Consider the following 57671-nt stretch of genomic DNA (forward strand, 5'->3'; position numbering starts at 1 on the left):
TATTCCCGGACCAACAGGTCCTCGACGGACAGCTTGCTCGTCTTGAGCGACCCGCTGCGGTAGCGGTCGAGCCACTGGTCCTTGGGCAGCACGAACCCGACCGGGCCCACGACGGTGAAGTCGTCCACGGCCAGCGCCGCGAGCGCGTCGGCGTCTCCCGCCACTTCGGCCGCCGCCCAGTTGTCCACCAGTTCCTGGATCTTCTTCTCGGTGCTCATCGTCTCCCCTGGACTCTGCAGCGGAATCAGTGCTGCGGAATGGAATCTCGCGCCGTCGAGGCTATCATCGAACCGTACGATGTCAAATCATTAGATATCGAACGTTTGGTACGCTCACCCGGTGCACTTCCTCGCGAACCCCCCGCTGGGCCTGGTCCTGTCCCAGAGCGCCAAAGCCGTCGGCCGCGCCATGGAGGAGGCGATGGCGGACGCCGGTGGCAGCCTGCCGGTGTGGCAGGTCCTGATCACCCTCAAGACCCAGCCCGTTGCCAACCAGCGGGAGCTGGCGGCGGCGGTCGGCATCCAGGACGCCACCCTCACCCATCACCTGAACGCGATGGAGAACGACGGCCTGCTGGTCCGCCGCCGCGACCCGGCCAACCGGCGCGTGCACCTGGTGGAGCTGACCGCCGGCGGGGAGTCCCTGTTCCACACCCTGCGCGGCGTCGCGGTGGCATTCGACCAGCGGCTGCGCAGTGGTCTGGACGAGACCGAGACCACCGCCCTGATCAGCTTGCTGACCAAGCTGCGCGAGAACGTGGCGCCGTAGCCGGCCGAGTCCTCTCCGATCAGTCCGGCGACGCCGATTCTCCTTTCGCAGCAAGGGCACAGCCATGCCGTCGCACTCTCCGCGCCGCGGGTGCCGGCGGGCGGGAAGCATTCCCTGATCCCCGGTGACGGGGAGCCCCTGTGGACGGGATGAGCCGCGGGCAGGCTCGTCCCAGACACGCGATGGGAGAGGCATGAGCACTGAAATCATTGACGTGCACGGCCACGTGACGCCGCCGGAGCTGCTCAAGCGGTTTCCGATGCCGCCGAGCCTCGGCGACGTCGACGGGATGATCGAGCGCAAGGCCGCACTGGGCATCGGGCTCACGATCGTCGGCAGCCCGGTCGGCGCCGGGACGATGCTCCCGGTGCCCGGCCTCGACAACTACGCGCAGACCGTCGAGCAGATCGAGGGTTTCCACGAGTGGCTGGCCGAGACCGTCCGGTCCCACCCCGGCCACCTGCGCGGCTACGTCTACCACAATCCTTTCGCGACGGACGATTCCCTTGCCCGGGCGCAGAAGCGGCTCGCGCAGGACGAGTTCGTCGGGCTGATCGTCAACACCAGTGTGCGCGGCCGGTACCTCGACGCGCCGGAGGCGGAGGCGACGTTCGCGATGGCGGCCGAGACCGGGGCGCCGATCCTGCTGCACCCGCCGGCCGAGCCCGTCGGCGCCGGGGCGTTCGGGAAGAACGTGGGGCTGGTCGAGCACGTGTGCCGGCCGTGCGACGTGACCGCCGGGGTCGCGGCGATCCTGGCGGCCGGGTGGCTGGTGAAGTACCCCGGCCTCAAGCTGATCGCGCCCAACGCGGGCGGGGCGCTGGCCCTGCTGCCGGAGAAGCTGGACCTCGCGCAGCAGCGCGCCCAGACCGAGGGACCCCGGTTCAGCGAGCTGCTCGCCCGGATCCACGTCGACACCGCGACCCCCAGCGGTAACGCGCTTTCCGCCGCCGCCAACGTCTTCACGCCCGAGCACCTGCTGTTCGGCACCGACTCCCCGCCGCTGGCGACGCCGCTGGACCGGGCGCTCGACCTTCTGTCCGATGTGGACCTGACGGCCGAGCAGCTGGCCGGGGTCCGGGCGGGCAACGCGCGCGCCCTGTTCGGGCTGGGGACGCGGTGAGCAGCCGGGCGCTGGTCGTCGGCGGGTACGGCGGGCTGGGCACGGTGATCTGCGAGCAGCTCGCCGATCAGGGCGCCCGGATCGCCGTCGCGGGGCGGTCGCCGGACAAGGCCGGGGAACTCGCGGCGCGGCTGCGGGAGCAGGGCGCCGACGCGGTCGCGGTCGAGCTGGACATCGCCGACAGCGCCGGCATCACCGCGGCCGTCGGCGAGACCGTCGCCGCACTGTCCGGTGTGGACATCCTGGTCAACTGTGCGAGCAGGCTGGCCACCATGCCCGCCGAGCGGTTCGACGAGCAGGAGTTCCGGGCCATCGTGGACGCCAACCTGACCGGCGCCTTCCTGCTCTCCCGCGCGGTCGGCGCGCACATGATCGAGTCCGGGACCCGGGGGACCGTGCTCCACCTGTCCTCCGTGCGCGGCGCGCTCGGCACGCGGCGCGGGTTCACCGCCTACGGGGCCAGCAAGGCGGGGCTGAACTTCCTGGTGCGCCAGCTGGCCACCGAATGGGGGCAGCACGGGATCACGGTCAACGCCGTGGCGCCCGGGTTCGTGCGCACCGAGTTCGTCGAGGCCGCCGCCCAGGACCCGGGGTTCCTGGCGGGCGTGCGCTCGCGCATCCCGCTGGGCCGCTTCGCCGAACCGGCCGAGGTGGCCAGTGCGGTGCTGTACCTGATCTCCCCCCTGGCCCGGTTCGTCACCGGCCAGGTGCTCTACGTCGACGGCGGCGTCACCGCGAGCCAGTGAGCGCCGAGCACACCATCAAATCCGAAGGAGCTGAAGTCATGGGAACGTGGCACGCGCTGTTCTACCCGCTCAAGCCCGGTAGCGAGGAAACGGTCAAGGAGTTGTTCCGCGCCAGCGGCCGCCCGGCGTTCGACGTGAGCGACGGTGACGGCACCGTGGTCGGCAGGCTGCTGGGCACGATGGCGTTCGTCGGCCGCGAGATGGCCGTGCGGGTCATCGAGGTCGACGGGGTGCTGCCGGTGGTGGCCGCGCACATGAGCAGGCAGCCCGAGGTGCGCGCGTTCGAGCAGCAGCTCGAGCAGCACCTGGCCAAGCCCCGCGACATGGTGACCCCCGAGGGCGCGCGGGCGTTCTTCCGCGACTCCGCGCTGGAGTGCGTGCTCGCCCGCAGGCACGACGAGCCGCTGTCCACCCAGGTCTGAGGGGGCGGGCGTGCGCATCGGACTCGGGCTGCCCAACGGGATCCCCGGCACGGCGGCCGACAACCTGCTCACCTGGGCCGTGGAGGGCGACCGCGCCGGGTTCAGCACCCTGGCCTCCCTCGACCGGCTGGTCTACGACAACCACGAGACCCTGACCACCCTCGCCGCGGCCGCCGCGGTGACCGAGCGTGCGCGGCTGATGACGGCGATCCTCATCGCGCCGCTGCACACCAGCACCGCGTTGCTGGCCAAGCAGTCCGCCACCGTCGACCAGTTCGCGCACGGCCGGCTCACCCTGGGCCTGGCCGTCGGCGCCCGCCCGGACGACTTCCAGGCCGCCGGTGCCGAACACGCGGGCCGCGGCACCCGCTTCGACGCACAGCTCGCCGAACTGCGCGCGCTCTGGGCGGGCGAACGTCGCGGGTTCGCGGGCGGCGTCGGCCCGAAACCCGCGCAGCCCGGCGGCCCACGGCTCGTCTTCGGCGGCCACGCCCCCAGCGCCGTCCGCCGCGCGGCCGCCGAGGGCGCGGGCTGGATCAGCGGCAGCGGCGGCCTCGGCATGTTCCGCCACGGCGCGCAGGCCTTCCGCACCGCGTGGGAGAGCGCCGGCCGCGCGGAAACCCCCACCCTGCACGCACTGTGTTACTTCAGCCTGGGCGACGACGCCGCCGAACTGGCCAACTCCTACCTACGGAACTACTACGGCTTCGCCCCGCCCTACGCCGAAGCGGTCGTCAACAGCACCGCCATCGGCGCGGATGCGGTCCGCCAGTCCGTGACCGATTACGCGGCGGCGGGTTGCGACGAACTGATCCTGGTCCCCTGTTCGGCCGACCTGGACCAGCTCAAGCTCCTCCGCGCCGCCCTCCCGGAGGCCCTCACCGTCTGATCGCACGAGGAAACGGCGGCGCCAGGAAAGCCAGAAGACCGTGCTGCGGCAGAGCTTCCAGATCATGGAGCGGGGCCGGCCGGACCGAATTCGGTCCGGCCGGCCCCGCTCCATTTCGGTTTCAGCGCGGTGAATCCTCGCTCGTCGAACGCACGGATCACCGCCCGCGCGTCATTCCCGGCCGAGCGCTCAGCGGCCAAGCCCCGCCCGCCGCGCCAGCACCGCCGCCTCGGTCCGGTCCACCAGCCGCAGTTTCGCGAAGATCCGCGACAGGTAGTTGCGCACCGTCTTGACCGACAGCCCCAGTTCCCGCGCGATCACCGCGTTTCCCTTCCCGTCCGCGACCAGTTCCAAGACCGCCCGCTCCCGTGTGGTCAGGTCCGGGAACGGGTCCTGCGAGGCCGGCGGCTGGGTCAGGTACTCGACCACCCAGTCGGCCACGTGCGAGTCGAACAGGACACTCCCCGCGCACACCACGTCGATGGCGCGCTTGAGCTCGCGCGAATCCGCCCCCTTGAGCAGGTAGCCGCGGGCGCCCGAGCGCATGGCGGACAGGAACGTGTCGCGGTCCTCCGACATGGTCACCACGACCACCGCGGTGTCCGGGTTGCGGGTCGCGATCGCCCGGGTGGCCTCGATACCACTGATATCGGGCAGGTTCACGTCCATCAGCACGACGTCCGGCCGTAACCGCCCGGTCATCCCCACCGCCTCACCGCCGGTGCGGGCCTCGCCCACGACCCGGCAGGTGCCCGCACTCTCCAGCAGTGTCTTGACTCCCGACCGATACAGCGGATGGTCGTCGGCTATCACTACCTCAATCGGCCGAGCTTCAACCTGCCCTGCACTCATCGCGCCCCCAGGTCCTGTGCCGGCTTCCGCCGGCATGCCGGTCCGGCCGCACGCCGCTGCCGGACCCGCCGGTGCCGGACCCCTTCCTGTGTGTAACGACCCCCCAGGTCATGCACCGGATCAACTGACAGCATACCGGGACAGTGCGGCGGCATGGGTGGAAAGTTACGCGCCAATGATGCGACCGTCCGGAACGGAGACCATTTCAAGATCGCTATTTCCGGCCCGGCACGGCGGACCGGGTCCGGCGAGATCGCCACTGTTAGCGGTCACATCTGCGGCGGTGAGTCCATCTGAGAGCGACTCCAAGCCGGTGCGAGAGTTGACACCCGCGCAGGTCGAGGCGGCAGTGGCGAGCGGCCGGCATCGACGTGCCCGCGAGACCGGGAGAGCATGTTCGAGCCGTAGATTGCGAAGAAGCGTTACCGCAGGCTTACCAATCTGGATAAGATCATTTTTTCGTTGCCTGGGAAATTAACTAAGGGTCGGGATACTTCCGCGCATTTCGCGATCACCGCCTGTTACACGACCGGCTGATGCGCTATTTGGCGGAGCGCCACGGGTTCACCACGTTCGCGATGCCGAGGCCGGCCACGCCCCGCTCCGGTCGGCGCGTACGAGCTGAGACCGGCAACGCGGCCATGGCACAACGAACGGTTGTCGACGCCGCGTGTCGGTTGTTGGACGTCACCGCCTCGCGGCGAGTTCACTGCCCCCGGTACGCCAAGAAGCGACGGCTGAGGAGGGTGAGTGCCGAACGATTCCTTTGTCCACCTGCACGTCCACACCGAGTACTCGATGCTCGACGGTGCGGCGAAGATCGCTCCCCTGTTCAAGGAGGCGGCGCGCCTGGGCATGCCCGCGGTCGGCATGACCGACCACGGCAACATGTACGGCGGCGACGAGTTCTACCGGCAGTCGATCAAGCACGGGCTCAAGCCGATCATCGGCATCGAGGCGTACGTCGCGCCGGAGAGCCGGTTCCACAAGAAGCCGGTGTTCTGGGGTCAGTCGAACCAGCGTGGCGCCGATGAGCTGGGCGAGGGCGGCGACGTCTCGGGCGCCGGTGCGTACACCCATCTGACGATGCTCGCCGAGAACGCCACCGGCCTGCGGAACCTGTTCAAGCTGTCCTCGCTGGCGAGCATGCAGGGCTACTACCGCAAGCCCCGGATGGACCGCGAGCTGATCTCCGACAACCACGCCGGCGTCATCGCGACCACGGGCTGCCCGTCGGGCGAGGTGCAGACCCGGCTGAGGCTGGGCCAGAAGGAAGCGGCGATCCAGGCCGCGTCGGACTACAAGGACATCTTCGGCGCCGGGAACTTCTTCCTCGAGCTGATGGACCACGGCCTGCCGATCGAGCGGTCGGTGCGCGAGGGCCTGCTCGAGGTCGGCAAGCTCCTCGGCCTCGAGCCGCTGGCGACGAATGACTCGCACTACGTCACCAAGGACCAGGCCGCCACCCATTCCGCGCTCCTCTGCGTGCAGGCGGGCAAAACGCTGAACGACCCGAACCGCTTCAAGTTCGACGGCGACGGTTACTACCTGAAGTCCGCCGAGGACATGCGCGGGTACTGGGACAAGGAAGTCCCCGGCGCCGCCGACTCGACGCTGTGGATCGCCGAGCGTGTCCAGTCCTACGCGGACGTCTACGCGCACACCGACCGGATGCCGGTTTTCGAAGTCCCGGCCGGACACGACCAGAGCAGCTGGCTGCGGCACAATGTCATGGCGGGCCTGGAATGGCGCCTGCCGGACGGGGTGCCGGCCGTGTACCGGGACCGGGCCGAATTCGAGCTCGAGGTGATCGTCCAAAAGGGATTCCCCGGCTACTTCCTCATCACGGAAGACCTCATGCGGCACGCCCGCGAGGCCGGCATTCGCGTCGGCCCCGGACGGGGTTCCGCCGCCGGTTCGCTGGTCGCGTACGCACTGCGCATCACGAACCTGGACCCGATCGAGCAAGGCCTGCTGTTCGAACGGTTCCTGAACCCGGAACGGGTTTCGATGCCGGACATCGACATGGACTTCGATGACCGCCGCCGTGGCGAGATGATCCGGTACGCGACGGACAAGTACGGCGTCGACCGGATCGCGCAGGTCATCACCTTCGGCACCATCAAGACCAAAGCCGCGATCAAGGACTCCGCGCGAGTCCATTTCGGATCCGCCGGCTACGCCATCGCGGACAAGATCTCGAAGGCCCTTCCGCCGCCCGTCGCGGCGAAGGACATCCCGCTCTCCGGCATCGTCGACAAGAGCCACGAGCGTTACGCGGAGGCCGCCGAGGTCCGCGCGCTCGTCGAGACCGACGAAGAGTGCAAGACGATCTTCGACACCGCCCGCGGCCTCGAAGGCCTGATCCGCAACGCCGGCGTCCACGCCTGCGCCATCATCATGTCCAGCGAGCCGCTGACCGACGCGATCCCGCTCTGGCAGCGCGACGACGGCTCGATCATCACCGGCTGGGACTACCCGTCCTGCGAGGCCATCGGCCTGCTGAAGATGGACTTCCTGGGCCTGCGGAACCTCACGGTCATCGGCGACGCGATCGACAACATCAAGGCCAACCGCGGCGAAGACGTCGACCTCGACCGCCTGAGCCTGGATGACACCAGCACTTTCGACCTGCTCGCGCGCGGTGACAGCCTGGGAGTCTTCCAGCTTGACGGTGGCGCGATGCGGGACCTGCTGCGTCGTATGCGGCCGACCGGCTTCGAGGACATCGTGGCCGTCAACGCGCTCTACCGGCCCGGCCCGATGGCGATGAACACGCACAACAACTACGCCGACCGCAAAAACGGCCGGCAACCGATCGAGCCGATCCATCCGGAGCTCGCGGAGCCGTTGCGGGAGATTCTGGCCGAAACCCATGGCCTGGTCGTTTATCAGGAACAGATCATGCAGATCGCGCAACGGGTGGCCGGGTATTCGATGGGCCGAGCCGATGTTCTGCGTCGTGCCATGGGTAAAAAGAAGAAGTAGGTGCTCGAGAAGGAATTCGACGGCTTCCAGGCCGGAATGCAGGACAACGGTTATTCCACCGAGGCAGTACAAGCCCTGTGGGACACGATCCTGCCCTTTGCCGGATACGCGTTCAACAAGTCTCACGCGGCAGGGTATGCCCTGGTCGGCTATTGGACCGCCTATCTGAAGGCGAATTACCAGCCGGAGTACATGGCCGGCCTCTTGACCTCGGTCGGCGACAACAAGGACAAGTCCGCGATCTACCTGTCCGAATGCCGCCGCCTCGGCATCAAGGTGCTGCCGCCGGACGTCAACGAGTCGGCGCTGAGGTTCGCGGCCGTCGGGGACGACATCCGGTTCGGCCTGGGCGCGGTGCGCAACGTCGGCGCGAACGTCGTCGACTCGATCGTCAAGACCCGCGCGGAGAAGGGGAAGTACTCCTCGTTCACCGACTTCCTCGACAAGTCCGAGCTCGCGGCCTGTAACAAGCGGGTCGTCGAATCGCTGATCAAGGCGGGCGGGTTCGACTCCGTCGGCCACTCGCGCCTGGCGATGATCCAGGTGCACGAGCAGGCGGTCGAAGCCGTGGTGCCGCTCAAGCGCCAAGAGGCGATGGGCCAGTTCGACCTGTTCGGCCCCGGAGGCGACGACGAACAGGCCGCGGCCTCTTCGTCTCCGCTCGCGCACCTGAAACTCGGCGAGGACGAGTACCCGCACAAGGAATTGCTCGCCTACGAACGGGAAATGCTGGGGCTCTACGTCTCGGCACACCCGCTGGACGGCGCCGAGCGTTTCCTCCGCAAACATGCCCCCAAACCGATCGCCGGCCTGCTCAACGACCCGCCGAAGGAAGGCGAGGTGGTCATCTCCGGGTTGATCACCGCGCTGGAGCGGCGGGTCAACAAGCGGGGTGAATCCTGGGCGATCTGCACGGTCGAGGACATGGACGCCTCCCTGGAGGTGCTGTTCTTCGCCAGGGCCTACTCGATGTTCGCCGCCGACCTCGTCGAGGACAACGTGGTACTGGTCAAGGGCCGGGTCAACTGGAGGGAGGACAAGATGTCCGTTTTCGGCGGCGGCCTGGTGCCGATCGATCTCTCGGCAATCGGAAGCGATGGCGAGGAACCGCCGTTCGTGCTGCTCGCGCAAGCGGAAAAGCTGTCGTTGCCGGTAGTGCTGGAGCTGAAGCAAACGTTGCTCGCGCACAAGGGGGAAACCCCAGTTCGCATTCAACTGGGGAACCGGCTTCTGGCGATCGACGACTACCCGGTGAAGGTGACGTCGATGTTACTGGGCGAGCTGAAATCCATTCACGGCATCACTGTGGCGCCTTGAGCGGGGGCTACTTCCACCCAGCCGTTACACCGAGGCGATCCGATCTCGCCGGCCCGACAGCTCACGCCGGGAATGGACCTCGAGCTTCCGGAAAACCTTCCGCAGGTGGTAATCCACGGTGTGCACGCTGAGGTAGAGCTGGGCCGCGATCTCCGCGTTCGTGGCCCCGCCGGCGGCCAGGCGGGCGACGCGGGCCTCCTGGGGAGTCAGGTCGCTGCCGGCGTTCCGGGATCGCGCTCCGTGTTGCACCGGATCACCGGCTGCCGACAATTCCTGTGCTGTTCTGGCGGCGTATCCCTCGGCGCCCATGGCGTCGAAGAGTTCGTGGGCGGCCCTCAGTTCGTAACGGGCCTCCTTGATTCTGCGCTCCCGGCGAAGCCATTCCCCGTACAGCTGGTGGCTTCGCGCTCGTCGCACCGGGCCCCGGGTGCACTCGTGATACTGAATAGCCTGTAGGTAGAACTCTTCCGCCGCCGAAGGGTCGGTGACGGTCAGCGCCTGAACGCGGGCGAGGTCGCCGAGCAGGCCCGGGGTGGGTGTCCTGGTGGCCAGCCGGGACAGGCGTTCCCTCACGTACGCCGCCTCGTTGTCCCGGCCGCAGCGGATCGCCGCCTCGGCCATGTCGGCGAGGGCGAAATTGACCTGGCACGTGTCCCCGATCTGGCCCGCCAAAGCCAGGTACGCCTCGTGATACCGGCCCTGGCTCAGATCGACCACGCTGCGCGCGTAGTCACAGAAGACAAGCTGGTATCCCTGGCCGGTGCGGAAAGCGTGCTCCTGAACGGCTTCCGACAGCGCGCGGGCCTCCTCGAAGCGGCCACGCCACGCGGCGATGAGCAGGGCGCCGAGGTACAGCTGCGAGCCCCGGGCCTCCTCCAATGCGGCGCGCTGGTCGAACAGGCGCTCCGACTCCGCGAGGCGTCCGGCGATCAGTTCGGACACCGCCGTGTGGCTGAGCGCCAAGGCCATCGGGATGACGGCGCCCCGACGCTTCGCTTCCGTGTGCAGCCGCCAGGCCAGCTCGTGCAGGGCGACGTCGTCGCCGAGCATCGTCGCGTGCGAGCAGGCCGCGGCCAGCAGCTGGAACAGCTCGGGCGCCGTCGCCCGCTCGTGCTGTACCGCGTCGATGGCCTGTTGCAGCATCGGGCCGGCCCGCTCCAGTCCGTCGAGATGCAGCGCCGTCTCGGCTTCGAGCACCACGTCGCCGGCCGTGGCCGGCATTCCGGCGGGCAGCGGCAGGGAGCGAACCGTCTCGGCGACGCTGAGGTGTGAAGCCCCCTGCGGCGCGAGTGAACCGCTGATCTGCGCCTGGACGAGTGCCTCCACGAGGATGTCGCGAGCCAGCCGGATGTCGACCGGGCCCAGTTCCCGGGCCGCCGTCGCCAGGGCGTAGGTCGCGGCGGCCGGAGCGCCCGTCAGCCGGTGGATCCGCGCTTGCACGCGCTGGATCAGGCCGTTGTCGCGCCGGTCCTTACGGTTGGCGGCCGCTTCGTCGAGCAGGGCCTGGGCTCTCCCAGGCGAACCGGCCACGGCGCTGGCCTCCGCGGCACCCAGGAGGCGACGGGCCCGGGTCGGCAGGTCCGGCGTCAGGGAGGCTGCTCGGGCCAGCAGGGTCGAAGCGCCGGCCCAGTCACCGCGATCGCGGACGCGTTCGGCGGCGCGTTCGAGTTCGGCGGCCACGAGGTCGTCCGGTCCGGTCGCCGCGGTTCCCAGGTGCCAGGCGCGCAGGTCGGCCTCGCCGAGGTCGCCGGCGACGTCGGCCAGGGCGGCGTGGACCCTCGCGCGCTCCGCCAGCGGGGCACCGTAGTAGATCGCCGACCGGATCAGCGGGTGACGGAATTTCACCGTCTCGCGGATCGACAGGAGGCTCCGCTCTTCGGCGGCCGCCGCGTCGCTCGCGTCGTAGCCCAGTTCCGGACCGGCCCGCCACAGCATGGCGGGATCACTCGTGGGATCGGCCGCGGAGGTCAGCAGCAAAGTCCGGGTCCGCGGGGGCAGCGCCGCCGCTTCCTGCAGGTAGAGCTGTTCCAGCGCCCGTCCGAGCGGGACGGGTTCCGGTAACGGCGCCTCGCCGCTGAGCTGATCGCCGCGCAGCTCCCTGGCCGCCTCGATCAGGGCGAGCGGGTTGCCACCGGTGGAGGCGACGATCCGGAGCCGGACCGCCGGATCCAGGACCCCGGGAACCACCGATTTCAGGAGCCGGCCGGCCGCATCCGTGCCGAGGCCGGCGACGGTCAGCTCGGGTAGCCCGGCCAGGTGATCGACGCGGTCGACCTGGTCGCGGGCGGCGAACACCATCGCGACCGAGTCGGCGTACAGGCGGCGGGCCACAAAAGCGAGCGCCGCGGCGGACTCCTCGTCGAGCCAGTGGGCGTCGTCCACCAGGCACAGCAGCGGCCGGTCGTCGGTGCGCCCGGTCAGCAGCCCGAGCGAGGAGAGCCCGACGAGGAAACGGTCGGGCGGGGTGGTCCGCTCGTGGAGCCCGAAGACCTGGCTGAGTGCCTCGCACTGCGGATCGGGCAGCTTCGGCAGGTGGGCCAGATGTGGTCTGAGCAGGTGGTGCAGGGCGGCGAAACCGAGCTCGGCCTCGGACTCCACGGCGTCGAAGCGCATGATCTCGAAATCACCGCCGGCCAGGGACTGAAGGCGGTCGAGGAGCGCGCTCTTGCCGGCCCCGGGCCCACCCCGCAACACTACGACCGCGCTCACCCCGCCTCGAACGGCGTCGAGCGCTTCCGTCAGCCGGTCGCATTCCTCGTCCCGCCCGAACAGCTCGTCCACTGGTCAACCCTAAGGCGATCCGGAGCGCTCGAGGAAGAGTGGCGCCGGAGGCGGGCCCTTCTTGATGAACCTCTAGCAAGCTGTCCGGGCCGGCGGGGGAACTTCGGGCCCTCGGACTACGAACACCACGTGATGCCCGGCCGGCCGGCGGCGGGCAATCGTGGGAGTCATGACCTCCCGAATCGACTACGGAGCCGTGGAGACAGTCCCCGGCACGGACATCACCTTCCGGCGGACGGGCCGGGGCCGCCGGTCCGTCCTGTTCGTCCACGGCTACCTCGACGGCTACACGATCTGGGACGACCTCATCACGTCACTCAAGACCTCGGACGTGGAGTTCGTCGTGCTGGACCTCGCCGGCATGGGCGACCGCGCCGACGCCGAAGGCCCGCTGACCCTGGACCGGTACGCCGACGAGGTCGGGCAGGTCGCCGATCTGCTGGCCAAGCCGACGGTGCTCGTGGGCCACAGCATCGGCGCCCCGATCGTCGAGCTGGTCGCGGCCCAGCGGCCGGGCATCCTGGGCCTGGTCCTGATCGCGTCGATTCCGCTGGCCGGGACCCACCTCCCGGCCGCGGCGCTCGAACCGTTCTCGCGGGCCGCGGGAGACGTCGAGGCCATGCGGGCCCTCCTGCTGGGCGCCACCGCCGGGTCCCGCGAGGAGGGGCTCGACCACATGGCGGCCGTCGCCGCCAAAGTCCGGCCCGACGCGGTCGAGGCGATCGCGCAGGCGTGGAACAACGGCCACCCCGACGGAAACGCGCCCAGCGAGTACCGGGGGCCGGTCCTGCTCCTGCCGGGCACAGAGGACGACGTCGCGTCCATCGACTCGGTCAAGAACCAGGTCGCGCCCCGGTTCGCCGAGCCCCGCTATTTCGCGGTCGAGAATGCGGGCCACTACCCCCATTTCGAGCAGTACCACGTAGTCGCGGAACAGATCGACAAGTTCCTCGCCGAGATTCTGGCCCCGGGGAGCCAGTGGCTCGTGATCCTCTCCCGCCCGACCCTGGAAAGCTTTTCGGCAGCCTGCACTCCAGACGTGACCCTGCGCCTGTCCGCGGCCGAGGAACCCGTCGTGGGCCCGGCCGCGGTGCGGCACTTCTTCACCATCACCCAGACCATGTACGACAGCCTGGCCTTCGTCCATGAGGCACGCGATGCGAACAGGACCTATATGAAGTGGGAGGGGCAATTCCAGAACAAACCGGTGAGCGGCGTGACCATCCTCTCCTACAACGAGAGCGGCCTGATCCGCGAGATCGAGCTCTACCACCGGCCGTATGGGCAGGTTCTCGCCTTCGCCGCCGAACTCACCCGGCGCCTCGCGAAACCGTGACCGGCGGGCCACCCGATACCCACGGGAAACAGCTCTGTTCCTCCCAGCATTGGAGCACGTGATCATGCCTGGAATCGGCCAGCTCACCGCGCCCAACCAGAGCGTCGAGGGCGCCAACGGCGTCCACTACGCGTACCGGCGCTTCGGCACCCCGCGGCCGGGCGCCGTGCCGGTGGTCTTCTTGCAGCACTACCGCGGGAACCTGGACAACTGGGACCCCGCCCTGATCGACCCGATCGCCGAACAGCACGAGGTGATCCTCGTCGACAACGTGGGTGTGGGCGGGTCGACCGGCGCCGTGCCGAACACCGTGCAGCAGATGGCGCTGGACGCGCTGGCCTTCGTCGACGCACTGGGCCTGAAGTCCTACGACCTCTTCGGCTTCTCGCTGGGCGGCTTCGTGGCCCAGGAGATCGCGCTGGTGCGGCCCTACCAGGTCCGGCGGATCGTCCTGGCGGGAACGGGTCCGCAGGGCGGCCGCGACTTCCACCTCTGGACCGGCGAGGTGCTGGCGGCCGCACGCCGCGACGAAACCAGCGCCGAAGACCTCCTCACCCTCTTCTTCCGGCCCACCGAGACCAGCCAGGCCAAGGGCAGGGAGTTCATCCAGCGCATCTTCACCCGGCAGCAGGACCGCGACGCACCGACCGACGTCGCCGTCCGGGACGCCCAGCACACCGCGATCTCCGCCTGGGGCATCCCGGACGACGGCCGGCTGGTCCGGCTCGCCGCCATCGAGCAGCCGGTCCTCGCCGCCAACGGCGACCGGGACGCCATGGTCCCCACCGAGAACACCCACCTGCTCGGCGGGCACCTGCCGAACGTCCGGGTCGTCATCTACCCCGACGCCGGCCATGCCTTCCTCTTCCAGTACCCCGCCGAATTCGCGGCCGAGGTGAACACCTTCCTCGGCCGATAGCCGCCACCACCGACCACCCGACGAGAGAGAAACCCATGGAGTTCAAGACACTCGGCACCATCGGGGCGGGGCCGGCCGCGCAGGCGGTCGCCACGCACGCGGCGAGGGCCGGCCACCCGGTGCTGGTCAGCAACAGCCGCGGACCGGACACTCTCGGCGACGTCGTCGCAACGATCGGGCCGGGCGCGTCGGCGGCCTCCTTCGACGACGCGGTCGCCGCCGACCTCGTACTGCTCGCCGTGCCCTTCGGCGCGGTGCCGGCGGTCGGACGGAAGCTCCCGGACTGGGCCGGGCGCGTGATCGTGGACATGACCAACCAGTTCGCCGAGGTCGATCCGTACCGCGGGTTCACGGACGTGGCGCCACTCACCGGGAGCGAGTGGGTGGCTCAGCACCTGCCGGGCGCGACGGTCATCAAAGCGTTCAACGCCATGTTCGCCACCTATACGGCCGCCGAACCGCGGCATGACGAGGGGGCCCAGGTCGTCTTCTTCGCCGGCGACGACGCACCGTCGAAGGCCGCCTTCGACGAAATGGTGTCCGGTCTCGGCTTCGCGCCGATCGACCTGGGAGGCCTGCGAGACGGCGGTGCCCTCCTCCAACTCGGTGGCGCGCTGAGTGGCAAACACTTCCTTTTCCAGGGGTGAAGCCAAAAACCTCGACGCCCCAGCCAGTTCACGGACGTTGGTGCAGCGCGTTCGCGAGCTGGACTCGGCTGCGGAGGTCGAGCTTGCCGAAGACCGAACGCAGGTGGGTGCCGATCGTGTGCACCGAAACGCCCAGCTCGGCCGCGGCCGAGCGGTTGCTGTGCCCGGCTCCGACCAGTTCGGCCACCTTCAGCTCAGCCTCGGTGAGCGCGTCCCAACCGGACTGGGCGCGCGGCGTGCGCTGCGTCGCGCGGACCGGCCGTAGACCGGCCTGCCGCAGCCTGGCCTCCAACAGCAGGCTGGGCAGGGTCGCCCCGGCCCGTTCGTAAATATCGCGGGCGGCGTCGATTCGCTCGACGGCCGCGTCGGCCTCGCCCTCGGCCAGCAACGCGATGCCGTGATCACCGAGAGCGCTGGCGAACAGCAACGGCCGCGGCCCTTCGCGGAGCACCGTGACCGCCTGGTCGAGCCGATCAGGGTCGCCCTCGACCAGGCCCCGGCTCTGGAGCGCCAGCCCGGCGAAGCTGGGCACTCCGGGGTTGCGCTCGGCGCCCGTCTCGGCCAGGTCGGCGGCGGCGCTCGCCAGGGCGTGATCGCCGGTGGCCAGTCCGGCTTGGACGAACGGGCGCATCCACAACGGCACCCACGGCCAGTACTCCCGGCTGGCCCGCGCCGTCGCCAGCAGCGGACGGTAGAGCGCGGCACTGTGCCCGGCATCGTCGGCCAGTAGCGAAATCCAGCCGTGCATCAGCTGCAACGCGGTGGCCCGGATGGCCGCGTCGTCGGCGTCCCGGGCCGAGTTGAGCTCCAGCCGTACCCGGGCCAAGGCGAAATCGCCGCGCATCAGGGCGGTGAAGCTCAGGACCGAACCGGCGTCCAGGGTGCTGACGTGCTCGCCCAGCTCGTCGGCGAGCCGGATCAGCGTCTCGGCTTGTGTCTCCGCTTCGGCGAGCCGGCCCAGGTTGACGTCCTGCCACATCCGCGCGTGCAGGAGGTCGGGGGTCGCGTCCACGCCGTCCGGAAAGTCCGCGGTCGCCCGCGCCAGCAAGCCGGCCGCCTCGTCGTAGCGGTCCAGCAATTGCAGGCAACGGATCTCCTCGGCGTAGTACGCCGAGCCAGCCATCGCTCGTAACGACCGAGTCCTGGACAGAGCCGTCTCGTGCCGGCCCTCCTGCTTCGCGACGACGCCGAGGGTCAGCAGCGCGAGCTGTTCGGCCAGTGCGTCGTTGGTTTGCCGCGCCTCGGTCAGCGCCTGTTCGGCCGCGGCCGTGGCGTCCTCGGCGGTGCAGATGCGTACCAGCGCAAGGGTTTTCGCCGCGGACAACGATGTCCGAGCTTGCGCGGAGAGTCCGGTGACGGCCAGCGCCGAATCCATGCGCCGGCCGATCTCCGCGAGCCGGTTCATCGACCACAACGCACGCGCGCCGACAACCTGGAGCCGGGCGCGGGTGTCCGGGTCGCCGACCTGGCGGAGCAGCTGGTCGATGATGTCGAGCGCGGCGCGTCCCCGGTGGACACTGATCAGCAGTTCGCCCGCCGCCTCACCGGCTCGCAACCAGCTGCCGCCGTCGGGATCGGCCAAGGCGAACGACTGTCGAGCCAGGTCCGCGGCGACTTCGGGCATCGACCCGGCCGCCCGCGCGGCGGCCCGGGTGAGCACATCAACGGCTTCGTCGTCACCGATGACCGCACCAGCCTGAAAATGGGGAGCTGCCGCCAGCACGTCGTCATCGCGGTCCAGCAGCAGCCGGCCACAGGCGCGGTGCAGGGACAGCCGCTCGTCGTCGCTGAGGTTCGCGTACATCGCTTCGCGGAGCAGGTCGTGCCGGAAACCGATCTGCCGCCCCGAACGATGCAACAGTCCTTCGACCACACCCCGTTGCGCAGAATCCAGCACCGCGGCCAGCGGCAGCCCACCGAGCAGGACGGCCGCCTGCTCGGCCGCGATGTCCCGGCCCCACACGGCGCAGAGCGCGAGCAGCTCGACCAGATCGGGCGCGAGCAGCGCCAGCCGGCGTCGCACACCGACGATGACTTCGGCGGGCAGTCCCTCCTCGTGGTCGGCACGACCCTGCCGCCGGGCGAACGCCTCCAGCACCTGGCCCGCGTAGAAGGGATTCCCGCCGACGCCGTCCAGCGCGGGCACGGCCTGCCCGCCGAGCCGATCCCGAGCGAGCTCGCCGAGCGCGGCCGGGCTCAACGGCCCAAGGCTCAGGTGTTCGACGTCCGGGGGCTGCGGGCCGGCCGGCGTCAGCTGCCGCACCAAGCCCTCGGGCAGGGATCGGCTCGCGACCAGCCAGACCACCGGGGAGCCGGTCAGCCGGCCCGGAAGCACCCGCAGGGCAAAGCGAGTCAGCTCATCGGCCCACTGGAAATCATCGATCCCGATCAGGACCGGGCTGTCCAGCGCGCGTTCCTCCAGCAGGCCGGCGATCCGGTCGACCAGCCACAGCTGCTGGGTGTGCAGCGTGGCCAGTCCCGCGAAGTCCTTCTCGGCCAGGATCGGGCCCTGGCCCGAACGCAGGGCGACCAGCAGCGGCCCGCCCGCGGCGATCTGCCCGATCTCGTCGGCCTTGCCCGTGCCGACCGCGTACCCCATCCGGCCCGCCTGTTCGGCGATGGCGCGGAGCAGGGAGGTCTTGCCGATTCCGGGCTCGCCGTCCAGGGCCAGCACACCGCCGCGACCGGACCGGGAGACGCGGCGGAGAAGGCCGAGCGCACGACTCAGTTCCTGCTCGCGGCCGCGGAGCACCGTGGCCGCGATCGGTACCTCGGATCTGGTCAATCGAAGCTTCTCCGCTACCACGCCGGCCGCCGGGCGGGCCCGGCCGCTCGGACCCGGCCACACCTGCCGGTATCGCCTTCAGCCTACTAGTTCGTGCGAGGCCCGCGGGGCCGGCGACCACGGCCGAACGCCCCGGTTCACCTGTTCATGCGATGCGCCCGGCGACGGTCGCTGGTGGGCTGGGCCCGCCGTCCGGCCGGATCGTGGAACGCGAACCGGCCCATCCGCCCAGCAGCGAGGAACCAGTTCATGCCCATGATCGACGTGTACGCCGCCGAAGGGACCTTTTCGGACCGGCACGCACTGGCCACGGCTCTCGCCACGGCCGTGATGACCATCGAGGCGGTGCCGAACATCCCGATGTTCCGCAAGAACACCGCCGCGTTCGTCCACGATCTCCCGGCCGGCTCCCAGTCGAATGTGGATGGTGACGAAAACTCCGTGCGCGTGCAGGTCCTGACCAACGCGGGCGCGCTCGACCGTGACAAGCAGCTCGCCGTCGTGCGCCGGCTGACCGACATCGTCGCGGCCGCGGCCGGTGACCCGGCCCTCGCCGACCGGACCTGGGTGCTCCTCACCGAGGCTCCCAACGGGGGCTGGGGATTGAGCGGGCACGCCAGCACCAACGACGAACTCGTGCTCGCCGCCCGCGCCCAGATCGCCGAACTGTCGTCGGGCAAAGCGACTGATGCCTGACCAGAGTGGCCGCGTCGCGGTCGTCACGGGAGCTTCCAGCGGCATCGGTGAACACGTGGCGCGGGCGCTCGCGGCCGGTGGCGCGCAGGTCGCGTTGCTCGCCCGTCGCGCGGATCGGCTCAGCGGGGTCGTCGAAGAGATCACCTCGAGCGGGGGCCGCGCGGCGGCGTATCCGGTGGACGTCACCGATGAAGCCGGGTTACGCGCCGTCGCCGCCGACGTCCGACGCGATCTGGGCGCGGCCGGCATCGTGATCAACAACGCCGGGATCATGTTGCCGACGCCGGTCACCGATATCCGGGAATCGGACTGGGCCAAGCAGGTCGACCTCAATATCGGGGGCCTGAACACCACGGTTCAGGCATTCGCCGGCCAGCTCATCGCCACCGCGGCGGCCACGGGCGTCGCCGACCTGGTGAGCACCGCCTCGATCGCGGGCCGGACGCTGTTCCCCGGTTTCTCCGTCTACGCCGCGACCAAGGCCTACGTCATCCAGCTCGGCGCGAACCTGCGCGCGGAGCTGGGCCCGAAGAACGTGCGGGTGACCACGATCGAGCCGGGCATCGTCGGCACGGAACTGCAGAGCCACATCGACGACGAAGCCACCCGGGCCCGCCTCGCCGGCACCCGGGAGTCCATCGAACGGCTCGCCCCGGCCGACATCGCGAACGTCATCGCGTTCGCGGTCGGCCTTCCCGCGCACGTCAACCTGGCCGAAGTCGCCGTCCTGCCCACCCGCCAACCGGCATGACGGGCGAAACCCCGGGCAGGCCACACCTGACCCAGTTCACGGTGACCTCGCCCGCGGACGGGTACTGGCGGGTCACGTTCGACAATCCGCCCACCAACCTGATGAACGCCACGACGGCCGGGGACCTTCGCGTCGTGGTGTTCGACAGCGCGCATCCGGACTACTCCTTCGCCCGATACCCCCGGACCGACCGGCCTGCCGCCGTTCCTCGACATGACCGTGCGCCTGGCCGCGGCTCCCGTCGTGACGATCGCGGAGATCCGCGGCCGGACCAGGGGCGGCGGCAACGAGTTCGCACTCGCCTGCGACCTGCGGTTCGCCAGTCTGGAGAAGGCCCTGCTCGGTCAACCCGAGATCGTTCGACGCCGCGACCGCCGAACGCTACGGCTGGGTCAACCGCGCGGTGCCGGACGCCGGACTCGACGGCTTCGTGGACGCGTTCGCCCGGCGTATCGCCTCGTTCGACTCCGCCGCGCTCAGCCTCGCGAAAAGCATGGTCGACCGGCACACCCGGCCCGCTCCCGAGGATCTGCTCGAATCCCAGCGCGCCGGCGTCCGGCTCGCCGCGACGCCCGGTTTCCGGACCCGGTTCCAGCGGTTGCGCCGGCGGTCGGCCGCGGCGGGGGCCGACTTCGAGCGGATGGGGCACTACCTCGGACCCGAAGATCAGGATCGTTGAACAGATTTGCGAGACCCATCATGACTCCGGCTGACCGACCGCCGACCGGCGCCCAGCGCACCGGCATGTCCACCGCGCGGCTCGAAGCGTTCAGCGACGCCGTGCTGGCGGTCGCCGCGACGCTGCTCGTGCTCGACCTCAAGACCCCCGACGAGTCCGGCGGTGCCGGCATTTGGCCCGTGCTCGGGCATCAGCTGCCCACGCTGGCCGCCTACGTCACGTCGTTCCTCACCATCCTGATCTTCTGGGTCAACCACCACGGCCTGTTCCACGGCGCCGGGCCGGTCGACCGGATCACGCTGTTCATCAACGGGCTTCTACTGCTCGTCGTCTCCTTCATCTCCTACGTGACCTCGGTTCTGGGGCACGCGTTGCAGACCGGCGACCACGACCGTGAGGCGGCGGTGCTCTACGCCCTCACGCTCGCGGTCGCGTCGATCTGCTTCTCCGTCCTTTGGAGACGGGCCGGGAGACGAACGCACCGGCTCGGCCTGGGCCTGACCGGCCCGCTCCTGTACGTCGTCGCCGCCCTCGTCGCCCTCCTCAACGCGCCCGCTTCACTCGCCCTCGACGCCGCGACCGCGCTCTACTTCGCCGTCCTGCCCCAGACGTACAGAACAGGTGACCGCACGTGAAGATCTTCATCCTCGGCGGCAGCAGCCGGATCGCGGTGCAGCTGACCGAAATCCTGACCGACGCGGGCCACGACGTCACCGGCACGGCCCGCGGCGAACGCGGCCGGCAAGACGTGCTGGACAGCGGCGGCACCCCGGTCCCGCTCGACCTCGAAACCGCCACCGCCCGCGACGTCGCCGACCAGCTGGGCGAGGTGGACGCCGTGGTCTTCGCGGCGGGCGCGGGATATGGCAGCACCACCAAGCAGAAGGAGATCATCGACCGCGACGGCGCGATCCTGCTCGCCGACGCGGCGGAGCTGGCCGGCGTGCGCCGTTACGTGCTGATCTCTTCGATGGGGACCGACCGCTTCGACGCCGGCTCGGCCGATCCGTTCCAGATCTACCTCCGGTTCAAGAGCGAAGCCGACGCCGCGGTGCGCGTCCGCGATCTCGACTGGACCATCATCCGGCCGTCCGGGCTGAACGACCGCGACGGCACCGGGCACCTGCGGATCGGCACCGGCTTCAGCGGCGGCAGTGTCCCGCGCGCCGACGTGGCGGTCCTGATCGGCCGTCTGCTGGTCGAAGGCCTGGGCGTGCGCCGGCAGTTCGAGGTCACGTCGGGGGCTCAGCCGATCGGCGAAATCGAGCTGTAAACGGCCCTGGTCAACGACGGGGCGCGGGGGACGGCCGTTCGCCGGCCCGGTCGATGGCGCGCAGCTCGTCGAGGCTGTCGGCGAGGGTGCGGCCGGCCAACGCGCCGAGGACGGCCGCCTCGGTCTCGTCGGTGAGCCTGCCGAAGTACTCGGCGGAGTGGTTGGTGACCAGGCACTCCCGGGGCCCCTCCGGCCGGGGCGCCCACAGCGGCTTGTCGCCGATGGACGAGCGGTAGATCTCCCCCAGCGTGATCCGGTCCGCGGCCCGCCCGAGGCGGACGCCCCCGCTGCGGCCCTTGATCGACGCGACGAGGCCGTCCTGGATCAGCGGGACCATCAGCTTGCGCACCAGGCTCGGGTTCGTGTTCAGGCTCCGGGCGAGCTGGGTCGAGCTGAGGACGGGACTGCCCTCTTCCTCGCCGTGGCCCAGCAGGAGCATCGCCTTCAGCGTGCTGGAGAACCGCACGTCCAGCATGCTCGTACCCCTTTCGTCGGCCGCTTGGTCCGGGCCCGCGTCCCATATTAGCAACTCTTACTGTTGCACTTCTGCTCCGCGATATGTACTTTTCACTCATGCAGATTACGACGAGCACCGAACCCGAGCTCAAAGAGATCATTGCCCGCTACACCCGAGCCGCGGACCAGCGCGACGGCGCGGCGATGGCCAAGCTCTACGAGGCCGACGCGGTCATCGAGGTCTACTACCGAGGGCCCGACGGGATGGAGGCGCTGGGCAAGCTCTCCGGCGCAGCGCAGATCGAGGCGTCCATGACCACGGCCATGGCACCGCACCCGCCCCTGGGCTGGAGCCACCACACCACCTACGACCACCTGGTCACCATCGACGGCGACGAGGCCGACATCGAAACCCAGTTCATCACCTACGACGTCGTCGGAACCCGGAAGCCCGAGGGCGGCTGGCCCGCCGGCACCTTCGGCGCCCAGGGCACCATCAAGCCCATCGAGTCCGGGTACTACCACTACTTCTTTCGCCGGACCGACGGCGTCTGGCGCATCCGCCGCATGAACATCACCCACGACATCCCCTACGTCTTCTGAGACCGGACATGGCGACACTTGGACTCATCGGCAGTGGGCACATCGGCAGCACGCTCGCCCGGCTGGCGGTCAACGCCGGTCTGGACGTCGTGCTCAGCAACTCCCGGGGGCCGCAGACGCTTTCCGGCCTCGTGGACGAGCTGGGGCCGCGGGCCCGCGCAGCCACTCCCGCACAGGCGGCCGCCGCCGGGGACTGGGTCGTCGTGACGATCCCGGTGGCCGCCGTCGCAACGGTTCCCCGGGAACCCCTCGCCGGCAAGACGGTCATCGACACCGGCAACTACTGGGCCCCGCGCGACGGCACCATCCCGGAGCTCGAAGCGCGGGAGCTCACCGACAGCGAATTGCTCCAGCGGCACCTGGCCGAGGCGCATGTGGTGAAGGCGTTCAACAACATCAACTACCAGCACCTCCGGGCCCTGCCACGGCCCGTGGGCGCGGCCGACCGCACCGCCCTGCCGATCGCCGGCAACAACCCGGGCGCGAAGAGGCACGCCGCCGAGTTGCTCTCGCTGCTCGGGTACGACTCCGTGGACATGGGGCCGCTCACCGAAAGCTGGCGCTCACAAGTAGGCAATCCGGCATTCTGCGCGCCCTACGCGGTGACCAAGGACGACCGGTACCTGAACCAGCCGGCCGCGCCCGCCTCTGCCGCCGAGATCAACGCGGCGCTGGCGTCGGCACGGCGCTGAATCACCGGGAGCGCGGGCCGTCCGGTGCGGCCCGCGCTGGTGATCCGTATCGTCGTCGCATGGCCGTGACAGAACAGGCGGCACCGCCGAAGGTGCCGGAAGAAGCGATCACCGATCTGCTCACTCGTCTCGAGCGGTATCGGCCAGTCGAGGTGCCGAAGGAGCTGGAGACCGGCGCCGGAGTCGATCGTGCCTGGCTGGACGCCCTCGTCAGCCGTTGGCGGGGCGGGTACGACTGGCGCGAGCACGAAGCCCGGATCCGCTCGTGGCCGTGGGAGCTCGTCGATGGTGAGACGCCGCTGCGCGTCTTGCACCAGCGGGTGAGCGCGGACGCGCCGACCGTGCTGCTGCTGCACGGATGGCCGGACTCGGTGCTGCGGTTCGAGAAGGTGCTGCCGCTGCTGTCCGAGTACAACGTGGTTGTTCCGGCGCTGCCGGGTTTCCCTTTCAGCGCCCCGTCAAGCGCGCGGGGGATGTCGGCGACGGACATGGCGGAGGTGGTCGCGCAGGCGATGGAGTCGCTGGGGTACAACAACTACGTGGTGAGCGCCGGCGACGTCGGCTCGGACGTCGCCGAGCTGGTGATCCGTCACCACACCGACAGTGTGCCGGCCGCGCACCTGACCGACGTGTCGCAGCTGCACTTCCTCCAGGACCTGCCCGCGGACCTGACCGAGGAGGAGCGGGCGTACGTCGGGCGGGGCCAGGCTTGGCAGGCCGCCGAGGGCGGGTACATGCACGAGCAGTCGACGAAGCCCGCCACCCTCGCGATCGGCCTGGGTGACTCGCCCGTGGGCCTGCTGGGCTGGATCGGGGAGAAGCTGTGGAGCTGGAGCGACCACGACGACCGCGACATCTCGACGGTCTTCACGCCCGACGAGGTGCTGACCTGGGTGTCGGCCTACTGGTTCGGTGAGAACATCGGCACTTCGTTCGCACCGTACGCGTTGAAGTCGGCGCTCCCGAACGAGCACGTGGCCACCCCGGTGGTGCTGACGATCTTCCCGAAAGACCTGGCGAACGCTCCTCGGTCATTCGCGGAACGGCTGTTCGACGTGCGCAGCTTCCAGGAACTTCCGCGAGGTGGCCACTTCGCGGCGTGGGAGCAGCCGGAGCAGTACGTCGCGGGAGTGCGGGCGGCGGTGGCAATCGCGCGGACGTGAGCTGCTCCGGCAGCCCTGAGCCAGACACGCTCCTAGCGTCTCGCGACCCTGACGGGTTTGCGCCCCAATGTGGCGTTCGGTGCGTCCAACGCAACCAACGCCACATTGGGGCGCTTCGGGCCAAGCCGGAGCTGGCGCACAGCGACCAGGTGGAGAAAGCCGAGACACGCTCTCAGCGCAGCCGCCACAGGTGGTCCGCCGTGCCGTTGTCGGTGTACTGGACCACCTGTGCACTGTCCGAAGTAGACATCCGGTCCACGCCCAGCACCTTGCCGGAGTTGCGGTTCACGATCCGGAACCAGCCGCTGCCGTCGTCGAGCAGGCGCCACTCGTGGTCGGCGGTGCCGTTGTCGCTGAACTGCACGACCAGCGCACTGTCCGAAGCGGACATCTGGTCCACACCCAGCACCTTGCCCGAGTTGACATTGCGGATCAGCAGCCAGCCCGCCGCGGTGGCCTCGAAGGTCCACAGGTGATCGGACGTGCCGCTGTCGGCGAACTGGACGACGCGGGCGCTGTCGGCCGTCGACATCTGATCAACGCCCAGTACCTTCGCCGAGTTCCGGTTCTCGACCCGCAGCTGGCCGTCCGGCAGCAGCTGCCACACGTGGTCGGCGGTGCCGCTGTCGGCGAACTGGACCACCTGCGCGCTGTCCGCTGTGGACATCTGGTCCACGCCGAGCACCTTGCCGGAGTTGCGGTTCTTCAGCCGCCACCAGCCGTCGCCGTTGTCGATCAGTTGCCAGAGGTGGTCGGCGGTGCCGTTGTCGGCGAACTGGACGACCCGTGCGCTGTCCGCTGTGGACATTTGGTCCACACCGAGCACCTTGCCGGAGTTGTGATTGCGGATCCGGTACCAGCCGTCGCCGTTCGCGACCAGGTGCCAGAGGTGGTCGGCGGTGCCGCTGTCGGCGAACTGGACCACCTGCGCACTGTCCGCTGTGGACATCTGATCGACGCCGAGTACCTTGCCGGAGTTGCGGTTCACGATGCGGAAGCCCGCCCCGCCGCCGCCGGGCAACCACGGGTGCCCGTCGGGCGCCGCCGTCGGGAACGAGGTGACCCGCAGCCGGGCCGCGCCCATCGGGATCAGCGTGACCGGCTCGACGTCGGCCACACTGCGCGCCGGTGACGCCTGCAGCGGGGTCACGACGTTCTGGTCGTCCGCGGTCCATTCGGTGATCTTCCGCGCGGGCGCGGTGATCCGGACCGGAACGGCGTCCGGGGTGAACGGGTTGGCGGGCAACGGCCCGCCCGAAGCCGCGAACGTCATCGCCGAGGCCGCGGTCGCCGGGTCGACGGCCAGCCCGTAGTTCCACGGCGTTGTCGCGTGCACCGCGTACTCCGGGAACTGCCCGTTACCGCCGATCTGCTCGTACTGCTCCCCGATCTCCAGCGAGTACGTCAGCGGGCCGTGGTCGACCGAAAGGGAGTCGTGGTTCGCGCTCCACGCGCGCACGGAAGTCTGCTGCGGCAGGGTCAACGTGACGACGTCGCCGTTACTCCAGGCCCGGTCGACTTTCGCGAACGCGGGCCCGGCCGGCACCGCGACCGGTGCGCCCGCCACGGTGAGCTGCGGCGCCGCGCACCAGGCCGGAATCCGGAGGTACAGCGGGAAATCCAGCTGCTTCGGTGTCTGGACGGTGAAAGTGACCTGCTCCGAGAACGGATAGGTCGTGTCCTCGGTGATGGTCACCGAGGTGCCGTCGGCGACCTTCGCCGTGACACTGCTGGCCGCGTACATCGCCGCCGCGAGGCCCTTGTCCGGGGTGGCCAGCCAGAGTTCCTCGGTGAAATACGGCCAGCCCATGCCGTAGTTGTGCGGGCAGCAGCGGTATTGGTCGACGCCGGGCAGGTAGGCCTGCATCGCGAAGCCGTTCTGGAACTGGCCTTCGCTCTTGGGCACGTTGTCGAGGTCGATGCTGTTCGCGCTGGTGATGTAGTGGACCCCGCGCCCGGCGGGGTCGAGCGCGGCGGGCAGGGAATTGAAGGCGAGGTCCTCGCAGCGGTCGGCCCACACCGGGTCGCCGGTCAGCCGGGTGAGCAACTGGTGGCTGGCCATGAACTCGACGATCCCGCAGGTCTCGAAGCCCTGCCGCGGGTCGCCGAAACCGGGCCGCGCGTTCTCGTCCCCGGCGAACCCGCCACCGGCGAACTGGCCGTAGGCCGCCATGATCGTGTCGTAGTCCTGGTAGGTCGCCTGGACCAGTTTCGTGTCACCGGAGCGCAGCGAGTACTGCGCGGGCTCGCGGAAACCCTGGGCGACGTTGACGTTGTGCAGGCTCGGCAGATTGCCGACCCAGTTGGCGCCGTAGCGGTGGATCTTGTCGGCGAGGTCGAGGAGGAACGCGTCACCGGTGCGGTTGAACAGCCAGAAGACGCTGTCCAGGCCGTCGCCCCAGCGCACGACCAGCCACTCCGCCTCGAACGCGTCCTGGCCCTGCGCGTTCATGTACTGGAAGAACTTGGTCAGGAACGGGATGACCCGCGCGTCGCCGGTGTACTCCTGCCAGGACCGCAGCGCCTGCATCATCGGCAGGTACGGCCAGAAGTGGGGGCCGCCCCTGAACTTGGTGCGCAGCTCGGTCGGGCCGAAGAAGCCGTCGGCCTGCTGGGTGGCCAGGACCGCGTCGACCCAGCGGCGGGCCGTGTCCAGCGCGGTGGCGTCACCGGTCACGGCGGCGAGGTCGATGTAGCCGCGCAGCCAGTACGGCACCTCCTCCCAGCCGTCGCGCTCGGGGTGCACCCAGCCGTTGGTGTCGAGGTCCAGGAAATGCGACGTCTCCGGGTAGTGCCCGCAGAGGCCGTCAAGTTGCAGGCGCAGCTGCCCGGCGAGCCAGCCGCGGGCCGTGACGGCGCCGGGCGGGAGCTTGAGGAACGCGGTGGATTCGAGCGGCGCCGCGTTCGGCGTGTAGAGCCCGCCTCTCGCGGGTGCGACCGTGCGGCAGCGGAGGGCGGCGGCCCCCAGGACCTCGGCGGCTCCGGCCCTCGCAGCGGTCGCTCCGGTGAGCACAGTGGCGACGGCTCCGGCGACGAAATGTCTACGGTTCAGCGGCACGGGGACCTGCCTCCACTCGTCGTTACAACGTTGTAAAAAACAACGTTGTAAAAACATGAGTACTCGCTGGAGTCGATGTTGTACAACCGCCGTTCGTCGTAGCCGGTGATCCGGTGGGAAATTCACTTGGCGAGCGGCGCCGGGTGAAGGGGGTCATCCGGAGCGCTTTGGCTGCGCTGGGCGGGGGCAGCGGTAGCATCCGACTCGTCAGCGAGTGATGCGTCAGCGTGGGGGCCACAGTGAGTTTCGATCTGGCGGTGTGGTTCGAGGCGACCTTGTCCTTGACTCCCGAGGCCGCGGAGAAGAAGTACATCCGGCTGTGCGACGAGGATCTCGCGGACGTCGTTCCGAGCGAGCGCGTCTCCGCCTTCTACGGGGCGTTGACGGCAATGCATCCGGAGATCGGCACGGTGCCCGACGAGGACCTCGATGCCTGTCCGTGGACAGCGCCGATGGACGTGTCGCCTGGACACGTGATCATGCCGATCACGGGGGCGCGGGCCGAGGAGATCGGTTCGGCGGTGCGGACGCTGGCTCGTCAGCACGGGCTGGTGTGCTTCGATCCGCAAGCCGGTGTCGTGCACACTCCGGACGCCGGGTCGCCGAGGCAGCTGCATTGGCAGTGTTGTGATGGCACGACTCTGGCCCGTCCTGAAGTGGCGAGTATCGAACGCGAGCTGGACCGGTTGTCCGAACGCAACTGGTACGCGGTTCTCGAAGATGAAGACGCGCGGTACGTTCAGGTAGGGCTCGGCCGGAACGCCGGCGTGTCCGGTGGCGGGTTCGCGGTGGAGTACCGAGACGGTACTCCGGACCGCCATTTCCGGCATATGACCGCCAGTCTTGACATCGTGAAGAGCGTTTTCCTTGGTTTCACCGGAAATGACAACGACTGGTACGACCGGTTGGCCTGGCAGCGAGTGCAGTTCTAGACCGGCAGTGGCCGAGTCGGCGACCAGGAAGCAGCGGCACGACTACTGCCGTTCGATGACCCGAACCCCCACTCGCAGCTGCTATTCGGAGTAAGTAGCCGCACCAGTCTCGACATGCCCGGCGAACCGGCGGGTGAAGCCGGTCCCCGTGTCGGCCTTGGCGGTGAGGTCGTACCAGTGGTGGTCGCCCGCCACGGGGTGACGGTGTTCGGCCCGGGCGCCGGGGGCGACGCGGTAAGTGTGCGGCGTACGGTCGGCGCCTCGTTCCGCGGTGACAGTGAAGACGCAAGCCGCGCTGCCGGTGTTGACGAGATCGACGATGACGGCGTCGTGGTCGTGGCGGAGGGTGGCGTTCGGGTGAGCGGCGCCGGGCGCGGTTTCCCCGGCCAGGTCGCCTTCGAGCCAGCGGAGGAATCCGTTGGGGCCGTGCACAGCGAGGTCGTAGCCGCCGGGCGTGGTCCAGTAATCGCTGAGCGTCGTGCCGGGGCCGAGGGTGTAGATCCACGGACCGTCCGAACGGAACCGGGCCGGTGACACCCGCAGGACGGCGCCGGTCGCGCCGGTGTTGGCCATGTCGATCCACAAGCGCCCGGCGTCGGCGCGGGCGGACGCCTCGAAGGCGTAAGGCAACGGGCGCGCCTTGCGGCGGCCGGGTTCCGGTGACGGCAGTTCCTGCCGCACCGGCGCCACCGGCGGCGCCCACCAGCGGGCGCACTGCTCATCCGCCTGCGCCGGGCGGCCCGCCGTGTCCGGCAGCGCGGGAACACCGGCGTCGTGCCGGGCGAAGTCGAAGGCCGAAGTCAGGTCCCCGCAAACGGTCCGGCGCCACGGGCTGATGTTGGGCTCGGCGACGCCGAACCGCCGTTCCAGGAACCGCAGTGTGGAGGTGTGGTCGAACAGTTCCGAGCACACCCACCCGCCCGTCGTCCACGGCGAGACCACGATGGCCGGGACCCGGAACCCCGGGCCGATGGGCTTGCCGTCGACGACCTCGCCGTCGGTGCCGACCGTGCTGTGGCCCTCGACCAGGCCCGACGGCGGGACCGGGCTGGGCAGGTGGTCGAAGAAACCGCCGTTCTCGTCGTAGTTGAGGATGAACACGGTCTTCGACCACACGTCCGGATTAGCGAACAGCCGCTTGAGCAGACGCGCCGTCAAGTCCTCCCCCACGGCCGGTTTAGCGGTCGCGTGCTCCGACATCCACTCCGACGCGACGATCCACGACACCTGCGGCAGGGTCCCGTTCTCGACGTCGGCGCCGAACGCGGTTTCCAGGTCGGCGACCTTCGCCATGCCCTTGTCGTAGAGCGGATCCCCGGGTTTGGCGGTGATGAACGGCGCGAACCACGCCAGCGCGTTGTCGTTGAAGTTGTCGTTCTCCTGGTAGACCTTCCAGCTGACGCCGGCCTTCTCCAGGCGTTCGGCGTAGGTCGTCCACGTGAAGCCGGTCGCGGGAACGGTGTTGTCCAGCACCGCGGGCCGGCCGACGGAGGCGCCGTTCGTACCGGTGAAGAAGTGCAGCCGGTTGGGGTTGGTCTGGGTCAGCGTCGAGCAGAAGTAGTTGTCGCACACGGTGAACGCGTCCGCGAGCGCGTGGTAGAACGGCAGGTCCGGGCGTTCGAAGTGCCCCATTCCGGTCTGGGACAGGTAAGTCCCGGCCGAGCTGGCGAAGTCGCGGTCCCGGATCCAGCCGTCGAACTTGCCGCCGTTGAAGGCCAGCAGGTCCTGCCGGTAGTCCATCGGCGGCGCGACCATGCAGGTCGCGTTGGTGGTCGCGGTGTCGAGGTGGAACGGCAGGGTGTGGCCGAGGTTCAGCAGATTCGGCTGGTGGAAAGCGGAAAAGCCGTTCGGCAGGCGGACCGGGGTCCGGTCGCCGAAGCCGCGCACGCCGCGCAGCGTGCCGAGGTAGTGGTCGAACGACCGGTTCTCCTGCATGAACAGCACCACGTGTTCCACCGCGGAGAGGTCCGGTCCGGCGGGGGCCACGGCCAGCGCGTCACGGACGAAGCCCGGCATCATCGACGCCGCGACCGCCGCTGAAGTCCCGGCCAGGAACCGGCGACGGCTGACCCCTGCGTCGCTGTCGGCATGCTCGGCCATGGCGGACTCCCCTCAGTCGGAACACGAAACATATTCGCGTGCAGTGAACCGAAGGTGTCGGTGAGATAACAGGTCCGAATGAGTGTTACCGATGCTCGGCGGACGCGTCTTTTGTAGGTTCCCTCGGGTTCAATGCCACAGTGAGGGGGTGGACGCGGAGCGCGATGGCGAGCGCGAAGCGTCCGGCCGGGTCGTCGATGACGCTGCCGAACAGGGTGCGGAGCTGACGCAGGCGGTAGCGGACGGTCTGGACGTGGACGTGCAGTTCGGCGCCGATCGCCTGCGGCTGGTCCGGCCGGGCCAGCCAGGCGGCGAGCGTCACGGTGAGCCGTTGCCGCGCGGGCTCGGGAACGGCCGCCAGCGGGGCGAGCACGTCGCGGGCGAACTCGGCGGCCAAGTCCCCTTCGGCGGTGAGCAGCAGGTCGATCCGATGGTCGGCGACCCGCACGATCGGCTCCGCACCGAGCGCTCCCCCGCGGGTCAACCGCCAGAGCGCGCCGGCCCGGCGAGCGCTCAGCGCCGCGGAACGCAGGTCGACGACGGAGCCGACCCCCGCCTGGTGCCGGCCGAGCAGGCCGCGCAGCCGGTCGAGGTACCAGTCCGCGCGGTCGGCGGGCATGACCACCACCGCGAGATCGTGACGGCGGCCGGCGAGCACCCGGCTCGGCATCTCGTCCATCAGCCGGGGCGCGGCGTCGGCGCTGGTCACCGCGACCGAGACCCGGTCGGGCACCGGCCACGACGCCTGCCGGGCGGCCTCGTCGATCGCCTCCACCGAGGCCGGCGGTTCGGCCAGGAGCAGGCCGAGCAGCTGGTCTCGGTGCGCCTGCCCGGCCCGGGCGGCCTGCGAACGCGCGTCGGCGTACCCGTCGGCCGCCGCGGCCGAGAGCTCGGCGATGAACGCGAACAGCGCTTCGCCCAGCTCCACCACCGCCCGGATCGGCAGGTCCGCCGCGGTGGCCGAGGACGTGAGCTGACGCCACACCCCGAGCGCGCCCAGCTGGTAGAAGCCCAGCATCTCCTCTAGGCTCCGGCCCGCCGTGTGCTGCGCGCGCCCCTGAACGCGGTAGACCTCCCGGTCCGCCACCGCCTCCGGATGGCCGATCTCGGCGAAGAACGCGGTCAGCGCGGTGGTCACCGTCGCCTGCAGATTCGACGCCGTCGCCTCGTCCAGCGGCTGCTTGAGCCCGGCGCGGACCTGCCCGGTCGCGGCGGCGGCGATCGCCAGCACGTCCGGCTCCAGCTGCCCGATCACCGACGCGTCGAGCGTGCGCCATGGTTGCCCTGAAACCTCGGCCATAGAGGAAGCCTACAAAACCGAGGCCCGGGAACGCGCGTGATCGGCGTAGTCCGCATGCCGTCACACGGCGGATCCTCATCTCGGCAGTGAGAGATCTTCACATTCAATGGTGTCTGTAGGAGGCAGCTGTGACCGTGGCAAGCCGACCCCGTTCCCGCCGTCGGAGGCTCGCCCGCGCCGCGGCGGTCACCGGCACCGCCCTCGCCGTGATCGGGCTCGGCACCCCCGCGATCGCCGCCCCCGCGCGCCAGGTCTACGTCGCGATGGGCGACTCCTTCGCCGCCGGGCCGCTCATCCTGCCGCAGAGCGACCTGTTCACCTGCGCCCGATCGAGCAGCAACTACGCGGGGCTGCTCGCGAAGAAGATCGACGTCGCCACCCTGCGCGACGTCACCTGCAGCAGCGCCACCACCGAGAACTTCGCCAACTCCCAGGCAGGCAACGTCTTCGGCACCGCCGCGCCGCAGTACAACGCGCTGTCCACCGACACCACGCTGGTCACCGTGCAGATCGGCGGCAACGACATCGGGCTGGTCGGCCTCGCCGAATCGTGCATCAACCTGCTGCCGCAGACCGGTGTGATCGACGCCCCCGTCCTCGGCAAGTCGTGCAAGGCCACCAACACCGCCGGCGGGGTCGACCAGTACGCCCGCAAGATCGACGCCTTCGCGCCCACCTACGGCACGGTCATCGACCAGATCCGCAAGCGGGCGCCGAAGGCCCGGATCCTGATGGTCGGCTACCCCACCGGCATCCAGCCCGGTGGCTGCTGGCCGTTCGTCCCCGTCCTGCCCCAGGACGCCGACTACATCCAGGCCAACATCGACCGCCTCAACACCCGCATGGCCCAGCAGTCCGCGAAGCACGGCGCCACCTACGTCGACATCCGCACGCCCAGCATCGGCCACGACGCCTGCCAGGGCATCGGTACGAAGTGGATCGAAGGCGTCATCCCCACCGTCATCGACAACGGCATCGCCCCGCTGCACCCCAACGCCGCCGGCATGGCGGGCGTCGTCCCCGCGCTCCAGAAAGCACTCGGGTCCAGCACAGCAGCAGGATCACGCACGAAGCTGGCCAAGTCGTAACTCACTGGGCGGAACGCCGGTGCAGCAGGACGGCGGCGGGGTTCCCGGCCACGACGTCGTAGCCGGTCCTGGTGAGATCAGCGAGGCGTTTTTCCTGCTCTGGCACCGAAAGCGGCCAGGTGCCCTCCGGCCGGTTCGTCACGATCCACTCCGGTTGCTCGGCACCGGCGGGATAGGTGGGGTACAGCAGCACGCGGCAGCGGCTGGTCAGGTGCGGGGCGAGCCGGGGCGCGGCGGCGATGGTGGCGCCGTCGGGAACCTGGGCCAGGATCTGCGTCGCGGCGGCCTGCTGCTCGGCGGTCCAGCGGGGCTGGTTCGCGTGCAGCAGCACCACTGTCGTCGAGCAGAGTGCCGCTACCACCGCGCAGATCGGGGCGACCCGGCTGAGCCAGGCGGCGCGTGCGCGTCCGATGCCGTCGACCGCCGCCAGGAACGCGATCGGGATCAGCACCGCGTCGTAGTACAGCGCCGGGCTCCAGTAGTAGTGGAATCCCGACAGCAGCCGCCAGGCCAGGGTGGGGAGGAGCAGGATCGCCAGCGGTGACCGGAGCGCGGCGAACGCGGTGGGCGCGAGCAGGACGGCCAGGGTCGCCAGCTTGACCGGGAACCCGGCGAAGGGCTCGAGCCCGCCCCACTTGTCCCCGTACGAATACGCGCCGCTGCCGTTGATCGCGGGCAGCACCACGCGGACGATCACCACCGTGGCGAGCACGCCGAACGCGGCCGTCGCCCAGCCCAGCCGGCGCTGTCCCTGCCAGACGAGGTACAGGCCGAGCACGGCCAGCGTCATCGGCAGGTCTTCCTTCACCAGCACCAGCGGCACCGCGAACCCGACGGCCCACCCCCACTGCCGCCGCAGCAGCCGCTCTCCCGCGAAGGCCAGCAGCGGGACCGCGAAACAGATCTCGTGGAAGTCGTGGGTCATCGTTTCCAGCAGGCCGGTGGAAAGGACGTAGCCGACGCCGATCGCGGCGCCCCGCCCCGGGCCGAGCACGCGGATCGCACTCCGGCTCACCGGGATGACCGAGACCGCCAGCAGCGCGGCCTGCGCCACCAGCAGCGTGGCCGGGGACGGCCACACCAGGTAGAACGGGGCCAGCAAGACGAGCACCGGGGAGAAATGGTCACCGAGCAGCGGAATGCCCGGGCCCTTGAGATCCGCGGTCGGCCAGTGCCCGTCGGCGTAGGCGCGGACGGCCTGTTCGAACAGGCCCAGATCCTGCCCGGAGCTCTGGAACGCGCTGTGCAAGGACAACGACCACACCGCGTAGATCACGAACGCGCCGCCGGCCAGGAAATAGGGCAGGTAAGGCGTGAACCTTCTCGCAGCAGTGTCCGAAACAGACACTGGCGGACGGTGCTCCGCCGTTTCCACGATCCCGGAATACGCCATGACCCGCTCCTCGCCTGTGACTGGAAACCACAGGCTGCCGTCCGGCGATCGCGAGAACATCCGATTGCCGGACGGGGTTGATCATGCGCGGGGACGACGCGGGTCCTCCCCCGGGAGGACGCGGGCTCCGGTTACCGGATGCGCAGCCGGCGCATCATCTTCAGGCCCGAGAGCATGCCTTCGACGTACTTTTCGTAGGCCTGGCCGGGACGAGGGCTCATGACCTGCTTCTTCAGCACCGCCAGGTTCTGCACGTCGGTGTACTTGAGCAGGCCCTGGTCGCCGTGGCGGGCGCCGACGCCGGAGTTCTTCACTCCGCCGGACGGTGTTCCCTTCGCGGCGTACGCGGTGGCCAGGATGTCGTTGATGTTGACGTTGCCGGACTCGATGCGGGCGGCCACGGCGCAGGCGGCGGCGACATCGCGGCCCCAGACCGAGGCGTTGAGGCCGTAGTCGGTGTCGTTGGCCAGTGCGACGGCGTCGTCGACCGTGCCGTACTTGTACAGCGCCACCACCGGGCCGAAGGTTTCGGTGACGCCGCAGAGCATGTCCTTCGTGACGCCTTCGAGGATCGTCGGCTCGAAGAACGCCGGGCCGAGGTCCGGCCGCGGCTTGCCCCCGCAGAGCACGGTGGCGCCCTTGGCGACGGCATCGTCCACATGCGACTGGACGCGGCGCAGGTGGTCAGGCGACACGAGCGAGCCCATCTCCGGGCCGAAGTCGTACGCGGCCCGGACGTCGAGCGCCCGGGCCTTGGCCACGTACGCGTCCTTGAACTCGTCGTACCGGGATTCCGGCAGGTAGATCCGCTCGACGTGCATGCAGATCTGCCCGGTGTTGCCGAACGCGCCGAAGACCGCGCCGGACACGGCTTCGGCCAGGTTCGCGTCGTCCAGCACGATCATCGGGTTCTTGCCGCCGAGCTCCAGGCAGCAGCCGATCAGGTTCCGGCCGGCCTGCTCGCCGATCACCTTCCCGGTGGCCGTGGAGCCGGTGAACATCACGTAGTCGGCGTGGTCGATGAGGGTGGGCCCGACGTCCGGGCCCTCGCCGCACACCACCTGGAACAGGCCCTCGGGCAGGCCGGCCTCCTCCAGCATCCGGATGCCGTACAGCGGTGAGAGCGCCGTTTTGTTGTCCGGCTTCAGCACGACCGCGTTGCCCGCCATCAACGCCGGGATGGCGTCGGAAATGCCGGTGGCGAACGGGAAGTTCCACGGCGCGATGATGCCGACGACCCCCTTGGGCGGCCGGATCTCGGTCGACGTGGTCAGCAGCGGCACCGGCCCGCCGCGCTTCACCGGCGCCAGCAGTTTGGCGGCGCGGCGCAGGTAGTGGCTCATCACCATCGGCGGATCGCAGCTCTCCTCGATCGCCATCCGCCGGTTCTTGCCGCTCTCGACCTGGATGAGGTCGGCGACGGTCCGCGCGTTGTCCACGAAGAGCGCGTGCGCCCGCTTGAACACGGCCAGCCGCTTCTTGATCGGGGTGGCGGCCCACTTCCGTTGCGCTGCCCGCGCGACGGCGAACGCCTGCTCGATGTCGGCCGGGGTCGACTGCGGCAGCCCGACCAGCACGTCGCCGGTGTAGACCTCGGTGAGCGGCCAGGTCGCGCCGGACGAACCGGGCACCCGGGTGACGAGCTGCCGCAGGAACGCGTCGTCGGTCGAGGCCGGGCGGGTGAGCCCGAGCGGGGTCACGGTCATGGCCGGCTCACTTCCCGGCGAGGACGAGCTGGGCGCCCACCTCGCCGATCATGATGGCGGGAGCGTTGGTGTTGCCGCCGGTGATCGACGGCATGATCGAGGCGTCGCAGACCCGCAGGCCGTCGATCCCGCGGACCTTGAGCCCGGGGTCGACGACCGCCAGCTCGTCGACGCCCATCCGGCAGGTGCCGACGCCGTGGTAGACCGACGTCGCCCGGTTCAGGATCGCGTCCCGCAGTTCCTGGCCCCGCAGCCCGGTGCCCGGATGGATCTCCTCCTTGACCGCGCCCTTGAACGCCTTCGACGCGAAGATCTCGCGCACCATTTCCGAGCCCTCGCCGAGCACCTCGAGGTCGGCTGGGTCGGACAGGTACTGGAAGTCGATCAGCGGTGCCGTCGTGGGGTCGGCCGAGGCGAGCCGTACCGTGCCGCGGCTCTTCGGGTAGATCAGCGTGGCCATCACGGTGAGCGCGGGGCGTTTGTCGACGGCGTGCCGGATCGGCGCGTCCTGGTTGGGCGACACGTACGCCCACGGCAGCAGGTGCAGCTGGAGGTCCGGGACCGCGTCGGCCTGGGAGGTCCGGAGGAACGCGACCGCTTCGAAGACCGAGTTCGCCATGAAGGTGCTGCCGGGCCGGATCAGCTCCTTCGCCAGGCCGCGCGCGAAATACGGGGCGGAGCCCTTGTTCCGGCTGGACGAGACGTGGAACGTCAGCGCGTGGAACATGTGGTCGTGCAGGTTGTCGCCGACCGGCAGGTCCGCGACGACGTCGATGCCGTGCTCCTTGAGGTGTTCGGCGTGGCCGATGCCCGACAGCATGAGCAGCTGCGGGGACCCGACGAACCCGGCGGAGACGATGACCTCCTTGCCGGCGCGGACGACACGCGTGCCGCCGTTCGCGTCGACGACCTCGACGCCGGTCGCGCGGCCGTTTTCGATGACCACTTTCCTGGCCAGCACCCGGGTCTGCAGTTCGAGCGTCCGGGGCGCGAGGTGGTGCACGTAGCCGCGCGAGGCGCTGTAACGCAGGCCGTCGGCGGCGTTCTGCTGCATCCGGCTGACACCCTCTTGCGACTCGGCGTTGTAGTCGTCGAGGATCTTGCAGCCGATCGTGTCGGAGGTGGCTTCGAGGAACTGCAGGGAGCCTTCCTGCGGGGTCTTGGCGCGGGTGATCCGGATCGGCCCGCCCGTGCCGCGGAAGGCGTTCTCGCCGTCCTCGAAGTCCTCCATCCGCTTGTACGCGGCGTTGACGCTGTCGGCGTCCCAACCCGAGTTGCCCTCGGCGGCCCAGGAGTCGTAGTTGGCGCGGTTGCCGCGGACGTAGACCATGCCGTTGACCGAGCTGGACCCGCCGACGACCTTGCCGCGCGGCACCGGCAGCCGCCGATCGAGAACGTGTTTCTGTGGCACGGAGTAGTAGCCCCAGTCGACCATCCGCTTGAGCTGGGGCACCGCGTGCATCGGCGCCGACATGCCCGGCTTCCGGACCAGCAGCTGCTCGTCGCTCTTCCCGGCTTCGAGCACGATTACGCTGGCCCCGGCCTCAGCCAGGCGGCCCGCGATCGCCGCTCCCGAGCTGCCCGACCCGACGACCACGTAGTCCGCCTCGTCGCCGCGCACCGGCCTCTTCGCCATGTTCGCTCCTCGGTCCGCCGCCACCGATACTGAAACCTGTTCTAGTTCTGCTCGACGGTATAGCGAACGGACCCGATTACGCAACGGCCACCGCCCGGCCGGACGACGAAACCCCTCGCGCCCGCCCTTGCCCGAGCCGGGCTCAGGCCGGTCGGGCGGCGGGCCGGAGGCTGTCCATCAGGAGGTTCAGCAAGCGGCCGGCTTGGGCTTCGCGCTCGGGCCGGGGGGCCACGGTGAAGATGCCGATGAGGGCGGCGGCGATGTCGTCGGCGGGGACGTCGGAGCGGAGGTCGCCCGCCGCGTGGCCGGCGTCGAGGATCGTGGTGATGGCCGTCAGGAGTTCGGCCCGCGTTTGCGCATGGGCGATCTCGCCCGACTCGATCATCGTGAGCAGCGTGTCGAGCATGCCGTTCTTGGTCGCGATCCAGTCCCCGAACAGGTCCATCCAGCGCCGCATCGCCGCGGCCGGGGGCAGCCGGCCGGCCAGCTCGCGGGCGCCGGTCGTCAGTCGCGCGACCTGGTCCTGGTAGACCGCGTCGACCAGCGACTCGCGGGTCGGGAAGTGCCGGTAGAGCGTGGCGATGCCGACGCCGGCCTCGCGCGCGATCGCCCGCAACGACGGCTCGGCGTCAGCCGACGCGAACAAGCGGGTCGCCACCGCGAGCAGCTGGTCGCGGTTACGGGCCGCGTCCGCCCGTGGCGCGGGCAGCTCCGCCTCAGTCAAAACGGATCACGCTCCGTTTGTGGTAGGGTCAGTCATGAAACGGAGCATAGTCCGTTTCATCTTCCCTCGGTTCCAAGGAGACAGGCGTACATGCAGCACCAGAGCGATCAACCGCCGACGGGCCGGAGCCGGGCGGTCCGGCTGGATTCCTTCGGCGGGCCCGAAGTCCTGGACGTCCGTGAGGTTCCCGCTCCGCAGGCCGGCCCGGGACAACTCCGCGTGCGGGTCACCGCGGCCGGTCTGAACCCGATGGACTGGATCATGACCGCCGACGCGGACACCGCCGCCCGGTTCGGCTTGAGCCTCCCGGCCGGGTTCGGGACCGACTACGCGGGAACGGTCGACCAGGTCGGTGCCGGGGTGACCGGCTTCGCGCCCGGCGACCGGGTATTCGGCGGCGCCCTGTCCCGCGCGGTCGCCGACTTCGTGGTGGTCGACGCCGCCGGGAGCACCGCGGCGAACGAGGCGCATCAGACCCCCGACGGCGTCGACGACCGCACCGCCGCCACCCTCGCGATCGCGGGCCGCACCGCGGCCGCCGCCCTCGCCGTGGTCGGCCCCGGCCCGGACGACACCGTGCTGATCGGCGGCGCGGCGGGCGGGGTCGGGGTGTTCGCGGTCCAGCTGGCCCGGATCGCCGGAGCGCGCGTGATCGGGACAGGATCGGCGACATCCGCTGACTTCCTGCGCGATCTCGGAGCCGAGCCGGTCGCTTACGGCGACGGCCTGGCCGACCGGGTCCGGGCCCTCGCCCCCGGCGGTGTCACCGCCGCCATCGACCTGCACGGGACGGAGACAGTGCACGCCGCAAGGGAACTCGGCCTCCCGGACGGCCGCATCTGCACCATCGCCACGCAACTCGACGGCGTGCCGGCGGCCAACGGCGCGAACGCCCCGCTCGGCGCCCTGGAAGAGATCGCCCGCCTGGTCGCGGCGGGCCGGCTCCGGGTGCCCATCGCGGCGAGCTTCCCGATCGAGCAGATCCGCCCCGCGGCCGAACTCCAGGCCAGCCGGCGCGTGCACGGCAAGGTCGTCATCGAAGGGCTCGTGAGTGTTTATGACGGTTAGAACCGTCATAAACACTCACGAGCCCCTGGGGCAGTCAGGTGCCCAGATGGAACTGCTGGGCGGGCGTCTGGTTGCAGTCGTGGATCTGCAGCCGGTCTCCCGGGGTGCCCGCGTTGTTCGGATCGTCGAGGCAGCGGCCGGACTGGGGGTTGAGCAGTGAGCCGTCCGCCTGCGTGACCCAGGACTGGGCGCCGGAGGTATTGCAGTCCCAGAGTTGCACCGCGGTGTTGTTGGCGGTGTTCCCGTTGTTCACGTCCAGGCATTTGCCCAGCGCCCGCAGTGTGCCGTCGCCGGGGGCGGACCAGCGTTGGGCGTCGCTGGAGTTGCACGTGTACAGCTGCACCGCCGTGGCGGAGGCCGGGTCGGCGTCGGCCACGTCGGCGCACTGCCCGCCCGGGCCGCTGATCTGCGTCGGCGGGAATCGCCAGGACTGGGTGGCCGCGGCCGAGCAGTCCGCGAGCTGGGCCGTGCCACCGGCGGGAACATCCAGGCAGCGACCGGACGCCGGGTTCACCAGGGTGCCGTTCGCCTGCAGCTTCCAGGACTGCGCGCCGGTGGTGTTGCAGGTGTAGAGCTGGACCGCGGTGCCGGCGGCGGTGCCGCCATTGGCCGTGTCCAGGCACTTCCCGAGCACCCGGACCGCGCCGGCGGTCGGCGGCGTGACGAGCTGGCCCGCGGAATGGTCACAGGCCTGCAGTTCGATCGGCTGGTTGTCCGTGGAGGTCCCGCCACGCACGGCCAGGCACTGGCCGCCCGAACCCAGGACTTCACCCGACTGCGGATTGCCCGCCGCGCTGCCCGTCAGCGTCACGGTGTGCGCGCTGCCCACCGGCAGGCTCGCCGTGTTCACGGTCACCGTGCGAGCGTCGGGGTTGTAGGCCCACGCCGTCTCCGGCAGCTGGGCGCCGTCCACCGAAACCGCGGTCGGCGCAACGGTATTGCTCAGCCGCAGGGCGTAGGCGCGAGCAGTCGCGGCGCCCGGATAGGTGCCGGCCGTGGCCCCCACCGTGAGCGTCCGGCCGGCGTCGTTCCAAGTGACGGGCGTGGTAGCGGACGGGCCCGTGCCTTCGCCGGAATCCTGGTACAGCGAGAAATTCCCGTTGGCGCCCGCAGCAACGTTGAGCGTGAGCTGGGTCAGCGGCTGCTGCTGGTTCTGCGCGTAATCGGTCCGGGTGGGCAGGATTCCGCCGGACTTCACCAGCACCGGCATGCTGGTCAACGGCGCCGTGATCGTCACGGTCGAGGGTCCGGTGTAACTCGTGCCGGTGAAGTAGTCGGTCCAGGTGCCCGGCGGGATCCAGGCGCTCACCGAGCCGGCGGCCGAGGTGATCGGCGCGACCAGGACGTTGTCGCCGTACAGGTATTCCTGCGGGTGGGTGTAGGCGTCGTTCTGGGCCGGGTAGTCCAGGTAGAGCGGCTGGGTGATCGGGACGCCGGTGGCATTCGCCTGCCGGGCCAGCGTGTAGGTGTAGGGCACCAGCGACTCGCGCAGCCGGAGGAACCGTTCGGCGCTCGCCGCGGCGTCCCCGGTGTAGTTCCACGGCAGCCGGTCCCCGTGGTCGGAGTGCAGGCGGTCGACCGGCTGGAACGTGCCCAGCTGCACCCAGCGCGCGTACAGGTCGTCGGGCAGGTGCCCGCCGTGGAAGCTGCCGATGTCGTGGCTGACGTTGACCAGGCCGGCCGCGGCCTCGTCCGGCGTGAACCGCGCCTCGAAGGCCAGCATGTCCCAGGTGGCCGGCGTGTCCCCGGTGAACTGCAGGGTGTTGCGCCGTTCCGACCACGGGCCGTCGGGGTAGGAGCTGTGGATGCCGCCCTGCTCGGCGCCGCCGGCCCGGGCGAAGGAGAACCCGCGCAGGCCGCGGGCCCTGGCGTCGTCGGCGTACGCCTGGTTGATGAAGTTGTCCGCCCCGACGTGGGGGTCACCGGCCCGCGAGGCGCCGCAGCCCGTGCAGTAGTCCAGCCACCACTCACGAACTCCTTGCTGCTCAAAGGAATTCTTCAGGTTGAGGTACGACTTCAGGTGCGCGGGATTCGTCCAGTCCCAGCTGTAGGTGTTGCCGCCGTTGTTGAGGAGCCCGCCGGCCTGGGCGTTGGCGGTGGCGAACCGCGGGTCGTCGCCCGCGATGGACGGGTGGATGTTCATCGACACCGACAGGCCCTGCTGCTTGGTCCAGTCCATGAACGCCTGCGGATCGGGGAACAGCGCGGGATTCCAGTTCCAGCCGTTCCACTGGGACGGCGCCTTCCAGTCCGTGTCGACCACGAGCCAGTCGATGGGCGTGAAGGTGGATCGGAACGTCGGCAGCAGGGAGTTCTGGTAATCGGCGGCGGTGTAGGCGAAGTACCGGGAGTACCAGACTCCGTAGGCGGACTGGGGCAGCAGGTCGGCGCCGCCGCTGAGCGCGTTCAGGTCGCCGAGGCCCTGCTTGTAGTTCTGGCCGTAGCCGAACAGATAGCCGTCCTGATACGGCTGGGTGCCGTGGGCGGGGCGGTCGGTGATCGACTTGTCGCCGTTCAGCAGCGCGGTCCTGGTGTCGTCGAGCAGGTACCAGCCGTCGCGGTCCAGGATGCCCGGGTGCTCGGGGGTGGGCACGGCCTCGGGGTTGTCCAGCGACCGGTCCCAGCCGCCGAGCACGTTCTTGGGGCCCGCGCCGTAGCCGGTGCGCAGCAGGGTCTCGTCCGCGCCCGGGAAAGCCGCGCCGGTGGACGTCACCGCGACGCTGTCGAGGTTGACGTTGCCGGAGGCCCCCGCGTCCTGGGCGATCCGCACGGAGTGGGTGCCCGCGCCAAGGCTGATCGCGGCCGAGGCCGTCGACCAGGTGTCCCAGGAACCGGTGGGCGGCAAGGTGAGCGTGGGCCCGGGAGCACCGTCCACAGTGGTCGCCAAGGTCCTGGTTGTCGTCTGTCCGTCACCGCCGGCCGCGTTGGCGAACCGCACCGCCAGCTGGTAGGCGCCCGTTGCCGGGATCGCGGACACCTGCTCCGTCAGGCTCGAACCGGTGGAGGTGAACCCTGCGAGGAAACCCGAACCGGAGTAGCCCTGATGGTCGTACGCGGTGGAGGCCGTGCCGCCGAGCAGGCCGTTCTCCGCCTGGCAGGCGGTGCCGAAAGCGCAGTACGACGGGAAAGCCGGTGCCCCGGTGACGTTCGTGCCCGCGAGCTGGACCGAGGTGTTGGCCGCGGTGAACGGGCCGCTGTCCTGCTGGTAGCGCAGGGTCACGCCGGCCGTGTGGATCTCGCGGAAGCCGTTCGCGACGTCCGTGGTGAACGCGGGCACGGGCATGTTCCGGGTGAGTGCGGTGAAGGTGGCGCCGTCCTGGAACTGGTCGTCACCCGCGTACTCCATGCGGATCAACGTCGGGGTCAGGACCTCGAACCGGGCGTGGCCGTCGGTGACCACGTTCGACGCGGCCTGGGCCGCCGGTGTGCTGACGAACGTCACGGCCGCCACGACAACGGTGGCCAGGATCCCGTGACCCCACGAGCGGAATAGCGAAACGTGTCGCGACACAAGGCACCCCACTGGATTCGGCGAAGTGAATCAACGGTGAGCGAACACTACGAATCTGACCCTTGTCCGGTGGACATCGCATCCGCCGAACGCACCAACCCCGGCCACCGCGAGCGGGCGATCGGCGGTTTACAACGTTGTAACCTGACGGAGCCCGGTCGCCGTCCGGCAGATTTGCGCATGCCGCCCACCATTCGGCGACAATTCTTGTCCTGCCAATACCGCTATTCCGTGGCGAAATCGGCGCCTCATGAAGCGCTCTTTTCCCGGAGCGGGGTTTCGCGGATTCCCCACGCCGCCACGAACGCCAGCAGGCTCAGGACACCGGCGACCACGAAGATCCGCGACACCCCGGTGACGAGCCCCTGCGCGCCGGTGCCGCCGGCGGTCAGCAGTGCCCCGAACACCGATGTGCCGAGCGCTCCGCCGATGGTCCGGAACATGGTGGTGTTCGCCGTCGCGACGCCGATTTCCCCGGCGGCCACGGTGTTCTGCGCGATCAGGGTCATCATCTGCGTGCTGAGGCCGAGCCCGAAGCCGATCAGCACCAGCGCGCCGCTGGTGATCCAGACCGAAGTGCCCGCGTGCTGGGTGGCGAGCACGCCGCACCCGACGGCCAGGCAGAGCGTGCCGGCGATCGGGAAGATCCGGTACCGGCCGGTCCGGCTGCTCAGCCGGCCGGCCACCTGGGAGGCGACGACCACGGCCAGGGTCATGGGCAGCAACAGGATTCCCGAGCCGGACGCCGTCGCGCCCTGCACGTTCTGCTGGAACAGCGGGACGAAGGTGATCGTGCCGAAGCTGACGACACCGACCACGAAGATGACCGCCGTCGTCGTCAGGATGTTGCGCTGGGCGAACAGGCCCAGCGGCAGGATCGGCTCGCGGCTGCGTCGCTCCACCAGCACGAACGCGATCAGCGCGGCGACCGTGACGGCGGCCAGCAAGCCCGTCGGCCCCGCGTGGCCGATCGTGGTCGTCAGCAGCAGCAGGCTGGTCACCGCGGCCGCCAGCAGGAACGCGCCGGGCAGGTCCAGGTGGACCTTGCGGTGGGGCACCGGCGGTACCACCAGGACGATCGCGGTGGCGGCGATGACCACCAGGCCGAGCGGAAGGTTCAGGTAGAAGTTCCAGCGCCAGCCCAGCAATGAGGTGACCAGGCCGCCGAACAACGGCCCGCCGATCTGCCCGGCGGCCATCACACTGGCGGTCATGCCTTGGTAGCGGCCGCGTTCGCGGGGCGGCACGAGCACCCCGATCAACGACAGCGCGCCGACCGCGAGACCGCCGCCGCCGAGCCCCTGGATCGCCCGGAAAGCGATCAGCTGTGTCATGTCCTGCGCGAACCCGCAGGCCATGGAAGCCGCGGTGAACAGGACAAGCGCGCTGAGGTGCACGCGTTTGCGCCCGTAGAGATCACCGAGCTTGCCCCAGATCGGCGTGGACGCCGCCGTGGTGAGGGTGTAGGCCGTGACGACCCACGACAGGTGGTCGAGGCCGCCGAGTTCGGCGACGATCGTGGGCATCGCGGTGCCCACGACGGTGTTGTCGAGCATCGCGAGCAACATCGAGAGCAGCAGGACACCGAACGCGACACGGAGCCGCTTCGGGCTCATCGTCGGCGGGGCGGCCTCAGTTTTGTGTTGGAGCACAGGAATCGACATGACCCGCTCCCGCCTCAGTGAGTGACGCCGAGACCGAGCACCACGTCGGCGGTGCGGTCCGGCTGCTCGAGCTGAGGCTGGTGCCCCGCCTCGCGGATGACGGTGAACTTCGCGCCCTCGTCGTGTTCCCCCGCGAACGACGCCGCGTACGCACGGCCGTAGGCGACATCAACGATCCCGTCGCTCTCACCCCAGGCGACCCGCACCGGCAGCCGCACGGATTCGAGCCGCGCACGCAGCTGCGGGTCGTGCATGTACGGGTTGCCGGCGTAGCGGTCCAGCGCCGCCGCGTTGTCCTTCATCGCGGCGAGACGCCCCGGCGGCATGGTGGCCGGGTCCATCCGGAAGCGGTCGGGGTCGTGGAACACGAGGTCCGCCAGGCGGCTCGGCGGCTCCGCCGAGAGGTCGGTGATCGGGTGCCCGTCAACGGCGATCCCGACCGCGTTCAGCAGCACGAGCCCGCCGACCCGGCGAACGCCTTCGGGCGCGGCGTCGCGGGCCTGCTGCTCGTCGACCCCCATCTGAGCCGCGATCCAGCCACCCACCGAGTTGCCGGCCACGAGCACGTCACGCAGGTCGAGCGCCTCGATCAGCCGCCGGAACACCCGGGCCACGTCCGCGACGTCGTGCACCCGCTCGGAACCGGGCGTCCCGTCGAACCCGGGGACGACCGGCGTGAGCACCCGGACCCCGCGCGCGGCGAGCGCGGCGGCCAGGCCGGCGACCGAGGCCGGGCCCGCGCCGCCGTGGACCAGCAGCACCGGCCGTCCGCTGCCCCGGCTCTCGACCCGGACCACCAGGTCGTCGTCGAGGTGGCAGTCCTTGATTTCCGGCTCGGCGGGCGTCCCGGGGTCGTCGTCGGCGTAGGTGGTCGCGGTCTCCGTGTGGTAGTGCCCCATGATTTCGGCGATCTCCTCGCCGTTCGCCGGCCGTCCCGCCTTGGCCGCGAAGTCCCGCAGGTCACGGAAGTACTGGACGTACAGGTCCGGGGTGAAGGTGTTCAGGATGACCGCCGGCTCGTCGCCTGGGTTGGCGAAGGTGTGCGGCGCCCCCGGCGGCACCATGACCAGGCTGCCGGCCGCGGCGTCGTAGGAGTCTTCCCCCACCGTGAACCGGACCGTGCCCCGTACGACGTAGAAGCCCTCGTCGTGCGCGGCGTGCCGATGCTGCGGCGGGCCGGCTACGTGGGGGGCCACGACGATCTCCCCCAGGCCCAGCCGATGGCCGGTAGTGCTGCCGTCCTCGAGAATCCGCAGCTGGATCGGCCCGGTCAGGGTGATCTCGCCGTCTTCCGGTCCGACGATCGCGATACGCGTCACGTCCACTCCTTCATGAGAGTCAACTTACATGAGGAGACTACGGCCTTACCTTCGGTTCATGCAAGTCAACTCTCATAACAGCGGGAAACTCTCGTCGGCGGTCGTTCGAGCACCTCAGCCGACGGGGAACGTGGTGCCGATCCCCATGCCCGTGATCCACTCCGGCACCGGCTCGTAGCTGGTCCACACCAGCGGCAGCCCGGCCGCGACCTGGCCGATCAGCCAGCAGCGGACCTCGTGGCCGCCGGTGCCCGCCCGGTCTTCGAGCCCGTCGTGGCCGAGCAGGGCCACCGCCGCCGCGTCGTCCGCGGCGAGCCGGTCGAGGAACCAGCCGTCCCACGCGGCGTTCACCCGCGCGCCCGGGTCGCCGCCCATCGCGCGCACCCGCGGCTCCCGGGCCGCCGCGAACGCGTGGACGTCCGCCCGGCCGTGGATCAGCGACTCGCGGCGTTCCCCCGCCACCGCCGGGTCGCGCGGGTCGTTCGACGGCAGCCAGTGCGAGAGCCCGCCGCTCGCCGCGATCAGCACCCGGCCGGGGAACTCCGCCGACCGCAATGCCGCGCCCAGCGCGTGTCCTAACGCGACACACCGCGGCAACGACGGCAGCGGCGGTGCCGCGGTATTGACCACCAGAGGCACCATCGGCAACGCCGTCCCGCCGGTGATCATCTCGTAGCCCTGCACAACACCGTGGTCGACGGTGAGCGAGTAGGACAGCGAAGGGTCGAACCCGGCGTCGGACAGTCCGTTGTGGACGGACCAGGCGAGCGAGCTCGCCACCGGCAAGGGCCCTTCCGTGCTGCCGTAGTCGCCGAACCCGACGGCCTTCTCCACGCCCAGCACGAACGGGGGCATCACGTCGTAGAAGTTGCCGTGGAAGTGGTCCGGCCCGATCACGACGATCGCGTCGGGCGCGAGCACCTCGACCGCGCGGCGGACCCGTTCCGCGTCCTGGAGGAACTTCGCCCCCGGCCCGTCGCCGTCCTCGGGCGGCAGCAGGGTCGCGAACGGGCTGTGGGACATGCCGACGAAACCGGCGATCTCGGCCATCAGGACGGGTCCTTCCCGGACAGCAGCCAGGTGCGGTGGACGTCGAGGAATTCCCCGGCCTTCTCCCACTGCGGCCAGTGGCCCGCGTCGTCGATGACGTGCAGCCGCGCGTCGGGCAGCCAGCCGAGCAGCAGTTCGGCTTCGTCGAGCCCGCCGGTGGGGTCGTGGCTCGTCCACAGCAGCAGCGTCGGCGCGGCCACCCGCGAAACCCAGGACGGGTCCCACGCGAAGTCCTTGCGCACCTCGGGATCCTGCAGCACCAGCGTGTTGGAGATCGCGCGGACGAACCCGGGCCGGGAGTAGATCCGGCGGCGCAGGTTCACCAGCTCGTCGGTGACCATCTCCTTGTGGTGGAAGAGGAACTCCACACGACGCCGGACCGTGGCGTCGCTCGGGTCCCGCACCGCGGCCATCGTGCTGTCGCGCATCCGCGCCATGACTTCCGGCTTGTTCGCGATGTTGCCCGGGGTGTTGAGCACCAGCCGGTCGACGCGGCCGGGGTGGTGCGCGGCGGTCCACGCGACCACCCACCCGCCGAGCGACTCGCCGGAGAGGTGGGCCCGGTTGATGCCGAGGACGTCGAGCAGCGCCACGAGATGGCCGGAGAGCACGTCGATCGTGTAAGGCCGGTCCGGCAGATCGGACCAGCCGTGGCCGACCATGTCGTAGGCCGTGACGTGGAAATCCCGGGCGAGCCCGGCGAAATCGCGCGCGTACGCCTCGAGGTGCCCGCCGGTCCCGTGCAGGAGCACGAGTTCGGGCCCGGTGCCCGCCTGCAGTACCCGGGTGCGCACCGGCCGTCCGTCCACCGGCACATCGACGTAACGCAGCGTGTGCTCGAGTTCGCCCAGCTCACCCCAGATCCCGGCGTGCTCGGGGATCGGCGGGCCCGCCGTGGCGGCGGGCGCCTGGTCCGTGGTGGTCACTTTTCCTCCTGGTGGCCGGCGCGGGCCTCGTCGAGGGTCGCGAGTCCCGCGCTCTCCCGGCGGGTCAGCCCGAACAGGCCGAGCAGCCGCGAGTTCTCGATGGTCAGGAACTCGACCGGGTGCTCGGCCGAGTCGTTGAAGTGGCGGTGCCAGGTCCACGGCGGGGTGTAGACGAACGACCCGGTCGTCCAGCCGACGATCTCAGCCCCGTCCTGGTCCCCGCCGCGCTCGATCTCGCTGTGGCCTTCGCCGGTGATCACGAAGTGCACGGTCTCGTGGTGGTGCCGTTGCATGTCCGAACTCTCGCCCGCCGGGATGACCTGCCGGAACAGCTCGAACGTCGTGGTCGGCAGGGTGCCGGCGATCCGCAGCGTCGTCGGGTTCGGCACCGCGCCCGCCGGGATCGGCTCGAGTTCGTCGTCGTGCACGACAAGCGGGCGCTGGCTCCCCGGCCGCACCACGTGCGCGAGGCCGGCGAGGAAGTCGGCCATCACGAAGCCGGATCCCGAAGTGCTCATCTGTCTCCTTTGTTCAGGCCGGGCTTTCGGTCCGGCCGCCGTCCACCGTCAGCACGGTGCCGTTGACGTAACCCGCCTCGGGTGAGGCCAGGAACGTTATGGCAGCGGCGACTTCCCCGGGCTCGGCCGCACGCCCGGCGGGGATGTCGGCGAGGTCCTGCGCGACCGCGGTGGCGACGTCGATGCCTGCGGCGTCGGCCCGGCTGCGCACGATCTCCATCCGGCGCGGGGTCAGGGTCGCGCCGACGGCGACGCAGTTGACGGTGACGCCTCGATCGGCGTACTCGCGGGCGGCGAGCTTCGCAGCCGACGTCATCGCCGACCGCAGCACCGTCGACGCGGCGAGCCCGGGCTGCGGCTGCCGCACCGCCGTCGAACCGACCACCACCACCCGGCCGAAACCGCGGGCGGCCATCACCGGCAACGCGGCCCGCATGAGGGCCAGCGGGCCCAGCACCAGCAGGTCGAGGTCGCGGTGCCACTGCTCGCCGGAGACGTCGAGCACGCGGCCCGGCGCCGGTCCGCCCGCGTTGGCGACGACGACGTCGACCGAGCCGTGCCGGTCGCGCACCTCGGTCACCAGTGCCGCAGCCGCGACCGGGTCGGCCAGATCGCAGACGACGTAGTCCGTCTCGCCGCCTAGCGCCGACGCGGTTTCGGCCAAGGTCGTTTTCGTCCGGCCGGCGAGCACCACGCGGTGGCCGCTCGCAAGCAGCGCGGCGGCCGTGGCCGAGCCGATGCCGCCCGCGCCGCCGCCGACGAGGGCGACGCGGGCCTGGTTCACGACGGACTGTTCACTCTCCATGATGTGTCCTACATTCGGTCCATGAGCGAGACCGGCCAAGGATGAGTCCCACTGCCCGGGACTCCCGATCTGACGAGGACGGCTCCGCGACCGGCGCGCTGGAGCGGGCCGCCGCCCTCCTGGACGCCTTCGACGCCACCCATCGCGAGCTGACCCTCGCGCGGCTGGTGGAACGCTCGGGCCTGCCGCGCTCGACCGTGCACCGCACCGCGGCGCGGATGATCGAGCTCGGCTGGCTCGACAAGCCGGGCGAGAAGTACCTGATCGGCAACCGCCTCTTCAAGCTGTCCGGCCTGGTCCCGGTGCGGCACGAGCTGCGCGAAGCGGTGCTGCCCTACCTGCAGGACCTGTACGCCGCGGCTCGGACCACCGTGCAGCTCGGCGTGCTCGACGGCGCTCAGGTGCTCGTCGTCGAGAAGATCACCGGGCACCGGCCGATGCCGATGCTCTCCCAGGTGGGCGGGCTGATTCCGGCGCACTGCTCGGGGCTCGGCCGCGCGATACTGGCCTGGTCGGACGAGGACACCGTCGAGGCGGTGGTGGCCGCCGGGCTCACCAAACGCACCCCCCGCACGATCACGAACCCCGAGGCGCTTCGCACCGAGCTCGCCACCGTCCACGAGCGCGGCTGGGCTTACGACCACGAAGAGGGGAACGCCGGCATGAGCTGCGTCGCGGCCCCGATCTTCGACTTCACCGGCAACGTGACCGCCGCGTTGTCGGTCACCGGCCCCAGCGGCGCCGTGGTGCCCGACCGGATCGGGCCCGCGGTGCGGATGGCGGCCGCGGCGGCGAGCCGGGCGTACGCGGCCCGGCGCTGGGCCGTACCCCGGCCACAACCCGGGCTGCCGTCCCAGTGACGCCGCTGTCCCAGTGCTCTGCCGTCCCACTGATTAGGACTCGCGCTTGGTGCCCCGGCCCCCGCTGACCGACGCTGTGGGCCACCGCGAGCCGGACCCACCCGGCGCCGGACCAGGAGGACCAGGCATGGATGTCGCGATCATCGGGGCCGGGCTCGCGGGGCTCACCACCGCCAAAGTGCTGCTGCAGGCGGGCCACGACGTCGAAGTCTTCGACCGGACGCCCGATCTGGGCGGGGTGTGGAGCCGGACCCGCCGCTACCCCGGCGTCACCACGCAGAGCCCCAAGGCGCAGTACTCGTTCTCCGACTTCCCGATGCCCGCGCACTTCCCGGAATGGCCCACCGGCGCCCAGATCCAGGATTACCTGGAGGCGTACGCCGCGGAATTCGGCGTCACCGCGCACCTGCGGCTCGGGACCACGGTCGAAGCCGCCGTGCCCGACGGTCCCCAGTGGACGGTGACGACCCGGGCCGCGGGTGAGGCGGTCACGAGGACGTTCGACCGGGTCGTCGTCGCCAACGGCGTGTTCTGCGAACCCGCGATCCCGGGCTATCCCGGCCACGCGGAGTTCGCGGGGGCCGGCGGGCGGCTGCTGGCCGGCAGCGACTTCCACGACGTCGAGGACGCCCGCGGGAAGCACGTTCTGGTGGTCGGCTACGGGAAATCGGCCTGCGACGTGACGGTCGCGCTCAGCGAGGTCGCGGCGGACACCACCGTCATCGCGCGGCAGCTGTTGTGGAAGGTGCCCCGCAGGATCGCCGGCTTCCTGAACTTCAAGATGCTGCTGCTGACGCGGATGGGCGAGGCGCTGTTCCGCTACCGGTGGCTGCGCGGTTTCGAGAAGTTCTTGCACGGCCCCGGAAACCGGCTGCGGCGGTCGATGCTGAACACCATCGGCACGGTGTCCGTGCGCCAGTTCCGGCTCGACCGCCACGGCCTGGTGCCGCGCGGCCGGATGGAGGACATCGTCAAGGGCGCGATCGGCCTGGCCACCGAAGGGTTCTTCGAGGGCGTGGCCGACGGCTCGATCCGCGTCCGCCGGGACATGACCATCAAGCGCCTGCTGGCCGACGGCGGCCGGCCGGGCGCCGAACTCGCCGACGGCACGGTGCTGCCCGCCGACCTGGTCGTCTGCGCGACCGGCTTCACCCAGGGCGTGCCGTTCCTCGACGACGCGGTGCAGCGGCGGCTGTTCGACGAGCGCGGGAACTTCATGCTCTACCGGCAGATCCAGCCGGTCGGAGTGCCGGGGCTCTACTTCAACGGTTACAACTCGTCGTTCTTCAGCCCGCTCAACGCCGAGATGGCGGCGTTGTGGATCGCCGCCGACCTCGCGGGCGCGCTCGCCCTGCCGGGCGCGGAGGCCCGCCGCGCCGACGTCGTCGGGCAGCTCGCCTTCCTGGACGAGGCGACCGGCGCGCACCACTGCCGCGGCACCAAGATCATCCCGTTCTCAATGCACAATGTGGACGAGGTGCTCGGCGACCTCGGCCTGCAGGTCAGCCGCCGCACCCGCGCGGCGCACTGGCTGAACCCCGTTTCCCCCGCGGCGTACCGCAAGCTGACGCCCACGCTGCTGACGCGGCTGGCGGACCGGAACGAGACCCCGAAACCGAGCAACGCGGCGCTCTGACCGCGTCCGAGGAGGATTCCCATGGACACCGCCCCCCAGACCGGACAGCAGGTCCTGCACCCCGGCGACGGCACGAACCTCGGCGCGATCGGGCTGGGCATCCACGCCCGCCTGACCGGCGCCGACACCAACGGCGCGTACTCCCTGTTCGAGTACGTCGTGCCGCCGGGCCTCGGCGGCCCGCCGACCCACGTCCACAGCCGGGAGGACGAGCTGTTCACCTGCGTCCAGGGCCGGGTCGAGGTCGAACTCGACGGCACCCGGCACGTCCTCGGCCCAGGCGATTCGCTGCTGATGCCCCGCGGGGTGCCGCACGTGTTCCGTAACCCGTTCGACGAGGAAACCCGCGTCATCGCGGTGGTTTCGCCGCCCGGGCTGGAGAACTACTACCGGGAGCTCAGCGAGCTGCCGCCCGGCCGGGACATGAAACTGGTGGCAGAAGTCATGACCCGCTACGGACTTTCGCTGCGGAAATGACGACCCCGGAGCGCGAACGCATGGTGCGCGCCATGTGCGCGGCCGTCGACGCCGGTGACGCCGAAGCCTTCGGCGCCTGGTTCGCCGACAACGCCACCTACACCTTCGGCAACGGCGAAACCCTGACCGGCCGCGACGCGATCGTCGCGGCCACGGCCGGCGCCGCCGGTGCCCTGCCCTGGGTCCACCACGTCGTCGACCAGATCGCGGACCCGGGCGGCGGCCAGCTGTTCTGCCGGTTCACCATCAAAACGTCGGCTTCCGACGGGACCGAGCTGGCTCTGCCGTGTGTCACGGTCATGTGGGTGGATGGGATGCGGGTGACCGATTATCGCGTCCACATGGACATCACGCCCGCGCTGGCTTAGCGGTGAGGAAGTGGGTCTGAATCTGGGCCGGGCGGCCGGAAATCGGCAGCTCGAAGTGGTTGACTGCCGTCACTTCGTCCGTGCCTTCGGCTCGCCAACCGGCCTTCTCGAAGAGAGCCAGCCACGCGTCGCGTGACAGGATCGTGTGCAGCGGCCCGGCACCGCCGAACATGAGATCGTCCACAGTGGAGACGACGAGGTCCGAATCGAATTCGGCGGGATGCACTTCAGCGGTGATGGCCAGGATACTCCCCGGCGCGGCGCGGCTGGAAAGCGCGGCGAAGAGCCGCTCGACGTCACCAGGTTCGAGGAACAGGGCCAGGTGTTCGGCGATGAACAGTGTCGGCCGATGAGCGTCGTGTCCGGCGCGGGCCAAGATCGCGGCGACATCGTCGCTTCCGAAGTCCACCGCGGCCAAGGTGAGGTGCGCGGTGTCAGCCGTTTCGAGTCGTCGAGCCTTGTCGGTGATGATGTCAGGCAGATCCAGGTCGAAGAAGGTCACGCCGGAATGCCGGAACCGCAGAGCACGGTCGTCGTAACCGGCACCGAGGTTGACGATCTGGGGAACTTCGGCCGCGATGGCGTCCAGTACGAGCTGGTCGAAGTACGGGGCCCGGGGCGCCAGTAATTCGAGCGACAGGGCGATATCACTGGGTTCGCCGCCCGGATCGATCGCTTGAAGTCCCTGTACGAGCGCACGCTGCGCGTCGGGGTCGCCTTCGGTGGTATGTGGTCGCGTGAATTCGGCGCGTCCGAGTGCGCACACTTCTCGAATCATGGTCAATAGCGGGTTTTCCGGTTGCACTGTGGCTTGTCTCCTTAGGACTGGGCGCGCTCGCCCGGATTCGGCAGATCAGCGGTGATTTTGTCGAGCAGTTTCTGGAGGGTGGCTCGCTCCGAACGGGTCAACGGCGCGAGGATCGATTCGTCCACGGCGATCATCGCGTCGTCACGCCCCGCGATGAGCTCGATGCCCGCGCCGGTGGCGAAAACGCGTTTGCTGCGTTCGTTGCCGTCTTCGGTGCGGCGTTCAACGAGATTCCGCGCTTCGAGCCCCCGCAGGACACCGGAGACATTCGCCGGAGTCGTGCGCGTCGCCTCCGCGATGTCGCGCTGGATGGCGCCGGGGTTGCCGGCGAGGTAGCTGAGCACAAACGCCTGCTGCAGGCTCAGCCCTCGATCGCGGATCCAGCCCTGCCCGGCCTGCACCTGGGCCCAGCCGATGACCTTGAGCTGGTCGAGCGGGCCGGCAGGGGTAGGTTTCGGCTGGTCCATGCCAAGACCTTAACTATTAACTCCTTAACAGTCAACCTCTTAACTTGGGAATGGACACACACCGTTCTTCCAGGGACAGCGGATGCCGACGCCGGTAGGAAATCAACTCGGCGATCGTCAGGGTGGGCAGGTCGTACCGAAGCCCAAGGGCGTTGATGCCGGGGCCGCGGAGCATCGACCCGTCGTCGTCGACCAGTTCGGCGATGGCCGCGACCGGCGGCAGACCGGCGAGCCGGCAGAGGTCGACCGCGGCTTCGGTGTGCCCGGGGCGCTCCAGCACCCCACCAGGTCGCGCGCGCAGCGGCAGGATGTGCCCGGGGCGAGCCAGGTCCGCAGCGGTGGTCGCCGGGTCCGCGAGCGTCCGCAATGTACGGGCGCGGTCGGCGGCGCTGATGCCGGTGGTCACGCCGGCCTTCGCGTCCACGGTCACCGTGTAGGCGGTGCCGCGCGGGTCCTCGTTCCGGTCCACCATGAGCGGGAGCCGCAGGTCGACGGCCCGGCGGGCGGTCGTCGGCGCGCACAGCAGGCCCGAGGTGCGCCGGATCGTCCACGCGACCCAGTCCGTCGTGACGGCGTGCGCGGCGAGCACCACGTCGCCCTCGTTTTCGCGATCATGCGCGTCGGCCACCAGCACTGGCCGCCCGTCGCGCAGGGCAACCAAGGCGGCGTTCACTCGATCCCGTGTCATGAATCGAGTATAAGCATGCTTACGCCCTATCTGCATGCTTAGTTTTCGGGACGACCCAACTCCCTCAACTCGTACTCGACCACAAGGGCGGCCTGCCGCAGTTGACGATCGGCGGCGACGATGTCCTCCCGGCCGAGGATCCCGTTGAGCGTGCCGCTGATCTTGAGCACTTCGCCGCCCATCTCGTCCAAAGCGTCCTGTCCGGCCTCGGTGACCTTGAGCGACAGCGCCCGCTCGCTCTCCGGATGCGAGCTGCGCTCCACAAAACCGCGGCTCTCCAGCTGCGTGACGATGCGGGTCATGGTCTGCGGCCGGGAGTAGCAGCGCCGGGCCAGCTGAGCGAGGGTGAGATGGGGCTGATTGGCCAGGATGCGCAGCGCCGTGTAGCTCGACAGCGTCATGTTCCACGGCCGCAGCCGCGTATTGCCGATCCTCGTGACCGCGCGTTCGAACCGGAACACCGCGTCGATCAGAGAGGACGCTTCGTCCATGTCCGTCGTCGCCCGCGACGGCGAACGGCCGTCGTCGAACGGGTCGACGTAGGGCAGCGAATCTGTCATCCGGGCAGCGTAGCGGCATCGCACCCGCAAGTGTCAGCATGCTTGCATTCGTATCCGAACGCTTATATAATCTCAGCATGCTTACATCTGACTCGGTGATCGACCCCCAGCGGTTCCGGTCGGTGCTGGGGCACTTCCCCAGCGGCGTCGCGGCGATCACCTCGCTCGACGCCCAAGGCAGGCCGGTGGGCATGGCCGTCTCGTCGTTCACCTCGGTGTCGCTCGACCCGCCACTGGTGGCGTTCCTGCCCGGCAAGACGTCCTCGACGTTCCCGGTCATCGCCACGCGCGGCACGTTCTGCGTCAACGTCCTCGCCGCCGGCCAGGAGCCGGTGTGCCGCGCGCTGGCCGTGCCCGGCGGCGACAAGTTCGCCGACGTGGGCTGGCAGCCGGGGCCGCACGGAGATCCCGTGCTCGACGGCGTCGTCGCCTGGATCGGCTGCACGATCGAGACCGTGCACGACGCGGGCGACCACCGGATCGTCGTCGGCCGGGTCGACGACCTGGCCACCGGCACCGCGGTGAAACCCCTGCTGTTCTTCCGCAGCCGGTACAGCCACTTCGCGGCCGCCTGAGCGGCACGCGGTTCGGCCATCTTCGCCGAGGTCACCGGCGACCAGCGCCCGCTCGCCCACCTGCTGATGGCCGCGGCCGTCGTCAGGGGTGGCCACGGCCACGGTGGCGTTCTCCCGCCAGCCCACGCCCGCCCGCCAGCCGGGCCCGCCAGCCGCACCCGCCCGCCACATTCGCCCGCCACATTCGCCCGCCACATTCGCCCGCCACATTCGCCCGCCAGCCTGACCCGCCCGCCACATTCGCCCGCCACATTCGCCCGCCAGCCGCACCCGCCCGCCACATTCGCCCGCCAGTCGCGCCCGCAAGCCCACGTTCTCCCCCACCATCACGCCACAACCCGCGGAGGCCGGTTCATGACCACCCTTTCCCTGTCCGAGGCCCGCGCGCTCGTCACGGCGGCGATGGCCGAGTCCGGGCACAGCGCCAGTGACGCCGAGCTCATCGCCGATCACCTGCTCGACTGCGAACTGCGCGGGCTGTCGTTCGGCGGCCTCGCCCGCGCACTGTCCATAGTGGAACGAATCCACGCCACTCCGGCGCCGGCCCGGCCGATCCGGGTAGTCGCCGAGACCGCGGTGTCCGCCACCCTCGACGGCGGCGACCAGGTCGGCTACATCGTCGGCATGCGCGCGCTCGACCTGGCGATGGAGAAGGCGCGCGCACAGGGAATGGCCGTCGTCGGTGCCCGCAACACCTGGTACACCGGCATGTTCTCCTACTACCTGGAGAAGGCCGCCGCGGCCGGGTTCGCCGGGATGATCGCCGGCAGCGGACCCGCGGTCGTGGCCCCGCACGGCGGCACCGAAGGCCGGTTCGGCACGAACCCGATCGCGTTCGGCTTCCCGGCGACGCCGGCCCCGGTCATCTGGGACATCGGCACGTCCGCCGTCATGTACGGCGAAGTGATGCTGAAGGCGCGGCTCGGCGAGAAGCTGGAACCAGGGCAGGCCTACGACGCCACGGGCGAACCGACGCTCGAACCGGCCGCGGCGCTCGAAGGCGCGTTCGGCGTGTGGGGCGGGCACAAGGGCTCGGGGCTGGCCATGGTCGTCCAGCTGCTCGGCATGATGAGCGGCGCGGCCGCCGCGCCGCCCGGGGTGTCGGACTGCGGCTTCTTCGTCCTGCTGGTCGACCCGGGCGCACTCACCGACACCGGCGACTACCACCACCGGGTCACCGCCTTCGCCGAGTCGATCCGGGCGACCCGGCCCGTCGACGGCGGCACCGCCGTCCGGGTGCCGTTCGACCGCTCCGCGGCCGGCCGCGAGGAGACGCTGCGGCGCGGCACGATCGGCGTGGCCGAAGCCGTGGTCACGGCCCTGCGCCGAATAGCGGGCCACGACTGAGAGAAACCCTTTCCCCGCAACGAATTCCACCCGTATCACCAAGGAGGAAACCATGGTCGAGTTCTTCACCGGGCTCCAGCCCCTCGAAGCGGACGAGACCGGCCCGGACCGGATGATCACCCGAATCCAGGAGCTGGACCGCTCCGAGGTGATCGACCGCGTCCTCGTCGGATACTCCTCCACCTGGCCGCACAACCACGCGACCGCGCCGTTCGCGCTCGCCCGGTCGGAGAAGTTCTCGCCCATCGTCGCGCACCGGCCCGGTGTCATGCCGCCGGTCGCCGCGGCTCGCTACTTCGCCACGCTCGACGTCCTGGCCCGCGGCCGGCTCGCCGTCAACGTGGTCGTCGGCGGGTCCGACAAGGACCTGCGCCGCGAGTCGGACGACCTGCCCAAGGCCGAGCGCTACCGGCGTGCGGTCGAGTACCTCGACGTCGTCCGCCGCACCTGGACCTCGACGGAATCGTTCGACCACCACGGCGAGTACTACACCGCCGAGGCCGTGAAGATCCAGACCAAGCCGGTGCAGGGCCAGGTGCCGATCTTCATGGGCGGCGAGAGCGACGACGCGGTGGACTTCGGCGCCCGCCACGCCGACCTGTACATGCTGTGGGGCGAGCCGTTCGCCGGCACGAAGGAGCGCATCGACCGGGTCGCCGCGGCCGCCGAGGGCTACGACCGGAAGATGCGGTTCTCGCTGAGCCTGCGCCTGTTCGTCGGCGACACCGACGACGAAGCCTGGGCCCAGGCCCGCGCCGTCGAGCGGCAGATCGCGGAGGCCTCCGGGAAGTTCCTGCACTCGTCGTCGACCGACACCTCAGTCGGCCGGGCCCGGGCGCTCGCACTGACCGACGAGGAGCTGCACGACGACTGCTTCTGGACCGGGCTGACGAAACTGCTGGGTGGTTTCGCCAACTCCCAGGCCCTCGTGGGCACCGAGGAGCGCATCCTGAACACACTGGGCACCTACCGCGACCTCGGCGTGGACACGTTCCTCGTGACCACCGGCGCCGAGGCGAGCTGGGACCCGGCGCTGGAAGGCTTCCTGGCCAGGGTGAAGAAGGAGCTGGCATGACCACGGCAGGCGACGCCGGGGATCCCGCGGACGACACGGTCGGCGGGCTGCTCGCCGCGCGGGCGCGGGCGCGTCCGGGCAAGACCGCGCTCGTCTTCGGCGACACCGAGCTGACCTACGGCGAAC

At 70.1% G+C, this 57671-nt stretch carries 50 protein-coding genes and 1 pseudogene (2 of these 51 only partly in view); 28 read left to right on the plus strand and 23 right to left on the minus strand.

What is annotated here, in order from left to right; all coding sequences use genetic code 11:
- On the minus strand, nt 1-218 hold the 5' portion of the coding sequence (locus OG943_RS25240) for a nuclear transport factor 2 family protein (protein ID WP_328603390.1). It extends 172 nt beyond the left edge of the window; the window shows 218 of its 390 coding nt (coding positions 1-218); it begins with the start codon at nt 216-218; the stop codon falls past the left edge of the window.
- Nucleotides 219-339: 121 nt separating this feature from the next.
- Here OG943_RS25240 and OG943_RS25245 point away from each other — a divergent pair, with 121 nt between their 5' ends.
- The 5 genes from OG943_RS25245 to OG943_RS25265 all read left to right on the plus strand — a co-directional run bounded on the left by OG943_RS25245 (nt 340) and on the right by OG943_RS25265 (nt 3948).
- Nucleotides 340-768, plus strand: coding sequence for a MarR family winged helix-turn-helix transcriptional regulator (locus tag OG943_RS25245; protein WP_328603391.1), 429 nt, complete (start codon nt 340-342; stop codon nt 766-768).
- Between the two features lie 193 nt (nt 769-961).
- On the plus strand, nt 962-1891 hold the full coding sequence (locus OG943_RS25250; RefSeq protein ID WP_328603392.1) for an amidohydrolase family protein: 930 nt from the start codon (nt 962-964) through the stop codon (nt 1889-1891).
- Nucleotides 1888-2637 (plus strand): SDR family NAD(P)-dependent oxidoreductase, encoded by a 750-nt coding sequence (locus OG943_RS25255; RefSeq protein WP_328603393.1) that lies wholly within the window; start codon nt 1888-1890, stop codon nt 2635-2637. Before OG943_RS25250 ends, OG943_RS25255 begins: the two co-directional genes overlap by 4 nt.
- 38 nt (nt 2638-2675) lie before the next feature.
- Nucleotides 2676-3059, plus strand: a complete 384-nt coding sequence (locus tag OG943_RS25260; RefSeq protein WP_328603394.1) for a SchA/CurD-like domain-containing protein — start codon at nt 2676-2678, stop codon at nt 3057-3059.
- Nucleotides 3060-3069: 10 nt separating this feature from the next.
- Nucleotides 3070-3948 (plus strand): LLM class flavin-dependent oxidoreductase, encoded by an 879-nt coding sequence (locus tag OG943_RS25265; RefSeq protein WP_328603395.1) that lies wholly within the window; start codon nt 3070-3072, stop codon nt 3946-3948.
- Nucleotides 3949-4137: 189 nt separating this feature from the next.
- Here the strand turns inward: OG943_RS25265 and OG943_RS25270 are convergent, their stop codons facing one another.
- Nucleotides 4138-4836 carry a response regulator transcription factor gene (locus OG943_RS25270; RefSeq protein WP_328603396.1) on the minus strand — a complete coding sequence of 233 codons (699 nt, stop codon included), beginning with the start codon at nt 4834-4836 and terminating at the stop codon, nt 4138-4140.
- A 714-nt stretch (nt 4837-5550) separates the two neighbouring features.
- Here OG943_RS25270 and dnaE point away from each other — a divergent pair.
- Nucleotides 5551-9105: pseudogene (gene dnaE, locus OG943_RS25275) on the plus strand (DNA polymerase III subunit alpha).
- A gap of 24 nt (nt 9106-9129) precedes the next feature.
- On the opposite strand, the gene OG943_RS25280 reads toward dnaE, so the two are convergent.
- The gene (locus tag OG943_RS25280; protein WP_328603397.1) at nt 9130-11886 is read right to left on the minus strand and encodes an ATP-binding protein; all 2757 of its coding nucleotides are present in this window, start codon (nt 11884-11886) and stop codon (nt 9130-9132) included.
- Nucleotides 11887-12055: 169 nt separating this feature from the next.
- On the opposite strand from OG943_RS25280, the gene OG943_RS25285 reads away from it, so the two are divergent.
- The 3 genes from OG943_RS25285 (at nt 12056) to OG943_RS25295 (ending at nt 14788) form a co-directional block, all read left to right on the plus strand.
- Entirely contained in the window at nt 12056-13222 is a 1167-nt protein-coding gene (locus OG943_RS25285; RefSeq protein WP_328603398.1) for an alpha/beta fold hydrolase, read from the plus strand.
- A 64-nt stretch (nt 13223-13286) separates the two neighbouring features.
- Nucleotides 13287-14141: an alpha/beta fold hydrolase gene (locus OG943_RS25290; RefSeq protein WP_328612146.1), complete on the plus strand. Its 855-nt coding sequence runs from the start codon at nt 13287-13289 to the stop codon at nt 14139-14141.
- A 35-nt stretch (nt 14142-14176) separates the two neighbouring features.
- Nucleotides 14177-14788, plus strand: a complete 612-nt coding sequence (locus OG943_RS25295; RefSeq protein ID WP_328603399.1) for an NADPH-dependent F420 reductase — start codon at nt 14177-14179, stop codon at nt 14786-14788.
- Nucleotides 14789-14816: 28 nt separating this feature from the next.
- Here the strand turns inward: OG943_RS25295 and OG943_RS25300 are convergent, their stop codons facing one another.
- Nucleotides 14817-17573 carry an ATP-binding protein gene (locus OG943_RS25300; protein ID WP_328603400.1) on the minus strand — a complete coding sequence of 919 codons (2757 nt, stop codon included), beginning with the start codon at nt 17571-17573 and terminating at the stop codon, nt 14817-14819.
- A 249-nt stretch (nt 17574-17822) separates the two neighbouring features.
- Here OG943_RS25300 and OG943_RS25305 point away from each other — a divergent pair, with 249 nt between their 5' ends.
- The 5 genes from OG943_RS25305 to OG943_RS25325 all read left to right on the plus strand — a co-directional run bounded on the left by OG943_RS25305 (nt 17823) and on the right by OG943_RS25325 (nt 20972).
- Nucleotides 17823-18269, plus strand: coding sequence for a hypothetical protein (locus OG943_RS25305; RefSeq protein WP_328603401.1), 447 nt, complete (start codon nt 17823-17825; stop codon nt 18267-18269).
- Entirely contained in the window at nt 18262-19020 is a 759-nt protein-coding gene (locus OG943_RS25310; RefSeq protein WP_328603402.1) for an SDR family oxidoreductase, read from the plus strand. Before OG943_RS25305 ends, OG943_RS25310 begins: the two co-directional genes overlap by 8 nt.
- Before the next feature lie 403 nt (nt 19021-19423).
- Nucleotides 19424-19699, plus strand: a complete 276-nt coding sequence (locus OG943_RS25315; RefSeq protein WP_328603403.1) for a hypothetical protein — start codon at nt 19424-19426, stop codon at nt 19697-19699.
- A 20-nt stretch (nt 19700-19719) separates the two neighbouring features.
- Nucleotides 19720-20334, plus strand: a complete 615-nt coding sequence (locus OG943_RS25320) for a TMEM175 family protein (RefSeq protein WP_328603404.1) — start codon at nt 19720-19722, stop codon at nt 20332-20334.
- The gene (locus OG943_RS25325; RefSeq protein WP_328603405.1) at nt 20331-20972 is read left to right on the plus strand and encodes an NAD(P)H-binding protein; all 642 of its coding nucleotides are present in this window, start codon (nt 20331-20333) and stop codon (nt 20970-20972) included. The genes OG943_RS25320 and OG943_RS25325 overlap by 4 nt, the downstream gene beginning before the upstream one ends.
- A gap of 10 nt (nt 20973-20982) precedes the next feature.
- Here OG943_RS25325 and OG943_RS25330 read toward each other — a convergent pair whose 3' ends face one another.
- Entirely contained in the window at nt 20983-21447 is a 465-nt protein-coding gene (locus OG943_RS25330) for an RrF2 family transcriptional regulator (RefSeq protein WP_328603406.1), read from the minus strand.
- Between the two features lie 98 nt (nt 21448-21545).
- Here OG943_RS25330 and OG943_RS25335 point away from each other — a divergent pair, with 98 nt between their 5' ends.
- From OG943_RS25335 to OG943_RS25345, 3 genes are read left to right on the plus strand one after another with little or no spacing between them, the layout of a single operon-like run.
- Nucleotides 21546-22031, plus strand: coding sequence for a nuclear transport factor 2 family protein (locus tag OG943_RS25335; RefSeq protein WP_328603407.1), 486 nt, complete (start codon nt 21546-21548; stop codon nt 22029-22031).
- A gap of 8 nt (nt 22032-22039) precedes the next feature.
- On the plus strand, nt 22040-22723 hold the full coding sequence (locus tag OG943_RS25340; protein WP_328603408.1) for an NADPH-dependent F420 reductase: 684 nt from the start codon (nt 22040-22042) through the stop codon (nt 22721-22723).
- Between the two features lie 59 nt (nt 22724-22782).
- Complete coding sequence (locus OG943_RS25345; RefSeq protein ID WP_328603409.1) at nt 22783-23886, plus strand: epoxide hydrolase family protein; 1104 nt, start codon at nt 22783-22785, stop codon at nt 23884-23886.
- Between the two features lie 172 nt (nt 23887-24058).
- Here the strand turns inward: OG943_RS25345 and OG943_RS25350 are convergent, their stop codons facing one another.
- Complete coding sequence (locus OG943_RS25350) at nt 24059-26944, minus strand: RICIN domain-containing protein (protein ID WP_328603410.1); 2886 nt, start codon at nt 26942-26944, stop codon at nt 24059-24061.
- Nucleotides 26945-27183: 239 nt separating this feature from the next.
- Here OG943_RS25350 and OG943_RS25355 point away from each other — a divergent pair, with 239 nt between their 5' ends.
- Nucleotides 27184-27876 (plus strand): hypothetical protein, encoded by a 693-nt coding sequence (locus tag OG943_RS25355; RefSeq protein WP_328603411.1) that lies wholly within the window; start codon nt 27184-27186, stop codon nt 27874-27876.
- An 81-nt stretch (nt 27877-27957) separates the two neighbouring features.
- Here the strand turns inward: OG943_RS25355 and OG943_RS25360 are convergent, their stop codons facing one another.
- Both OG943_RS25360 and OG943_RS25365 read right to left on the minus strand, forming a co-directional pair.
- Nucleotides 27958-29976, minus strand: a complete 2019-nt coding sequence (locus OG943_RS25360) for a phosphocholine-specific phospholipase C (RefSeq protein ID WP_328603412.1) — start codon at nt 29974-29976, stop codon at nt 27958-27960.
- 85 nt (nt 29977-30061) lie between these two features.
- Entirely contained in the window at nt 30062-31276 is a 1215-nt protein-coding gene (locus OG943_RS25365) for a PucR family transcriptional regulator (protein ID WP_328603413.1), read from the minus strand.
- 128 nt (nt 31277-31404) lie between these two features.
- Here OG943_RS25365 and OG943_RS25370 point away from each other — a divergent pair, with 128 nt between their 5' ends.
- Nucleotides 31405-32364: an SGNH/GDSL hydrolase family protein gene (locus OG943_RS25370; RefSeq protein WP_328603414.1), complete on the plus strand. Its 960-nt coding sequence runs from the start codon at nt 31405-31407 to the stop codon at nt 32362-32364.
- Nucleotide 32365: 1 nt separating this feature from the next.
- On the opposite strand, the gene OG943_RS25375 is transcribed toward OG943_RS25370, so the two are convergent.
- From OG943_RS25375 to OG943_RS25390, 4 genes are all read right to left on the minus strand, one after another.
- Nucleotides 32366-33712: a DUF2079 domain-containing protein gene (locus OG943_RS25375; protein ID WP_328603415.1), complete on the minus strand. Its 1347-nt coding sequence runs from the start codon at nt 33710-33712 to the stop codon at nt 32366-32368.
- A 176-nt stretch (nt 33713-33888) separates the two neighbouring features.
- Nucleotides 33889-35463, minus strand: coding sequence for a succinic semialdehyde dehydrogenase (locus tag OG943_RS25380; RefSeq protein ID WP_328603416.1), 1575 nt, complete (start codon nt 35461-35463; stop codon nt 33889-33891).
- 7 nt (nt 35464-35470) lie between these two features.
- Nucleotides 35471-37099, minus strand: a complete 1629-nt coding sequence (locus OG943_RS25385; RefSeq protein ID WP_328603417.1) for a GMC family oxidoreductase — start codon at nt 37097-37099, stop codon at nt 35471-35473.
- Nucleotides 37100-37241: 142 nt separating this feature from the next.
- Complete coding sequence (locus OG943_RS25390) at nt 37242-37823, minus strand: TetR/AcrR family transcriptional regulator (RefSeq protein WP_328603418.1); 582 nt, start codon at nt 37821-37823, stop codon at nt 37242-37244.
- A 90-nt stretch (nt 37824-37913) separates the two neighbouring features.
- Here OG943_RS25390 and OG943_RS25395 point away from each other — a divergent pair, with 90 nt between their 5' ends.
- Nucleotides 37914-38891, plus strand: a complete 978-nt coding sequence (locus tag OG943_RS25395) for an NADP-dependent oxidoreductase (RefSeq protein WP_328603419.1) — start codon at nt 37914-37916, stop codon at nt 38889-38891.
- 34 nt (nt 38892-38925) lie between these two features.
- Here the strand turns inward: OG943_RS25395 and OG943_RS25400 are convergent, their stop codons facing one another.
- From OG943_RS25400 to OG943_RS25430, 7 genes are all read right to left on the minus strand, one after another.
- Nucleotides 38926-42333 (minus strand): ricin-type beta-trefoil lectin domain protein, encoded by a 3408-nt coding sequence (locus OG943_RS25400; RefSeq protein WP_328603420.1) that lies wholly within the window; start codon nt 42331-42333, stop codon nt 38926-38928.
- Between the two features lie 317 nt (nt 42334-42650).
- Entirely contained in the window at nt 42651-44066 is a 1416-nt protein-coding gene (locus OG943_RS25405; RefSeq protein WP_328603421.1) for an MDR family MFS transporter, read from the minus strand.
- 14 nt (nt 44067-44080) lie between these two features.
- Nucleotides 44081-45385 carry an alpha/beta fold hydrolase gene (locus OG943_RS25410; protein ID WP_328603422.1) on the minus strand — a complete coding sequence of 435 codons (1305 nt, stop codon included), beginning with the start codon at nt 45383-45385 and terminating at the stop codon, nt 44081-44083.
- Between the two features lie 114 nt (nt 45386-45499).
- Nucleotides 45500-46435 carry a 2,3-dihydroxyphenylpropionate 1,2-dioxygenase gene (locus tag OG943_RS25415; protein ID WP_328603423.1) on the minus strand — a complete coding sequence of 312 codons (936 nt, stop codon included), beginning with the start codon at nt 46433-46435 and terminating at the stop codon, nt 45500-45502.
- Nucleotides 46435-47361, minus strand: coding sequence for an alpha/beta fold hydrolase (locus OG943_RS25420; RefSeq protein WP_328603424.1), 927 nt, complete (start codon nt 47359-47361; stop codon nt 46435-46437). The genes OG943_RS25415 and OG943_RS25420 overlap by 1 nt, the downstream gene beginning before the upstream one ends.
- Nucleotides 47358-47879, minus strand: a complete 522-nt coding sequence (locus OG943_RS25425) for a cupin domain-containing protein (protein ID WP_328603425.1) — start codon at nt 47877-47879, stop codon at nt 47358-47360. Before OG943_RS25425 ends, OG943_RS25420 begins: the two co-directional genes overlap by 4 nt.
- Before the next feature lie 13 nt (nt 47880-47892).
- The gene (locus OG943_RS25430; protein ID WP_328603426.1) at nt 47893-48684 is read right to left on the minus strand and encodes an SDR family oxidoreductase; all 792 of its coding nucleotides are present in this window, start codon (nt 48682-48684) and stop codon (nt 47893-47895) included.
- Between the two features lie 41 nt (nt 48685-48725).
- Between OG943_RS25430 and OG943_RS25435 the strand changes: the two genes are divergently transcribed.
- The 4 genes from OG943_RS25435 to OG943_RS25450 all read left to right on the plus strand — a co-directional run bounded on the left by OG943_RS25435 (nt 48726) and on the right by OG943_RS25450 (nt 52025).
- Nucleotides 48726-49544, plus strand: a complete 819-nt coding sequence (locus OG943_RS25435) for an IclR family transcriptional regulator (protein ID WP_328603427.1) — start codon at nt 48726-48728, stop codon at nt 49542-49544.
- A gap of 127 nt (nt 49545-49671) precedes the next feature.
- Nucleotides 49672-51180, plus strand: coding sequence for a flavin-containing monooxygenase (locus OG943_RS25440; protein ID WP_328603428.1), 1509 nt, complete (start codon nt 49672-49674; stop codon nt 51178-51180).
- A 21-nt stretch (nt 51181-51201) separates the two neighbouring features.
- Nucleotides 51202-51657, plus strand: coding sequence for a cupin domain-containing protein (locus OG943_RS25445; protein ID WP_328603429.1), 456 nt, complete (start codon nt 51202-51204; stop codon nt 51655-51657).
- Nucleotides 51654-52025, plus strand: a complete 372-nt coding sequence (locus OG943_RS25450; RefSeq protein WP_328603430.1) for a nuclear transport factor 2 family protein — start codon at nt 51654-51656, stop codon at nt 52023-52025. The genes OG943_RS25445 and OG943_RS25450 overlap by 4 nt, the downstream gene beginning before the upstream one ends.
- On the opposite strand, the gene OG943_RS25455 is transcribed toward OG943_RS25450, so the two are convergent.
- From OG943_RS25455 to OG943_RS25470, 4 genes are read right to left on the minus strand one after another with little or no spacing between them, the layout of a single operon-like run.
- A complete protein-coding gene (locus tag OG943_RS25455) occupies nt 52006-52830 on the minus strand; it encodes a class I SAM-dependent methyltransferase (RefSeq protein ID WP_328603431.1) in 825 nt (274 codons plus the stop codon). The genes OG943_RS25450 and OG943_RS25455 overlap by 20 nt on opposite strands.
- A gap of 14 nt (nt 52831-52844) precedes the next feature.
- Nucleotides 52845-53300, minus strand: a complete 456-nt coding sequence (locus OG943_RS25460) for a MarR family winged helix-turn-helix transcriptional regulator (RefSeq protein WP_328603432.1) — start codon at nt 53298-53300, stop codon at nt 52845-52847.
- A 31-nt stretch (nt 53301-53331) separates the two neighbouring features.
- Nucleotides 53332-53988 (minus strand): 3,4-dihydroxy-2-butanone-4-phosphate synthase, encoded by a 657-nt coding sequence (ribB, locus tag OG943_RS25465; protein ID WP_328603433.1) that lies wholly within the window; start codon nt 53986-53988, stop codon nt 53332-53334.
- A 38-nt stretch (nt 53989-54026) separates the two neighbouring features.
- Entirely contained in the window at nt 54027-54548 is a 522-nt protein-coding gene (locus OG943_RS25470) for a MarR family winged helix-turn-helix transcriptional regulator (RefSeq protein WP_328603434.1), read from the minus strand.
- A 77-nt stretch (nt 54549-54625) separates the two neighbouring features.
- On the opposite strand from OG943_RS25470, the gene OG943_RS25475 reads away from it, so the two are divergent.
- The 4 genes from OG943_RS25475 to OG943_RS25490 all read left to right on the plus strand — a co-directional run.
- Nucleotides 54626-55123: a flavin reductase family protein gene (locus tag OG943_RS25475; protein WP_328603435.1), complete on the plus strand. Its 498-nt coding sequence runs from the start codon at nt 54626-54628 to the stop codon at nt 55121-55123.
- 354 nt (nt 55124-55477) lie between these two features.
- Nucleotides 55478-56470 (plus strand): Ldh family oxidoreductase, encoded by a 993-nt coding sequence (locus OG943_RS25480; RefSeq protein WP_328603436.1) that lies wholly within the window; start codon nt 55478-55480, stop codon nt 56468-56470.
- 52 nt (nt 56471-56522) lie between these two features.
- Nucleotides 56523-57545: an LLM class flavin-dependent oxidoreductase gene (locus OG943_RS25485; RefSeq protein ID WP_328603437.1), complete on the plus strand. Its 1023-nt coding sequence runs from the start codon at nt 56523-56525 to the stop codon at nt 57543-57545.
- Nucleotides 57542-57671 carry the 5' portion of an AMP-binding protein gene (locus OG943_RS25490; protein ID WP_328603438.1) on the plus strand. Its footprint extends 1484 nt past the window's final position, so the window shows 130 of its 1614 coding nt (coding positions 1-130); the start codon lies at nt 57542-57544; its stop codon lies beyond the right edge, outside the window. Before OG943_RS25485 ends, OG943_RS25490 begins: the two co-directional genes overlap by 4 nt.

Origin of the sequence: Amycolatopsis sp. NBC_00345 (assembly GCF_036116635.1) — a bacterium.
GTDB lineage: Bacteria > Actinomycetota > Actinomycetes > Mycobacteriales > Pseudonocardiaceae > Amycolatopsis.

Excerpts from the sequence above, each read along its gene's own strand:
- OG943_RS25250 (WP_328603392.1), top strand. The coding sequence starts at position 962 with ATGAGCACTGAAATCATTGACGTGCACGGCCACGTGACGCCGCCGGAG.
- OG943_RS25260 (WP_328603394.1), top strand. The coding sequence starts at position 2,676 with ATGGGAACGTGGCACGCGCTGTTCTACCCGCTCAAGCCCGGTAGCGAG.
- OG943_RS25270 (WP_328603396.1), bottom strand. The coding sequence starts at position 4,836 with ATGCCGGCGGAAGCCGGCACAGGACCTGGGGGCGCGATGAGTGCAGGG.
- OG943_RS25285 (WP_328603398.1), top strand. The coding sequence starts at position 12,056 with ATGACCTCCCGAATCGACTACGGAGCCGTGGAGACAGTCCCCGGCACG.
- OG943_RS25290 (WP_328612146.1), top strand. The coding sequence starts at position 13,287 with ATGCCTGGAATCGGCCAGCTCACCGCGCCCAACCAGAGCGTCGAGGGC.
- OG943_RS25295 (WP_328603399.1), top strand. The coding sequence starts at position 14,177 with ATGGAGTTCAAGACACTCGGCACCATCGGGGCGGGGCCGGCCGCGCAG.
- OG943_RS25305 (WP_328603401.1), top strand. The coding sequence starts at position 17,823 with ATGCCCATGATCGACGTGTACGCCGCCGAAGGGACCTTTTCGGACCGG.
- OG943_RS25310 (WP_328603402.1), top strand. The coding sequence starts at position 18,262 with ATGCCTGACCAGAGTGGCCGCGTCGCGGTCGTCACGGGAGCTTCCAGC.
- OG943_RS25320 (WP_328603404.1), top strand. The coding sequence starts at position 19,720 with ATGACTCCGGCTGACCGACCGCCGACCGGCGCCCAGCGCACCGGCATG.
- OG943_RS25330 (WP_328603406.1), bottom strand. The coding sequence starts at position 21,447 with ATGCTGGACGTGCGGTTCTCCAGCACGCTGAAGGCGATGCTCCTGCTG.
- OG943_RS25335 (WP_328603407.1), top strand. The coding sequence starts at position 21,546 with ATGCAGATTACGACGAGCACCGAACCCGAGCTCAAAGAGATCATTGCC.
- OG943_RS25340 (WP_328603408.1), top strand. The coding sequence starts at position 22,040 with ATGGCGACACTTGGACTCATCGGCAGTGGGCACATCGGCAGCACGCTC.
- OG943_RS25345 (WP_328603409.1), top strand. The coding sequence starts at position 22,783 with ATGGCCGTGACAGAACAGGCGGCACCGCCGAAGGTGCCGGAAGAAGCG.
- OG943_RS25360 (WP_328603412.1), bottom strand. The coding sequence starts at position 29,976 with ATGGCCGAGCATGCCGACAGCGACGCAGGGGTCAGCCGTCGCCGGTTC.
- OG943_RS25365 (WP_328603413.1), bottom strand. The coding sequence starts at position 31,276 with ATGGCCGAGGTTTCAGGGCAACCATGGCGCACGCTCGACGCGTCGGTG.
- OG943_RS25380 (WP_328603416.1), bottom strand. The coding sequence starts at position 35,463 with ATGACCGTGACCCCGCTCGGGCTCACCCGCCCGGCCTCGACCGACGAC.
- OG943_RS25385 (WP_328603417.1), bottom strand. The coding sequence starts at position 37,099 with ATGGCGAAGAGGCCGGTGCGCGGCGACGAGGCGGACTACGTGGTCGTC.
- OG943_RS25395 (WP_328603419.1), top strand. The coding sequence starts at position 37,914 with ATGCAGCACCAGAGCGATCAACCGCCGACGGGCCGGAGCCGGGCGGTC.
- OG943_RS25405 (WP_328603421.1), bottom strand. The coding sequence starts at position 44,066 with ATGTCGATTCCTGTGCTCCAACACAAAACTGAGGCCGCCCCGCCGACG.
- OG943_RS25415 (WP_328603423.1), bottom strand. The coding sequence starts at position 46,435 with ATGGCCGAGATCGCCGGTTTCGTCGGCATGTCCCACAGCCCGTTCGCG.
- OG943_RS25425 (WP_328603425.1), bottom strand. The coding sequence starts at position 47,879 with ATGAGCACTTCGGGATCCGGCTTCGTGATGGCCGACTTCCTCGCCGGC.
- OG943_RS25430 (WP_328603426.1), bottom strand. The coding sequence starts at position 48,684 with ATGGAGAGTGAACAGTCCGTCGTGAACCAGGCCCGCGTCGCCCTCGTC.
- OG943_RS25435 (WP_328603427.1), top strand. The coding sequence starts at position 48,726 with ATGAGTCCCACTGCCCGGGACTCCCGATCTGACGAGGACGGCTCCGCG.
- OG943_RS25440 (WP_328603428.1), top strand. The coding sequence starts at position 49,672 with ATGGATGTCGCGATCATCGGGGCCGGGCTCGCGGGGCTCACCACCGCC.
- OG943_RS25445 (WP_328603429.1), top strand. The coding sequence starts at position 51,202 with ATGGACACCGCCCCCCAGACCGGACAGCAGGTCCTGCACCCCGGCGAC.
- OG943_RS25450 (WP_328603430.1), top strand. The coding sequence starts at position 51,654 with ATGACGACCCCGGAGCGCGAACGCATGGTGCGCGCCATGTGCGCGGCC.
- OG943_RS25460 (WP_328603432.1), bottom strand. The coding sequence starts at position 53,300 with ATGGACCAGCCGAAACCTACCCCTGCCGGCCCGCTCGACCAGCTCAAG.
- ribB (WP_328603433.1), bottom strand. The coding sequence starts at position 53,988 with ATGACACGGGATCGAGTGAACGCCGCCTTGGTTGCCCTGCGCGACGGG.
- OG943_RS25470 (WP_328603434.1), bottom strand. The coding sequence starts at position 54,548 with ATGACAGATTCGCTGCCCTACGTCGACCCGTTCGACGACGGCCGTTCG.
- OG943_RS25475 (WP_328603435.1), top strand. The coding sequence starts at position 54,626 with ATGCTTACATCTGACTCGGTGATCGACCCCCAGCGGTTCCGGTCGGTG.
- OG943_RS25480 (WP_328603436.1), top strand. The coding sequence starts at position 55,478 with ATGACCACCCTTTCCCTGTCCGAGGCCCGCGCGCTCGTCACGGCGGCG.
- OG943_RS25485 (WP_328603437.1), top strand. The coding sequence starts at position 56,523 with ATGGTCGAGTTCTTCACCGGGCTCCAGCCCCTCGAAGCGGACGAGACC.